This window comes from Curtobacterium sp. MWU13-2055 (assembly GCF_023242305.1).
Lineage (GTDB): Bacteria > Actinomycetota > Actinomycetes > Actinomycetales > Microbacteriaceae > Curtobacterium.
In genome coordinates this window covers 171,117-228,062 of record NZ_JALLIO010000003.1, presented here as the reverse complement: position 1 = coordinate 228,062, position 56,946 = coordinate 171,117, and the positions used below count along the sequence as shown (strand labels likewise).

Genomic DNA, 56,946 nt, shown 5'->3' with positions numbered 1-56,946 from the left:
CCGGAGGCGTCCTTCGCGTCCGCGAGCGCACCGTCGGCCCGGTACTGGGTGTCATCGACCGTGTCCGCCCACCCCGACAACGCGGTCGCGGCGAGTTCGTAGGAGTCGACGAGCTTGGTCAGGTCCGAGGGGGTGTCCTCGATCGCATCGACGAACACGTCGGCGGCTTCACCCTCCCAGTCGGTCAGCCACCCCGACCCCTTGACCGACTTCAGCCGGGTCGAGGCGTCATCGGCCGCGTCGGAGATGCGCTGGTACTCCCGCGACATCATCCGCAACGTCGACGGATCCCCCTTGACCGGGTCATCACCCTGATCGACGACATCCCACCCCGACGGCCGCCCCATGACTACTCCGCCCTCGAGGCAGCGGGTCCGCCGCCGCCGTTCTCGTCGTTGACCTGCAGTGCCTGGGCGAGCTGCTCGTCGGTCTCGGTGTAGGTCTCGACGGACGCGCTGAGCATGTCCGCCAGCGCCTTCGTCGAGTCGCTGATCTTGTCGCGCTTGTCACCCCAACGGTGGTCGAAGTCGTGCAGGGCGTCCTGCACGGTGCCCGAGCCGATCTCGTCGTCGGACGCATCGACGCGCTTGTGCGCCTGTTCGAGCGTGCTGTGCACGGTCGACAGGTCGGTCTGGAGCTCCCCGAGCCCCATCAGGTCAACGAGCAGTCTCGAAGCCACGGAACAATCCCTCCCCGATCACGAACCGGAAGCCACCGCCACCGGAACCGCGTCGACCCCGTGCCCCACGCGATCGCGGGACACGGGGTCGTCAGCGGTGTCAGCCCTTGAGGCCGGAAGCGAGCGACTCGTCCGTCTCGGACAGGGTCTGCGACGCCTTCGACAGGAACGTCGACAGGCCCTCGAGCCCCTGGACGGTCTGGGTCACGCCACGGTTGAACTCGTCGTAGGACTCGCCGAACGCGACGGACGACTTGTCGGTGACGTAGCCGTCGGAGATGAGCTGCTGGATCTTGCGCTGCAGGGCGGAGAGACGGTCTTCGATGTCCGCCTGACCCGCCTTGAGGTCGGAGGCTGCTGCCTCGAGGTCTGCGTACGAGACGTTGATGTTCGCCACGGTGTGACTCCCTTTCCCCGGAGTTTCGTCATGTCCCCCCAACGGGGCGTGTTGCAGGGGACACTACCATCGTCCTGCGACATGTAGTCAATGCTACGGGGGATGCCATGACCTTCACGTTCACGATGGTCGACCGCGAGAGCGGTCAGACCGCCAACGTCTACGTCGACGGGGACGACACCCGTGCGGTCGGCGAGCTCGTCGCCGAGGCCGAACGCCTCATCGCGACGGACGTCGTGGCCTCCGGACGGACCCCGGCGTACTTCGTCGGCGAGCAGCCGCTCGACCTGGCGGCGACGGTCGCCGAGTCCGGTGTGCGCGAGGGAGTGGTCGTGGCCCGCAGCCTCGAGCAGGTGCCGCCGCAGCCGCTCCGTCCGCTGACCGACGCCGAGATCCGGATCGTCTCGGGCCTGCACGCCGGCACCATCGTGCGGGTGGGCACCGGCACGGTGACGATCGGCACGGCGACGAACGCCACGGTGCGCATCCCGGTGAGCACCACCGCCGAGGTCGAGGCCGAGGCCACCGGGGCCGACACCGTCCCGGAGGTCGCCCTGCTCGTGTCGGTCACGGCCGACGGCGCGAAGGTCCGTCCGGCGAACGGCTTCGCCGGGGCAGTGCTCGACGGTGCTGCCGTCACCGAGGAGACCGACTGGCCGGAGACCGCGCAGCTGGCGATCGGCGGGGTCCTGCTCGGCTTCGGTCGGGCGCCGGACCGTGGGGCGCACCTGTCCCTGGCCGACGACGGCATGTCGCTCGAGTACAACCGCCCGCCGCGCATCCTGCCGCCCGACGAGCACACCCGCTACCAGCTGCCGGCACCGCCGACCGAACCCCCGGCGCGGGCGCTGCCCATCCTGATGGCGCTGGCGCCGATGGGCATGGCCGTGATGTTCGTGTCGACCACCGGTCGCTGGATCTACCTGCTCATCGCCCTGCTGTCACCGATCCTGATGATCATCACGGGCCTCCAGGGCCGCCGGCAGGGCAAGAAGACGTACCGCCAGCGGATCGTGGAGTACGAGGACACCAAGGCGCGCATCGAGGCGGACGCGACCGAGAGCCTCCAGTCCGAACGTGCGCGCTGGATCGCGAGCGCCCCGGATCCGGCCGCCGTCTACGAGACGGCGGTCACGCCGCTGCCACGCCTGTGGGAGCGGCGCCGGACGGACCCCGACCACCTGCTCGTCCGTGTCGGCACGGCGACGCAGCGGTCCGAGGTGACCATCGAGGACCCGGAACAGCTGTCGCACAAGCGGACCGTCGCGTGGGACGCGACCGACGTGCCGGTCCGGATCCGTCTGGCGGAGCGTGGCGTGATCGGCATCGCCGGTCCGGACGACGACGCCCGACGGCTGGCGAACTGGGTGGTCGCGCAGCTCGCGACGCTGCAGAGCCCGAAGGACGTCACCTTCACGCTGCTCACCGACACCACCCGGACCGCGCTGTGGGAGTGGATGTCCTGGTTGCCGCACGTCCGCCGCGACGGCGCCGACCAGCCGATGACGAGCATCGCCTCGAACGCCGCGACGACCGCGCGGGCCATCGCCGAGCTCGCGGCGGTCATCGACGCCCGGAAGGAAGCCGGCATCGGCAAGAAGACGCCGCCGGCCGACGAGATCGTGGTCGTGATGGACGGCGCCCGACGCCTGCGTGCGATGCCGTCGCTCGTGCAGGTGCTGAAGGAGGGGCCGTCGGTCGGGGTGTTCAGCATCTGCCTCGACCTGGACGAGCGGCTCCTGCCCGAGGAGTGCGACGCCGTGGTCGTGGTCCGCGACGACCGGATCCGGGTCACGCAGCAGCGCAGCGAGCGGATCGACGATGCCCGACCCGACTTGGTCGACCAGGACTGGCTCGAGTGGGTCGCCCGGTCGCTGTCGCCGATCGTCGACGCCAGCCCGGACGTGCAGGACGGCGCCATCCCGTCGTCGGCGCGGCTGCTCGACGTCCTCCAGCTCGAACCGCCGACGTCCGAGGCCGTGCAGGCCCGGTGGCTGCTCGGCGGACGCAGCACGACCGCCGTCATCGGCGCCTCGATCGACGGGCCGTTCGCGATCGACCTGCGGAACGACGGTCCGCACGGACTCGTCGCAGGCACGACCGGTTCCGGCAAGTCCGAGTTGCTGCAGACGATCGTCGCGTCGCTCGCCGTCGCGAACCGGCCGGACGAGATGAACTTCGTGCTCGTCGACTACAAGGGCGGTGCGGCGTTCAAGGACTGCGTCGACCTGCCGCACACGGTCGGCATGGTCACCGACCTCGACACCCACCAGGTGGAGCGGGCGCTGGAGTCGCTCGGCGCAGAACTGCGCACCCGCGAGCACGCCCTGGCGGAGGTCGGCGCGAAGGACCTGGAGGACTACCAGGACCTGCAGGCGAAGCGCGCGGCGTCGGGCGACGCGATCCCGAGCCTGCCGCGGCTGCTCATCGTCATCGACGAGTTCGCCTCGCTCGCCCGCGAGCTCCCGGACTTCGTCAAGGGCCTGGTGAACATCGCCCAGCGCGGTCGGTCGCTCGGCATCCACCTCGTGCTCGCCACACAGCGCCCCGGCGGTGTCGTGTCGCCCGAGATCCGCGCCAACACGAACCTGCGGATCGCGTTGCGCGTCACCGACCAGTCGGAGAGCCAGGACGTCATCGGCGCGAACGACGCCGCGCGGATCGCGAAGACGACGCCCGGTCGCGCGTACGTGCGGCTCGGCGCGGCCTCGTTGCTGCCCTTCCAGTCCGGTCGGGTGGGCGGGCGTCGGCCCGGCACGGACGACCAGGAGGCCCGGCCCGCCCTGGTCCGCGAACTCACCTTCGCCTCGTACAGCGAACCAGCCCCCCGCCCGGCAGCCGTCGAGGCCGCCGCCAGCGACGTGGAGGTCACCGACCTGAGCGTCCTCGTCGCGTCGATCGGCGACGCCACCCGCGCCCTCGGCACCCCCGAGCAGCGGAAGCCCTGGCTGCCGCCGCTCGGCGCGGTCGTCGGACTCGACGACGTCGAAGCCGCCGGTGCCGCGGGCGCCGCCGAGCTGCCGCCGCTCGCCGTGGCCTGGGGCGTCGAGGACCACCCCGCCGACCAGCAGCAGCGCCCCGCCGTGTTCGACCTCGACGCCGACGGCCACCTGTTCGTCATCGGGTCGCCGCGCTCCGGCCGCAGCCAGACGCTCCGCACCCTGGCCGGTGCGATGGCCCTGCGCCTCGGCGTCGGTGACGTGCACATGTACGGGATCGACTGCGGCAACGGCGCCCTGCTCGCGCTCGGGGCCCTGCCGCACTGCGGTGCCGTGGTGCAGCGGCACGAGCCCGACCGGGTCTCGCGGTTGCTCGGCATCCTGCTCCGCACCGTGCAGGAGCGCCAGGCGGCCTTCGCGAGCGGCGGGTACTCGTCCATCGCCGAGCAGCGGTCCGACGAGCACACCACCCCGCTGCCGCACGTCGTCGTGTTCCTGGACCAGTGGGAGAGCTTCATGGCGACCCTGGCCGACGCCGAGAACGGTGCGCTGCACGACGCCGTCCAGACGCTGCTGCGCGAGGGCGTCGGCGTCGGCGTGCACCTGATCGTCTCCGGGGACCGCACGCTGACCTCCGGCCGGATGTCGAGCCAGGTGGAGCGGAAGCTGCTGCTCGCCCTGGCCGACCGCGGCGACTACAACTACGAGGGCATCAACGGCAAGAAGCTGCCGGAGTCGATCCCGCCCGGCCGCGGCTTCCGGAACGCCACTGCGACGGAGACCCAGGTCGCCGTGCTGCCCGGCGGCCTCGGCGGACGCGACCAGGCGGCGGCGATCCGCGGCATCGGCGACGAGGTCCGCGCCCACGTCCCCGCGACCGTGCCGAAGCCGTTCCGGATCGACGTGCTGCCGCGGTCCATCACGTTCGAGGAGGCCGTGCGGTACCTGCCCTCGGCGGACGCCTCGGTCGGCCGGGTCGCGCTCGGCGTCGGCGGCGACGAGCTCCGGCTCTTCACCCACGATTTCGTGCAGGACACCCCGGTGTTCATCGTCGCCGGCAGCCCGCGCTCCGGCAAGAGCACCGCGCTCGTCGCGATGGCCCGGCACGTCCTGTCCGCGGGTGGGTCGGTCGTCGCAGTCACGCCGCGGGACTCCCCGCTCCGGGCACTCGAGGGTGCACCGCGCGCGACCGTGGTCACCGACGGCGGGATCGGGGCCGAGGGCCTCTCCGCCGCGATCGACACCGGCTCGGACGGCTTCACGCTCGTGCTCGTCGACGACGCCGAGGCGCTCAAGGAGACCCCGGCCGAACCGGTGTTCCGGGCGGTCATGGACTCCGACCGGGGTCGTTCGGTCGGGCTGGTCATCGCCGGCGACGTCGAGGGCGTCGCGAGCGGGTTCCGTGGATGGCAGGTCGACGCGAAGAAGGCCCGTCGCGGGATGCTGCTCGCGCCGCTCAGCACCATCGACGGCGACCTGATCGGCACGAAGCTGTCGAAGAGCCTGGTGACGCAGGACCGGGTGCCGGGTCGGGCACTGCTCAACGACGCCGACCAGGCGCTGCGGCTGGTGCAGGTACCCGCCGACTGACGGGGACGGCGCGAGGTCGCGCGCCGGCGTCGCGCCGCTGCGCCGCTCGGCGTCAGCCGAGTGGGGCTTCGCCGACCAGCGCGGTCTGCGGCTCGGCGCGCAGGGTGTGGCCGCCGAACACGACCACGTCGCCCGGCTGCACCACGGTGCGCTGCGCCGGCGGCACCATCGTCGCCGGGAACCCCGGCCGCTGCAGCTCGACGCCGTTCGCCGACGCCGTGTCGAGCACCCAGAGCGAGCCCTCGGCACCGAAGCCGAACTCCAGGTGCGTGCGGCTGAGTAGCTTGTCCGGGTCCTCGAGCGCGATCATGTGCGCGTAGCCGCCGTCCGGGTGGGCGCTCGCCGGATCACGGCCGATCAGCCCGCCACCGGACACGGTCACCCGCTGGTGGTCGTCGAGCACCAGGACGGCCGCCGCGGTCTGCCGGGCCGGGGCCGCGTCGCGGCGAGACGTGCCACCGGCGGAGCCCAGGGGACGCCCGGGCAGCTGCGCGACGGTCGCCCGCACCCGGTCGGCGCTGGCGCGGGGAGCCGGCGGCGGCGTGACGACCGCGCGGGCGAGTTCGCCGCGCTGCGCCATCCGCGCGAGGTCGTCGACGGTGACCCGCTCGACGACGGGCTCGACGGGCTTCCGACGCTTCCGGAACGGCCAGATCCGCATCAGTCGACCCCGCCGCCGACCGCGGCCGAGTCGATGAGCTCGAAGGTGTCGGTCACGGTCTCGAACAGTTCGTACAGCGGCTCGGCCAGGTCGGTCGCGGGCGAGGACACGCTCACCAGCGCGACCTGGTCGCCCGCCGGCACGAACGTCTGCATGAGCACGACGTCGAACGAGCCGCGGCCGTCCGGCGCCTGCACGGTCGAGACGCCCCAGACGCGCGGCACCCGACCGACGCGGGGGACCTCGTGCACGTCGACGTGCATGCCGTCGTCGTCACCGCCGAGCGCGGCGACGTGGTCGGTCAGGGCGGCGAGCGGGTCGCCGCCGGCCTCGGGAGCGGGCAGGACCGTGACGGTCAGGGCGCCGGAGACGATGCCGTCCTCGCTCGGCTCGGCGAAGGCCGCGCAGTACCGCGCACCGCTGTCCCACGCCGACCGCGCGAACCGACGGAGGGCCCGGACGATCTCGGTGCGGTGGTCCCAGAGCTCGCGCTGGTCCTCGATGCGCTCCTGCACGAGGGCGCTGATCCGGTCGTCGCGGCGCTCCGGCTCGACGGGCAGCTCGAACCAGGAGCGCGGGACCGTGATGGCGAAGTGGTCGACCGACATGCCCGCTACCGTACCGTGGCGTGTCGCCCGGCCGTCCGGCGCATCGCCCGCAGCAGCAGCGGACCCGGCAGCCGCAGCAGGGCCCCGGGCAGGACCGACCGCACCCCGCTGACCACGGCGACCGTCCGCTGGAACCGACGGTGCTCGCGCGGCCCCCACGCGAACCCGTACGCGGTCCGCAGCCGTTCCGGCAGCATCCCGACCGTGACGATCCGGACGAGCGGCATCGCGGCACGCACCCAGAGCGGCGCGAACCGCGGGTGGAGCAGGTCACGCACCACCCCGCGGGCGTCGTCGGTGACCTCGAGCCGCTCGAGGGCGTCGGCCCAGTACTCGTCGAAGGCCGCGACCGAGGTCGGCCAGCGCTCGGCGGGCACCCGCAGCGTCGTCGCGATCGGGGCGTACGCGGTGAGCACGGCCTCGGCGCGTTCCGCCGTGACGGGAGCGCCGAACAGGTCGTGCGCCCGACGAGCCGAGTCGAACAGGGTCGCGGCCACCCACAGCTGCCGATCGACGTCGTCCGCGCCGGTCACGGGCGCGTGGGCCCGGTTCACGAAACCCGCGGCGATCGCGGCGTCACGCTCCGTGCCGGAGACGACGGCGTACACGAACATCAGGGTGTGGGCCAGCCGCTGCTGCGGTCGACGGGCGAAGTCCGAGTGCCGGCGGACCCCCGCCGCGACGACCGGGTCGGCGATCTGCAGCAGGATGGCGCGGCCGCCCGCGGCCACGGGTGTGCTGTCACCGAGGAACCGACGCAGGCTGCGGTCGTGGACGCGACCGGACGACGGACGGGAGGTGGGCCCCACCAGCCGGTTCCGGCGCACCGCGCCAGCGGGGTGACGGCCGTGACTGGAGGGACGTGGCGGGCCCGGCACCGGGCCTCCAGGCCGTGGGGTGGTCACGGTCCACCCCGTCGGCGTCGCGCGCGCAGGACGGGGACGAGGTCAGCGGCGATCGCCGCGACGAGCGCAAGCGCGCCGGTCATGAGGGCGATCACCAGGTACGTGCCGTCCACCCGGACGTCGCCCGTCAGGGCGAGCAGGGTCGCGACGAGCCAGATCGCGGGGAGCGGCCAGAGGCGGCTCGGTGCTCCGGTGACGACGGCTCCGACCACCGCGACCGCGAGGAGCGGGACCCATCGACCCGCCGGCTCGGACTGCGCGGCGAGGTGTGCGGAGGCCGCGACGAGCAGCATCGCCGCGATGGCCACCAGGCGGGCGGCCGACGGCATGCTGCGGACGCTGGCTCGGACGCGACGGAACACGGCCCGATGCTACGGGCCGTGTTCCGCGGATCCCTGGGGTCGGAGCCCAGGGAAGTCGATCAGAGCGGCTTGGTGCCGAGGTCGCCTCCGAGGTCCGGCCGGTCCTCGTCGGCGTCGTGCTCCCACAGGTCGGGCGACCCCTCGCGTGGGGAGCCGCCGGTCGGGCCGTCGTCGGTACCGTCACCGCGCTGGGGCTCGACGGTCTCGCCGGCGACCGCGTCGTTCGTCACGGTCTCGAGGGACTCCTCGGACTCGTCCACCTCGTACGGGCCGACGTGCTCGCGGTCGATGTCGTCGTCGCGGCGCTGCTGGGCCTCGAAGTCGTCGACGGGGCTGATGCCGGGATCGCTCATGGTGTCCTCCTGGGTGTGGGTGGTGCCGGGTGTCCGATGGTGTTCAGGCGCTGACGAAGTGGACGTCGCCGGAGCCGAGCGCGAGCTGCTCCGCCAGACCCTTCTCGTCGGTCGCGCCCCAGCGTTCGGCGATCTTGCCGTCACGGAACTTCGAGACCTGGATGCCGCGGACCTCGAAGGTGCGACCCGTCGGCGCGTGGCCCTGGAACGGACCGGTGTGGGTGCCGCGGATCGTGAACACCGCGGTGATGTAGTCGTCCGTGACGACGAGCGGGTCGGGCTCGAGCGTGAGGTCCGGGAACGCGGTGGTGAACTCGGTCCAGAAGTCGACGATCCCCGCGAGACCGGGCTGCTGGGCGGGCGCGGGGTCGTGGTCCACGACGTCCTCGGCCCACACCTCGGGGAAGCGGTCGAAGGCCCGCGCCTCCAGGATCTCGCCGAGTCGTTCCTGTGCCTGCTGGTTCTGTTCCGCGGTCATGCGCGCTCCTTCGTTGGGGCCATCCGGTGGTTCGGGCCATCCGGTGGTTCGGGCCTTCCGGTGTACGCCGGGTCGGTGAGAGCGGCGTCCAGGGTGCGCGAGTTCACCTCCGGGACACCTCCCCGTCACGACGGCCGTGCACACTGCCGGTGCTCGGGGGAGTGGAGCGCGGTCGCCGACGGGTGGTCGAGCGACCGCGCCTTCCCCTGCGTCCCGCGCCGCCCGTTGTCTCGACGTCCATGTCGCCGCGCTAGGCTGCGTGACGGCCGTTGTCTCGACATCGAGCGACCCTCGATGTGGAGTGCGCGACCGGGAAACCGATGCCGATCGCACGAACCGTGCGGGAAGAAGAACAGCGTGGATCTTTTCGAGTATCAGGCCAGGGACCTCTTCGAGTCCTACGGCGTCCCCGTCCTCCAGGGGATCATCGCCGACACCCCGGAAGAGGCGAGAGCGGCGGCCGAGAAGATCGGTGGCGTCGTGGTCGTCAAGGCCCAGGTGAAGGTCGGTGGGCGCGGCAAGGCCGGCGGCGTCAAGGTCGCGAAGACCCCCGACGAAGCGTTCGAGTACGCCCAGGCGATCCTCGGGCTCGACATCAAGGGCCACACCGTGCAGCGCGTCATGATCGCCCAGGGCGCCGACATCGCCGAGGAGTTCTACTTCTCCGTGCTGCTCGACCGGGCCAACCGCTCCTACCTGTCGCTCACCAGCGTCGAGGGCGGCATGGAGATCGAGCAGCTCGCGGTCGAGAAGCCCGAGGCGCTCGCCCGCGTCGAGGTCGACCCGCTCACCGGGATCGACGCGGCCGCCGGTCGCGCGATCGCCGAGCAGGCCGGGTTCCCGGCGGAGCTCGTCGACCAGGTGGCCGACGTCTTCTCGAAGCTCTACGACGTCTACAAGGGCGAGGACGCCACGCTCGTCGAGGTGAACCCCCTCGTCCGCACCGGCGACGGCCAGATCCTGGCGCTCGACGGCAAGGTCTCGCTCGACGAGAACGCCGACTTCCGCCACCCCGCGCACAAGGACCTCGAGGACTCCGCGAGCGAGGACCCGCTCGAGGCCAAGGCGAAAGCCCACGGCCTGAACTACGTCAAGCTCGACGGCCAGGTCGGTGTCATCGGCAACGGTGCGGGCCTCGTCATGTCGACGCTCGACGTCGTCGCCTACGCCGGTGAGCGCCACGGCGGCGTGAAGCCCGCGAACTTCCTCGACATCGGTGGCGGCGCCTCGGCCGAGGTCATGGCCAACGGCCTCGACGTCATCCTCGGCGACCCGCAGGTGAAGAGCGTCTTCGTGAACGTCTTCGGTGGCATCACCGCCTGCGACGCCGTCGCGAACGGCATCGTCGCCGCCCTCGGGATCCTCGGCGACGCGGCCACCAAGCCGCTCGTCGTGCGCTTGGACGGCAACAACGTGGAAGAGGGCCGACGGATCCTGGCGGAGGCAGCGCACCCGCTCGTCACCGTCGCCGCGACCATGGACGACGCGGCCGAGCAGGCCGCCGAACTCGCCGCTGCCGCGGCCTGAAGGGACTGACCATGTCGATCTTCCTCAACAAGGACTCCAAGGTCATCGTCCAGGGCATCACCGGCGGCGAGGGCACCAAGCACACCGCCCTCATGCTCAAGGCCGGCACCCAGGTCGTCGGTGGCGTCAACGCCCGCAAGGCCGGCACCACCGTCACCCACGGTGACGTGTCGCTGCCCGTCTTCGGCACCGTGCGCGAGGCCATCGACACCACCGGTGCCGACGTCTCCATCGTCTTCGTGCCGCCGGCGTTCGCCAAGGACGCCGTGCTCGAGGCCATCGACGCCGCGATCCCGCTCGTCGTCGTCATCACCGAGGGCATCCCCGTGCAGGACGCCGCCGAGTTCTGGGCGCACGCCAAGGCGCTCGGCGGGAAGACCCGCATCATCGGCCCGAACTGCCCCGGCATCATCACCCCGGGGGAGTCGCTCGTCGGCATCACCCCGGCGACGATCACCGGCAAGGGCCCGATCGGTCTCGTCTCGAAGTCGGGCACCCTGACCTACCAGATGATGTACGAGCTGCGGGACCTGGGCTTCTCGACCGCCATCGGCATCGGCGGCGACCCGGTCATCGGGACGACGCACATCGACGCGCTCGCCGCGTTCGAGGCCGACCCCGAGACCGAGGCCATCGTGATGATCGGTGAGATCGGTGGCGACGCCGAGGAGCGCGCAGCCGAGTTCATCAAGGCGCACGTCACGAAGCCGGTCGTCGGGTACGTCGCGGGCTTCACCGCCCCCGAGGGCAAGACGATGGGCCACGCCGGAGCGATCGTGTCCGGTTCCGCCGGCACCGCCGAGGCGAAGAAGCAGGCGCTCGAGGCCGCCGGCGTGAAGGTCGGCAAGACGCCGTCCGAGACCGCTGCGCTGCTGCGTGAGGTCGTCGCCGCCCGCTAGCGGCCATCGCCCGGCACACGGTCGGGACGAAGCCGGGAGGCTCGGTGCGGGTTCCGCGCCGAGCCTCCCGTCGTTCGGGGGTCGGCTCACGTATCCTCGCTGCGATGAACCGCCTGGGAACCGCTCTGCTCGCCGCGATCGAGGCGGTCGTGACGGTCGGCGTCGGCATCGGGATCGCACTGGTGCCGCTCACCCTGCTGTGGGGCTTCGAGTACGGCCTGCAGATCGACTGGGACGTGTTCTGGAAGGCCACCGGCAGCGTCTGGCTCGTCGGCCACGGCGTCGACGTCTCGTTCCTGCTCGGGTCCGCGCTGGCGAAGAGCTCCGGGGTCAGCGGTGCCGCCGACCCCATCCACGTGACGCTCGCGGCGCTCGGCTTCGCGGTCGTGACCGCCTGGCTCGGCGCCCGCGCCGGTCGACGCTTCGCGGAGACCGAGCACCGCACCACCGGCCTGCTGGTCGGGACGGCGGTCGTCGCGGCGCTCGGCCTCGGCGTCGCGCTGTCGTCGACCTCCGCCGCCACGCAGCCGACGATCTGGCAGGCCGTGGTCCTGCCCGCGCTGTGGTTCGGGATCCCGGCGCTCATCAGCTCGGAGGTCTGCCGACGCCGGCGGGACCTTCCGGCGGACCCCGCCACCCAGCGTGTGCTCGACCTGCTCGACCGCGTGCCCGTGCTCTGGCGTGCGATCGCCGGGTTCGGTCTCCGTGCCGGGACCGCCGCCACCGGAGTCGTCGTCGCGTTCGCCGGGGTCGTCGTCGCGCTCCTGCTCTTCACCTCGTTCGCCGAGGTGATCACCCTGTACGAGCAGTCCCACGCCGGCGTGATCGGCGGCATCGCCCTCACGGTCGGGCAGCTCGCGTTCCTGCCGGACTTCGTCGGGTGGGCGACGTCGTGGCTGATCGGCCCCGGGTTCGCCATCGGCACCGGTTCGAGCGTGTCCCCGATCGCCACGACCCTCGGACCGATCCCCGGACTGCCGGTCTTCGGCGCACTGCCGACCTCGGGCCACACCTTCGGCCTGGTCTGGATCCTGGTGCCGGTGGTCGCCGGCTTCGCGATCGGCGGCTCGATGCGCCCGCGACTCGTCCGTGCGCTGGGGAACGCCGACTCCGCACTCCACCGAGCGTTCGCCGGTGTCGCGACGGGCATCGTCGCCGGTGTCCTGACCGGGCTGATCGCCTGGGTGTCGTCCGGATCGTTCGGCCCCGGACGACTGGCCGACGTCGGCCCACACGCGCTGGTGGTGGGTGGCTTCGCCGCGCTCGAGATCGGCCTGCCGGCGGTCATCGCCCTCGCCGCTGGCAGCGACCTCGTCCGCCTGCCCGACCGGGGCTGGACACGGGAGCGCTGGACCGAGGCGGACGACGACGACGCGGACCGCAGCGGAGCCGAGGCCGGGACGGGGTCGCTCCTCGCCGCGCTCGACCAGGCCGGCGCGGGACGGACCACCGACGTGCACCGGTTCGTCGTCGAGGAGTCCCACGACGGGTCGACCGCTGCCCGCCCCCGCACCGCCGTGGAGCGCCCGACGGAACCGATCGCCGACGAACCAGTCGCGCCGGCGCCCGTCGCAACGCCTCGGACGCCCCCGCGCGACCCGGACCACGACGTGGAACTGCCGGCCTGGGCGAAGACCGACGCCGTCGCCTCGGAGCGTCTGTCGGACGAGAGCCCGAACGAGCCCCGCTCGTCGGGACGTGCCGCGATGGGTACCCTGCGCGATCGGCTGCACGGTGCCGCCGACGGTGTGCGGGAGCGTGCCGGTGGACTCCGCGAGCGAGCTGGTGGACTCCGCGACCGCGCCGGCGGACTCCGCGACCGCGTGACCGGTGCCGACGCCGTAGCGGAGCAGCAGCGCCCTGCGCCCGCTCCGGAACGGCCCGCCACGTCGACGTCCACGCCCGATCACACCGACGCGCAGCCAGCGTTCCCGTGGAGCACCGAGGAGTTCGTCGCCGGACGGGACGACGTCGACGACGAACCGGCCGCACCCGAGGCCCCCGCAGCCGTTCCCACCCAGGCGGCCCGTCCGACGAACTGGGACGTCACCGACCAGATCCCCGACGAGGAGCTGCCCTGGTGGCGCCGTCCGAAGGACGATCGCTAGCGCCGACGTCATGCCGCGCGGGTCCCGGTAGGGTTGGTGCCGTGCTCGAACTGGTCGTCCTGATCTCCGGTACCGGGTCGAACCTCCGAGCCCTGCTCGAAGCGACCTTCGACGCCGAGTACCCCGCCCGTGTCGTCGCCATCGGTGCCGACCGCGATGCCGAGGGTCTCGGTCTGGGCGAGGAGTTCTCGATCCCCACCTTCACGGTGCCGTTCTCCCGCTTCGACTCGCGCGCGGCCTGGGGCGACGAGCTCGCCGAGCAGATCCGCCCGTGGTCGCCCGACCTGCTCGTGCTCTCCGGCCTGATGCGCCTGCTGCCCCCGGCCGTGGTGTCCGAGTTCGCCCCGGGCATCATCAACACCCACCCGGCGTACCTGCCCGAGTTCCCCGGCGCCCACGGCGTGCGGGACGCCCTGGCAGCCGGCGTCACCGAGACCGGCGCGAGCGTCATCGCGGTCGACGACGGCGTGGACACCGGCCCGATCCTGGCCCAGGAGCGCGTCCCCGTGCTCCCGGGCGACTCCGAGTCGACGCTGCACGACCGCATCAAGCCGGTCGAGCGCCGCCTGCTCATCCAGACCATCCTCGACATCGCCAACGGCACCACCGACCTGAAGGGCACCCCGAGCGCATGAGCGTGCACGCAGCCGACCCCAGCCTCTACCGCGACCGTGACGTGGTGCCGGTCCGCCGCGCACTCATCTCGGTGAGCGACAAGTCCGGCCTGCTCGAGCTCGCCGGTGCCCTCGCCGAGTCGGGTGTCGAGATCGTGTCGACGGGGTCCACCGCCCAGACGATCCGTGACGCCGGGTACGCCGTCACCGACGTCGCGAGCGTCACCGGGTTCCCGGAGTCGCTCGACGGCCGGGTCAAGACGCTGCACCCCTCGGTGCACGCCGGTCTGCTCGCCGACCTGCGCCTCGAGTCGCACGAGCAGCAGCTCGCCGACCTCGGGATCGCGGCGTTCGAGCTCGTCGTCGTGAACCTGTACCCGTTCGTCGAGACGGTGGCCTCTGGTGCCGACACCGCGACCGTGGTCGAGAACGTCGACATCGGCGGCCCCGCGATGGTCCGTGCGTCGGCGAAGAACCACCCGAACGTCGCGATCGTCGTCTCGCCGTCGTCCTACGCCGAGGTCGTCGAGGCCGTCCGCGCCGGCGGCACCTCGCTCGAACTCCGCAAGCGTCTGGCGGCCCAGGCCTTCGCGCACACCGCGGCGTACGACACCGCGGTGGCGTCCTACTTCGCCAGCGACGTCGTCGCGGCCGCTGCGGCGCCGACGACCAGCGGCGACATCCAGACGCCCGGCGCGTTCGACGAGCACCTCGGCTTCACCGCCGACCTGTCGGCCACGCTCCGCTACGGCGAGAACGCGCACCAGGCAGCCGCGTTGTACACGAGCACCGACGGCGTCGGCATCGCGCAGGCGACGCAGCTGCACGGCAAGGAGATGTCGTACAACAACTACGTCGACGCCGACGCCGCCGTCCGTGCCGCGTTCGACTTCGACGAGCCCGCCGTCGCGATCATCAAGCACGCCAACCCGTGCGGCATCGCGATCGCCCCGGCCGACGCCGCCGACCCGATCGCCTCGGCCCACGCCGCCGCGCACGCCTGCGACCCACTGTCCGCCTTCGGTGGGGTCATCGCCGCGAACCGCCCGGTCACCGTGGCCATGGCGGAGACCGTGAAGGACATCTTCACCGAGGTCGTCGTCGCCCCCGGGTTCGACCCCGAGGCGCTCGAGATCCTGTCGCGCAAGAAGAACATCCGCCTGCTCACGCTGCCGGCCGACTTCGCCCTGGCCCCGCGTGAGGTCAAGCAGATCTCCGGCGGTTTCCTGGTGCAGGACGCCGACCGCTTCACGGCGTTCGACCAGTCGACCTGGACCCTGGTCGCCGGCGAGCCCGCCGACGACCAGACCCTCGCCGACCTGGCGTTCGCGTGGAAGGCGAGCCGTTCGGTCAAGTCGAACGGCATCCTGCTGGCGAACCAGGGCGCGAGCGTCGGGGTGGGCATGGGCCAGGTCAACCGGGTGGACTCGTGCCACCTGGCGGTCAACCGTGCCGGTGACCGTGCGACCGGCAGCGTCGCGGCGTCCGACGCGTTCTTCCCGTTCGCCGACGGCCTGCAGGTGCTGCTCGACGCCGGTGTGCGCGCGGTGGCCCAGCCCGGTGGCAGCGTCCGCGACGACGAGGTCATCGCCGCAGCGAAGGCCGCCGGGGTCGCCATGTACTTCACGGGCGAGCGGCACTTCTTCCACTGAAGCGAGCGCCACTTCTTCCACTGAAGTGAACAAATCGTGGCACCCTATTGCGCGCTGCGAGTCACTGTGAATAGTCTGTAAGGCTCCGCGACAGGCAGCCGACGATCCCTCGGGACCGGTGGCACCGCGGACACAACGGTGACGAAGACGACGACTGGAGTGACGATGGACAACATGACCGGAACCGTGGCGACGGCCGCCCGCGCAGGTCTCGTGTCCGTCGTGGGGACCACTCCCGCACGGCGATCCCTGATCGCACCGCGACCGCGCGTCGCGGCCGCCGTCTAGCCAGGCCGTTCCCACGGCCTCGCGGCGCCGCACGACCAGCGTCCGCGAACCACCCGCCTGAACCCGGGGGACGAGTGTCTCCCGGTGCCCTCCGGCCCGACCGACGTCACGCGAGTGACGGCGGAGGCGCGACCACGCGCCCGGCCGATGATCAACACGCAACGCCACACCGAGCCTCCAGGTCGAGGCCGCGCACGCACCGCACGCCAGCCGCACGCAAGTACGCACGCAGCAGGCGGTACCGCGCAGCGCGACCCGGGGACCCGGCAGACGCATGAGGACGCAACGCATGTCCAAGTCGCCCACCACGGCGCGCCCGTCCACCTTCCGCGCGATCGCGCGGATCTACCCCTACGTGAAGCCCTACCAGGGGCGCCTCATCGGCGGCATGGCCGCAGCGATGGGAGCCTCCCTGGTGGCGCTCGCAATCCCCTACGTCCTGCAGTGGCTCGTCGACGGTCCGCTGTCATCGAAGGACGGCGCACAGATCTGGCCCGCCGGCCTCGGCGTGCTCGCCCTCGGTGTGCTCGAGGCGTTCTTCATCGCCTCGCGCCGCCGCATGGTGATGCGCCCCTCGACGCGGATCGAAGCGAGCATGCGGAACTCGCTGTACGCGAAGCTGCAGGACCTGCCCGTCGCGTTCCACGACCGGTGGGAGTCGGGGCAGCTGCTGTCCCGTTCCGTGTCGGACCTGTCGTTGATCCGCCGCTGGCTGGCCTTCGGTGTCGTCCTGCTCGTCGTGAACGTCGTGACGATCGTCGTCGGCTTCGTCGTGCTGTTCACCTTCGGGTGGCTGCTCGGGCTGATCTTCCTGATCGCGTCGATCCCGCTGTGGATCAACGGGCTGCTGTTCGAGCGTCGGTACTCCGTCGTCGCGCGCCGCAGCCAGGACCAGGTCGGTGACCTCGCGACGAGTGTCGAGCAGTCGGTGCACGGCATCCGCGTGCTCAAGGCGTTCGGCCGCGGCGGGTCGAAGCTCGAGGAGTTCAGCGAGCAGGCCGAAGCCCTGCGTGGCACGGAGATCAAGAAGGCGAAGGCCATCGCGAGCATCTGGCTGTGGCTGCTGCTCGTGCCGGACGTCGCGTTCGCGCTGTGTCTGCTCGCCGGCATCTGGCTGGCGTCGCAGGGCGAGATGACCGTCGGCCAGCTGTTCGCGTTCTTCGCGACGGCGACGGTGCTGCGGTTCCCGATCGAGTCGATCGGCTTCCTGCTCTCGATGACGTTCGACACCCGCACGGCGGTCGACCGCTTCTTCGAGGTCATGGACTCCGAGAACACCATCACGGACCCGCAGGACCCGAAGACGATCGCGGAGCCGCACGGTGCGCTGTCGTTCAACGGCGTGCACTTCCGGTACCAGGACTCCGCGCCGCAGTACCCGGACCTGATCAACGGCGTCGAACTGCAGCTGCAGCCGGGCGAGACCATGGCGCTCGTCGGGCTCACGGGCTGTGGCAAGACGACGCTCCTCTCGCTCGTGCCGCGCCTGTACGACGTGACCGGCGGATCGGTGACGATCGACGGGGTCGACATCCGCGACCTCACCCGCGAAGAACTGCGCCGGCACGTCGGCGTCGCCTTCGAGGACGCCACCCTGTTCTCGTCGACCGTGCGTGAGAACGTGCTGCTCGGTCGTCCGGATGTGCAGGGTGCCGAGGCCGAGGCGCTCATGCGCGAGGCACTCGACATCGCGCAGGCGTCCTTCGTGGACGACCTGCCCGACGGCGTGGACACCCGGGTGGGCGAAGAGGGGCTGTCGCTGTCCGGTGGACAGCGCCAGCGCCTGGCGCTCGCTCGTGCGATCGCCGCGCGGCCGTCGGTGCTCGTGCTCGACGACCCGCTGTCGGCGCTCGACGTCGACACCGAGGCACGGGTCGAGGCGGGCCTGCGCCGCGTGCTCGCCGACACCACGTCGCTCATCGTGGCGCACCGTCCGTCGACGGTGACGCTGGCCGACCGGGTCGCCCTGATGGAGAACGGCGTCATCACCGCCGTCGGGACCCACCACGACCTGATGGCCACCAACGAGCACTACCGCTACGTCATCTCGTCGCTCGACGACGATGACGCCACCGCACGACAGGAGGCGATGGCATGAGCCAGCAGACCGACCAGAACCTGCCGGGAGGCGCGGCGTCCGTCCCGCAGGAAGCTCCGGACGATCAGTCTGCCGCGCCCGTCACCGCCTCGATCACCACCCTGGGCGTGCGCGGCGAGGAGCGCGAGGACTTCACCAAGGCGGAGAGCAAGCGCCTGCGGCGTCGCTCCCTCGCCCTGCTCGGTTCCCTCGCGGCCCCGCTGAAGCTCCGCCTGGTGCTGCTCGGGATCGTCGTCGTGGTCTCCACGGCGGGCACCGTCGCGGGTCCGGCGCTCATCGCGTGGGGCATCGACAACGCCCTGCCCGCGGTGATGGACCAGAACGACTGGGTGCCGGCGTTCGGCGTCGTCGCGACGTACATCGTCGTGGCCGTCCTCGGCGCGGTGCTCACCGCCTGGTACACCGTGCTCGCCGCACGGATCAGCCAGGCGATCCTGTTCGACCTGCGCAAGCGGGTGTTCCTGCACACGCAGCGGCTGTCGCTCGAGTTCCACGAGACCTACACGTCCGGCCGGATCATCTCCCGCCAGACGAGTGACCTCGACTCGATCCGCGAGCTGCTCGACTCCGGCCTGAACCAGCTCATCCAGGGCGTGCTCTACATGGTGTTCACCGCCGTGGCCCTGGTGCTGCTCGACCCGACGTCCGGGCTCGTGCTCGCGGTGTCGCTCGTGCCGCTCTGGTTCCTGATCCGCTGGTTCCAGAAGAACTCGCAGACGCTGTTCCGCGCCACCCGCGTCACCTCGGCGCGCGTGATCGTGCACTTCGTCGAGACGATGACGGGCATCCGTGCCGTGCAGGCGTTCCGCAAGGAGTCGCGGAACAAGGACGAGTACGGCGGCTTCGTCGAGGACTACCGGCTGGCGAACACGAAGGTGTTCAACCTGTTCGGGACGTTCGACCCGGTGCTCGTGCTCATCGGCAACGCCACGCTCGCCGCGGTCGTCGTCGTCGGCGGCTTCCGGATCGTCGGCGGGACGCTCGAGGTCGGTGCGCTGCTCGCGGTCGCGCTGTACGCCAAGCGCTTCTTCGACCCGGCGCAGGAGCTCGCGATGTTCTACAACGGGTACCAGTCGGCCTCGGCGGCGATGGAGAAGATCTCCGGCGTCCTCGAGGAGCGGCCGAGCGTGCCGGACCCCGTGAAGCCGACCAAGCTGGCCGACGCCACGGGCAAGATGGACTTCGACGAGGTCGTGTTCGCGTACAACGCGGGCAAGGTCGTCCTGCCGGAGTTCGACCTGCACATCCCGTCCGGGCAGACCATCGCGCTCGTCGGATCCACCGGCGCCGGGAAGTCGACGCTCGCCAAGCTCATGGCGCGCTTCTACGACCCGTCGCACGGTTCCGTGCGGCTCGACGGCGTGGACCTGCGCGACCTCGACACGAAGGACATGCGCCGCGCGATCGTCATGGTCACGCAAGAGGCCTACTTGTTCTCCGGCACGGTCGCGGACAACATCGCGCTCGGCAAGCCGGGGGCCTCCCGCGCCGAGATCGAGGCGTCCGCCAAGGCGGTCGGCGCGCACGAGTTCATCATGGCGCTCCCCGACGGGTACGACACCGACGTGAACAAGCGCGGTGGTCGTGTCTCGGCGGGACAGCGGCAGCTGCTCTCGTTCGCGCGGGCGTTCATCGCGGACCCGAAGGTGCTCATCCTCGACGAGGCCACGGCGTCGCTCGACATCCCCTCGGAGCGGCTGGTGCAGGAAGGGCTCGAGACCCTGCTCGCCGACCGCACCGCGGTGATCATCGCGCACCGCCTGTCCACGGTCGCGATCGCCCACCGCGTGCTCGTGATGGAACACGGGAAGATCGTCGAGGACGGCACCCCCGCCGACCTCATCTCGGGTACCGGACGGTTCGCCCAGCTGCACGCGGCCTGGCGCGACTCGCTCGTGTAGGACGCAGCCGGGCTGCACCACGTGGTTGGCTTGCTCCATGAGCAACGACAGCGTGCAGCCCGGCGGCGTCGCCCTGCGCGACCCCTTCTACGGCGCACCCTTCACCGAGGCCGTCCGGCGGTTCTGGCGGAAGTACACCGTGTTCACCGGACGGGCCTCGCGTGCCGAGTTCTGGTGGTGGTGGATCACGTCGCTCGCGATCGGACTCGTCCTGCAGCTCGTCCCGCAGGCGTTCACGCCGGACACCGCGCTGTTCGAGAACCCCGTCGGGTCCTACCTGTTCGTCCTCTGGGGCCTCGCGACCCTGATCGGGTCGCTCGCCCTCGGCGCCCGACGGCTGCACGACGCCGGCCTGTCCGGCTTCTGGCAGTTCCTGCACGTCGTGCCCGGCATCGGCTCGCTCGTCGTGTACGTGCTGTGCCTGATCCCGACGAGCCCGAAGGGCGAGCGCTTCGACCGCTGACCGGCGGCGGACGGACGGCCGACGTGCGCGGGCCCGACGTCAGAACGGGTCGTCCGCATCCGTGGACGGCGACCAGCGGGCACGACGCATGTCGAGCCTCCAGGCCGCCGTCCCCTGCACGAGCGGCGTGCCCTCCGCGCGGTAGTGCTGGAGCGCCCGGGCCTCGTGGTGCAGCGGCGGGTGCCCGCCCGCGCGCACCACGCGCCACCAGGGCAGGTCGGCGCCCTCGTGCGCCATCACCTTGCCGACCGCACGCGACGCGCGTGAGCCGAGCGCCGCGGCGACGTCGCCGTACGTCATGACGTGACCCGGCGGGATCATCCGGACCACCTCGGCCACCGCCGACCCGAAGTCCTGCTCCGGCGCGGGGGCGTCGTCCTCGGGCACGTCGTTGGTGAGTACGTCGTCGGAGACGTACTAGAGCGTCAGGACCGCGAAGTGGTCGCCGTACTGGGTCTCGCGGACGACCTCGAAGCCGACGGCGCGGAAGAACGCCTCGGGGCTGTCGTCGCCACCGGGCTCGTACACGACCGTCAGGCGTTCCTGCCCACGGCTCCGGGCCTCGTCCGCCAGGCCGTGCACGGCGAAGCGGCCGACGCCGCGACCCTGCGCCGTGCCGGCGACGTTGACCCGCCAGATGGCGCTGCGCAGCTCTTCCTGCGCGTTGTCCGCGTCGAACGAACCGATGATGAGGCCCAGGACCTCGTCGCCGTCCAGGACCACCCGGGTCCACGCGGAGCTCGGCTTGACGTCGGACTCGGCGACCCCGTAGGTGGTCGGCTGCACGAACTGTTCCTGACCCGGCTTGAGCGTCAGGGAGTTCGCCGCGGCAGCGGTCTTCGCGGAGAGTTCTTCGAGACGCAGGTCGGCCATGCGGCCAGGGTAACGGTGCGACCCGTGTGGGGGCCAGCGCGGACGGCAGACCGAGACCGCACCGTTGCCGCGGTATGGTCGCGGAATGGCAGAACATCGGCGTGGAGCGAACCTCCCGTCGATCGGCGGGTTCAACCGCACGGTCGTGCTCGATGCCGTCCGACGCTCGCCGGACGGCCTGAGTCGCGTCGAACTCGCCTCGCGGACCGGCCTCAGCGCGCAGACGGTGTCGAACGTCACCCGCTTCCTGATCGAGGCCGGCATGATCGTCGAGTCCGGCACCGTCGTCGCCGGTCGGGGCAAGCCGCGCACCATCCTGCGGCTCGAACCCGGCAGCCGCTACGCCGTCGGCGTGCACGTCGACCCGGCCGTCGTCACCTACGTGCTGCTCGACCTGGCCGGTACCGTCGTCGCCTCGTCCACCACCTCGACCCCGACCGCCGACGACCCGTCCGAGGTCGTCCGCACCATCGGCTCCGCCGTCGACGGCCTGATCGCCGACGCCGGCGTGGACGTCGACGGGGTGCTCGGCGTCGGGATCGCCAGCCCCGGCCCCATCGACGTCGACGCCGGCATCGTCGTCGACCCGCCGTTCCTGCCCCGGTGGCGTGACGTGCCCCTGCGCGACGCGCTCGCCGAGGCCACGGGCTACCCCGTCCTGCTCGAGAAGGACGTCACGGCCGCCGCGGTCGGCGAGATGTTCCTGGCGGGGGAGTCGTCGGCGCGGAACTTCGCGTTCGTGTACTTCGGCACCGGGTTCGGCGTCGGGCTCGTCGTCGACCACGAACCCGTGCGCGGGGTCGGGTCGAACGCCGGCGACGCCGGGCACATCATGGTCGACCAGCGATCGCTCGCCGGCACCCCGGACGGGTCCGGCACCCGGGGCGAGGTCGGTGCGGCCGTGGCGCCGGACCGGCTCGTGCGGATCGCGCGGGAGCGGGGGGGTGGCGTTGTCCGGCGGCGGCGGCGACGCTGCTGCCGGTGCGGTCTCGTCCGGTGGTGCGGCCGCGTCCGACGGCTCGGTCGTGTCCGATGGCGCGGTCTCGTCCGACGGGTCGGTCTCGTCCGACGGGTCGGTCGACGCGGTGAACCGTGCCTGGGACGAACTCGCCGAGGCCATCGCCGCCGGCGACGATGCCGCGACCACGCTCGCCGCCGAAGCCGGCACCGTCATGGGCGACGCCGCCGTCGTCATCGTGAACCTGCTCGACATCGACCGGGTCGTGTTCGGCGGACCGTTCTGGTCCCGCATCGCGAGTGCCGCACTGCCTGCCGCCCGCGCGGCGATCGTCGGGTCGCCGTTGCTGGTGCCGAAGCACGCGGTCGACGTGGTCGAGAGCGACCGCGGTGCCGACGTCGCCGCGGTGGGGGCCGCGTGCCTGGTGCTCGACGCCGCGTTGTCACCGCGGGCGAGCGGGCTGCTCATCCGCCGCTGACGGCGGTGCATCCGCCGCTGACGGCGGTCGGGGGCGGCTCGCATCGGCCGCTACGCTGCGAACCGACGGATCCGCCAGGTGGGCGGCGAACGACGGGGGACACATGACGGACAACGGCGCCGCGGGCACGATCGACCGACGCTGGGCGAAGGTCCGGCCACTCGTGTTCCGGACGATCATCGGCGCGGTCGTCGCAGCCGGGCTCGTCGGCATCGTGGCGGTGCTGGTCGGCGACTTCGGACGGGTCGCGGTGCAGCTGCTCCTGACGATCGTCGTGGTGGTCGTCTTCGCCCTGCTGTCCTGGTACGACGCCGACGTCTCGTCACGCCGATCGGGCACGTTCGCGTTCGTCAGCATCGCCACGTCGATGTACCTGCTCGTCGCGGGGCTGTACAAGGTGTGGCTCGCCCCGACGGACTCCTCCGGCGAGGACGGCCTCTGGCTCGTCGGCGAGCGGTTCTGGCACTGGATCTGGCTCGTCGGCGTCGCCCGCGTGGCGCTCCTGCACGTGCACCTGCTGCTCGTCATCCACCGCCGGTACCCGACACCGGCGCTCCAGGTCGTCGCGAAGGCCACCGTCGGGGTCATCGCCCTGCTCGCACTGCTGCTGTCGATCCCGCTGCTCGCGCCCGACGTGGACTACGCCCGCGGCTACTGGCGACTCGTCTGGGTGGTGGTCATCCTCGACCTGCTCGGAACGGTCGTCGTCCCGCTCAGCAACGCGCTCTTCCGCCCGCGGGGCGCCGTCCCGGCGGGGGCGGTCGGAGCGTGGCCGACGCCGGAAGCGCCGCCGGCAGCACCCCCGATGGCGCCCGCGGTACCGATCGCGACGTGGGCCGCCACTCCGGTGCCCGATGCCCCGACGGCTGCCACGGCTGCCACTGCTGCCACGGCCGCCGGCCCGGTCAGCGGGGACCGGTACCGGTACGAGCCGCGCCCGGAGGCGTCGCGTGCCCTGGCGTGGCCGCGGTACGTCGACGGCACGCCACTGCCGGCGCTGCCCGACGGGTCGCCCGACTTCTCCGGGGTCGCGCGGGGCTGACGGATCCCGGCGCTGGGGCGCCGCGCGACACCTGTCGTTCACCGGGCGGCCACCGGTCGGATGCCCGGGTGCTGAACAGTCGTGCAGGTCTCCCCTCCCCTCCCGAGAAGGACCTGCATGCGCACTCCTGCCCTGCGCCCCCGCTCCGTGCGGCTCGGTGCTGCCATCGTCACCGCGCTGGCCCTCGGCGCCGGTGTCGTCACGGCCAGCCCGGCACTCGCCGCCGTCGGTGACGACGACCCGAGCGTCGGCGCCGCCGCCCCGAACGGCCTCGTCGTCAACGAGGTCGAGTCGAACGGCGACGACACCGACTGGGTCGAGCTCGCGAACACGTCGTCGGCGTCGATCGACCTGACCGGGTACGCGTTCCTCGACGACGACAGCACCCACGACGCCTACGTCCTGCCCGCCGGCTCGACGATCGCCCCCGGCGGGTACTTCGTCATCGACCAGCTCTCGGCGACCGCGCCAGGGTTCGACTTCGGACTCGGCGGCGCCGACACCGCGCGGGTGTACGACCCCGCCGGCGACCTGGTGCTCCGGTACTCGTGGACGAGCCACGCGGTCGTCACGTACGGCCGGTGCGCCGACGGGACCGGTGCGCTGGTCGACACCACCGCGTCGACGAAGGGGGCCGCCAACGACTGCTCCTCGCCCGTGCGCATCAACGAGGTCGAGTCGCAGGACGGCGCCCCCGGCGACTGGGTGGAGCTGACCAACGTCGGCAGCACCACGGTCGACCTGGGCGGGTACGTCCTCAAGGACAGCGAGGACGACCACGCGTACACGATCCCTGCCGGCACGACGATCGCGGCCGGGGGCTTCACCGTCCTCGACGAGGCAGACTTCGGCTTCGGGCTCGGCAAGGCCGACTCCGCCCGGGTCTTCGATCCGCGGGGTGCGCTGGTCGACTCGTACTCGTGGACGGCCCACGCTGCCGCCACGTACGGCCGCAACCCGGACGGCACCGGCGACTTCGCCGAGACCGCCGAGTCGACGAAGGGCACAGCGAACCGGTTCGCCGGAGTCGTCACCGCCGAGCCGTGGCCCGGTGGCCCGGACGAGACCGTGCTCGACGACGAGGACACCTTCACCGGTGACCTGAGCGGCATCGACTGGACCACGTCCAGCACGTCCGAGGACGGCCAGCTCTGGGCCGTGCAGAACGGCGACGGCCTGCTCTACCACCTGACCTCGGACGGGCGGGGTGGCTGGGCGCCGTCGAACGCCGCGGGCACGGACCTGCGGTACGCCGACGGCACGGGGACCCCGGACGCCGAGGGCGTCACCGTCGCGAGCGACGACCCGGGCGCCGTGTACGTGTCGACCGAGCGGGACAACGACGTGTCGAAGACCAGCCGTCCGTCGGTCCTGCGGTACGCCACCACCGACGGGTCCGAGTCGACCCTGCGCGCCACCGACGAGTGGGACCTCGCAGCCGACTTCCCGGGGCTCGGTGCGAACGCCGGCCTCGAGGGCGTCACCTGGATCCCGGACTCGTGGCTCACCGAGCACGGCTTCGCCGACGAGCACACCGGCGCGGCCTACGCACCGTCGACGTACGCCGGACACGGCGAGGGGCTCTTCTTCGTCGGCGTTGAGGGCACCGCGAGCGTCTACGCCTACGCCCTGATGGCGGACGGTTCGTCCCAGCGCGTTGCCACCATCGGTTCGCCGTTCGCGGTCGTCGCCGACGTGCAGTTCGACCCGACCCTCGACGCGCTCTGGGTGGTGTGCGACGACGCCTGCGCCGGACGCACCGCGCTGTACGAGCTGACCGACGGTGCCTTCACCGCCGCGAAGGTCTTCGAGGCACCGTCGAACGCGGACCGGACGCTCGCCAACGAGGGCTTCGCGATCTCCGGCGTCTGCGCCGACGGGGAGCGCGCAACGTTCTACGCCGACGACAACGACACGGACGGGTTCTCGCTCCGCACCGGGACGTACCCGTGCGAGGGCGGCGGCACCGATCCGGGCACGGACCCGGGCACCGACCCGACGCCGACGCCGACGCCGACGCCGACGCCGACGCCGACGCCCACGCCTGCTCCGGGTGACGGTGGGTCGACGCCTGCGCCGACCCCCGGGACCGGCGGACCGACGCCGACGCCGACCCCGTCGCCGGCCGCTCCGATCGCCCCGGTGGCTCCGTCGGAGACCGGTCTGACCGACACGAACCGTGGGGGCGTCTCGGCCCCGTCGTCCGCCCGCGCGGGAGAGACCATCACGGTCACGGTGGGCACGCAGTACGCCGGCGACCGGGTGAACGTGTGGCTGTACTCGACGCCGACGCTGCTCGGAACGGTGACGGTCGCTGCTGACGGCACGGTGCGCGTGACGATCCCGGCCGATGCTCCGGCTGGCGGGCACCGCATCGTGGTGACCGCTGCGGACGGCACGGTGCTGGGCTGGACCCCGATCACGATCACCGCTGACGGGCAGCTCGCGTTCACGGGTGCGGAGGGCCTCGGTGCCGGTGCGCTCATCGCGTTCCTGCTGCTCGCCGCGGGTGCGGGTGTGCTGATCGTCCGCCGTCGCAAGGCGGCGGCTGCGGAGTAGTCCCCACGCCCCACGGGGGCAATTCGTGAGCAGGAATGGTCGGGTTCGCTCAGCGGACCCGACCATTCCTGCTCACCATGCGTGATCAGCAGTCCTCGCCGCCCCCGCAGTAGCGTCGCACCATGAGCATCAACGTCCTCCGGTACACCGCCTTCGCCGCCGAGCCCGGGGGTGGCAACCCCGCCGGACTGGTCCTCGACGCAGCGGCACTGACCGACGACGAGATGCTCGCCGTCGCCCGCGAGGTCGGCTACCCCGAGACCGCGTTCGTCGTCGGCGCCACGGCGACGGGCCCGCACGTCCGCTACTTCTCGCCCGCCGCCGAGGTGCCGTTCTGCGGGCACGCGACGGTCGCGCTCGCGGTGGCGCTCGCCGAACGGCAGGGGCTCAGCCGCCGAGTGTTCACGACGGCCGCCGGCGAGGTCGCCCTCGACGCCACCACCGGTCCGGACGGGGTGGTCCAGGTCGCGATGACGAGCGTCGAACCGGCGACGCGGGACATCGACCCGGCGCTCCTCGGGCGGTTGTCCGACCTGCTCGGGCTCACGGCCGACGACATCGCGCCGGGCTTCCCGGTGCTCGAGTCGTTCGCCGGCAACTGGCACCCGGTGCTCGTGCTGCACGACCGGGAGCTCTTCCACCAGTTCCGGTTCGCACCCGGCCCGCTCGCCGACCTCAAGCGCGAGGCCGACTGGCAGGGGACGGTCACGGTGCTGCACCGGACCGGGGAGCGCGAGTACGAGGCGCGGAACTTGTTCCCCGCCGGCCGCATCACCGAGGACCCGGCGACGGGTTCGGCTGCGGCGTCGACCGGGGCGTACCTGCGCGAGGTCGGTGCCGTCGAGCCGGGGGACCGCGTCGTCATCCGGCAGGGGCGGCACGTCGGTCGTCCGAGCCTGCTGCTCGTCGACGTGCCGGAGTCCGGCGGGATCACCGTGACGGGGAGCGCGACACCGATCGACTGACGGACGTTCCTTCCCAGAGCGCGTGCGATGGGAAGCGAAATCGGGCGTACCTGGTCGAAAGTCCCGACCAGGTACGCCCGATTCGGCACGGTACGCCCACCAGCACGCCCACCAGCCACCCCAGACAGCAGCGCCCCGACGCGCGCGGCGCGAAAAAAACTCCTTGACACGGATAAGTCCATACGCTGGACTAATCCTGCGCGCGGGCGATGGAGCCCGCGGATGTCACCCGTGCAAAGGAGCACCGATGAAACGCACCCGCATCATCGCCGGACTCGCAGCCGTGGCCGTCGCCGCGGTCAGCCTGGCAGGCTGCTCAGCCTCGGGGTCCGCCTCGAGCGACACGATCAAGATCGCGTACCAGAAGTTCGGAGCCTTCCAGCAGCTCGACGCCCAGATGAAGGTCGTCAAGAAGGAGTACGAGAAGGACAACCCGGGCAAGAAGGTCACGCTCGTCCCGATCCAGGCCCAGGGCAACGACTACTACACGAAGCTCGCGCTCATGAACAAGGCGCCCGCGACGGCTCCCGACGTCATGTACGAGGACACGTTCCTCGTCAAGGCCGACGCCGAGGCCGGCTACCTCCTGCCGCTCGACAAGTACACGGCGAAGTGGAAGGACTGGGACCAGTTCTTCGACAACGCCAAGCAGGCCGGCCAGGGTGACGACGGCAAGATCTACGGCGTCCCCATGGGTACCGACACCCGCGCGCTTTGGTACAACAAGGACATCTTCAAGTCCGTCGGCCTGCCCGTGCCGTGGCAGCCGAAGACCTGGGACGACGTGCTCGCCGCGGCGAAGACGATCAAGGACAAGAAGCCCGACCTCATCCCGTTCAACATCTACTCGGGCAAGGCGCAGGGTGAGGCGTCGACCATGCAGGGCTTCGAGATGCTCCTGTACGGGGCGGACGGCTCCGGCAACACGCTCTACAAGGACAAGAAGTGGGTCACGGGCTCGAAGCAGTTCGAGGACTCGCTGCAGTTCGTGAAGGACGTCTACCAGGGCGGCCTCGGCCCGACACCGCAGCAGGCGCTCGACACGAACGTCGGCACGACCATCGCGCAGACGTGGCTGCCGAAGGGCAAGCTCGCGATCGACCTCGACGGTTCGTGGCAGTCCGGCACATGGCTCAAGTCCGGCACCGCGCCGTGGGCCGAGTGGAACGACGTGATGGGTCAGGCGCCGATGCCGACGCAGAACGGTCAGGACCCGGGCTACAACTCGATGTCCGGCGGCTGGACCCTGGCGGTCGGCGCGAAGTCGAAGAACCCGCAGGCGGCGTTCGACTTCATCACGAGCTTCCTCGACAAGGACGGCTCGCTGAAGTACGACACCGAGAACAGCCAGATCGCCGTCCGCAAGGACGTCGCGGACGACACCGCCTACACCGACGCCAACCCGACGTTCAAGTTCTTCTCCGGACTCGTGGAGAACACGAACTTCCGCCCGGCGACGAGTGACTACTCGCAGGTGTCCAACGCGATCCAGGTCGCGATGGAGTCGGTCATGACCGGACAGCAGACACCGAAGCAGGCGGCTGCCGTGTACGACAAGGCCGTCACGCAGGTGGTCGGCAAGGAGAACACCGTCTCGGCTGGTTGACGGACGTCACCCACTGACGGACGGGAGGCGCGGGGCGGCCCCGCACCGCGCCTCCCGGTCCGTCCTTCCCCACCTTCGGAACCCCTCCGCACCCGGAAGGCACCCATCGTGTCCAGCACCCCCCTCGCGCCGACGTTGTCGGCGCCCGGTGCGCCGAAGCGCACCGATCCACCCGTGCCGCGCAAGCGGCGACCACTGCGGAACGTCGGCCGAGCGGTCCCGCTCCTGCCCGCCCTCGTCCTGCTCGTCATCTTCCTGCTCGGCCCCGTCATCTCGTCGTTCTACGGGTCGTTCACGAACTCGGCGCTCACCGGCGCCGGCGCTGCCGACCAGCAGTTCGTCGGCTTCCAGAACTACGTCGAACTGTTCCAGGACCCGGACTTCCCGAAGTCCGTCATCCTGACGGTCGTGTTCCTGCTCGCCTCGGCGGTCGTGGGACAGAACGTGCTGGGGCTCGGCCTCGCACTCCTGATGCGCTCGGCCAACAAGGCCGTCCGCGCGATCGTCGGCACCTTTGTCGTCGCCGCCTGGGTCCTGCCCGAGATCGTCGCCTCGTTCGCCGCGTACGCGTTCTTCAACGACGAGGGCACGCTCAACGAGTTCCTGAAGTCCATCGGCATCAGCGGACCGAACTGGCTCTACACGTTCCCGATGTTCGCCGTGATCCTGGCGAACATCTGGCGCGGTACGGCCTTCTCGATGCTCGTCTACTCCGCCGCCGTGCAGGAGGTCCCCGAGGAGATCACCGAGTCCGCCGAGGTCGACGGGGCCACCGGGTGGCAGCGCCTCGTCTACATCACGCTGCCGGTGATCCGACGGAGCATCTCGACGAACCTCATGCTGACGACGCTGCAGACGCTGTCGGTCTTCACCCTCATCTTCGTGATGACCGGGGGTGGGCCGGGCACGAACTCGTCGACCCTGCCGATCCTCGCCTACCAAGAGGCGTTCAAGTTCTCGCAGCTCGGCTTCGGGACCGCGATCGCGACCATCCTGCTCGTGGTGGGGGCGGTCTTCTCGATCATCTACATCCGAGCCCTCAAGCCGGAGGTGGACTGATGGCCATCACTGCCCCGTCCCTCGACCCGACCACCACCCGCTCGGTGACCGCTCCCGGTTCGCTGCACATGACGTCGCCCCGCGGCCGCACCATGCGGTGGGTGGCGAACACCGTGCTGCTCGTCATCGCGGTGTGCTTCGCGGTCCCGCTGCTCTGGCTCGTCCTCGCCTCGGTCGACACCCAGGCATCGCTGTCCGTGAAGCTGCCGACGCAGTTCACGCTCGACAACTTCACCAAGGTGCTCACACCCGAGCTGTCGTTCATCCCGCTCGCGAACAGCCTGCTGCTCTCCGGCGGCACGGCAGTCGTCACGGTGGTCTTCGCACTGCTCGCCGCGTACCCGCTGTCCCGCTACAAGATGCGCGTCAACAAGCCGTTCCTGTACAGCATCCTGTTCGGGACCGGCCTGCCGATCACCGCCATGATGGTGCCCGTCTACGCGCTGTTCGTGTCGCTCAACCTGATCGACAACGTGTGGGGCTGCATCTTCTTCCTCGCCGCGACGTCGCTGCCGATGGCGATCTGGATGGCGAAGAACTTCATGGACTCCGTGCCGATCTCGCTCGAAGAAGCTGCGTGGACCGACGGGGCGTCGATGATGACCACCCTGACGCGCATCGTCGTCCCGCTCATGCGTCCGGGCATCGCCGTCGTGTTCATCTTCGTGTTCATCCAGGCGTGGGGGAACTTCTTCGTCCCGTTCGTCCTGCTGCTCTCGCCCGACAAGGTGCCCGCCGCGGTGAGCATCTTCAACTTCTTCGGGCAGAACGGGGCGGTCGCGTACGGACAGCTCGCCGCGTTCTCCATCGTCTACTCCGTGCCCGTCATCGCCCTCTACGTGATCGTGTCCCGAGGCCTCGGCGGCGGCAACGCCCTCGCCGGCGGCATCAAGGGCTGATCTGCTGGCCCCGGCCGGCTCTCTCGAAAGGAACCACATGCACCAGGACGAACCGCTCGTCGAGGCCCGGATCGCCCGCCTCGTCCGCGACCGTGTCGACCCCGCCGTCCACCGCCGCTCGGCGCCGGTGACGATCGAGGCGTGGGAGGTGCCGGACGAGCCGGTGCCGTTCGACTCCGCCGTCCAGCAGGCGTACACACCGTTCACCGTGGGCAGCGCCTGGGGTGGCCGGCCGTGGGGGACCACCTGGTTCCGGATCACCGGCACCGTCCCCGCCGACTTCGGTACCGCGCCGGGGACCACTGCGGAACTGCTCGTCGACCTCGGGTTCACCAAGCGGCACCCGGGGTTCCAGGCCGAGGGACTGGCGTACCGGCCCGACGGCTCCACGATCAAGGGCGTCGAGCCGCGGAACGACACCGTGCCCGTCGAGGTCGGTGCAGGGGAGTCGTTCGAGCTGTACGTCGAGGCCGGCGCGAACCCGGACATCGGCGGCGACTCGTTCCAGGGCGCGACGCCCCTCGGGTCGCGCTCCACCGCGGGTGACAAGCCGATCTACCGCGTGCGTGCCCTCGAACTCGTCGAGCGCGACGACACCGTGTGGGAGCTGCAGCAGGACTTCTGGGTCCTGCGCGGCCTGATGGCGGAACTCCCCACGGACGGCACCCGCGGCGCCGACATCCTGCACGCCCTCGAGCTCGCAGCCGACGCCCTCGACCCCGACGACGTCGCCGGCACCGCAGCCGATGCCCGCGAGGTCCTGGCGCCCGTGCTGGCCGTGCCCGCCAGTTCCGCCGCACACCGGGCGATCGCCGTCGGCCACGCCCACATCGACTCCGCCTGGCTCTGGCCGGTGCGCGAGACGATCCGCAAGTGCGCCCGCACCTTCTCGAACGTCCTCGACCTGATGGACCGCGACCCGGACTTCACCTTCGCCTGCTCGTCGGCGCAGCAGTACGCGTGGATCCGCGACGGCTACCCGTCGATCTGGGCCCGCATCAAGCAGCGCGTCGCCGAGGGCCGGTGGATCCCGGTCGGCGGCATGTGGGTGGAGTCGGACACGAACCTGCCCGGTGGAGAAGCGCTCGCACGACAGTTCGTCGCCGGCAAGCGCTTCTTCCTCGAGGAGTTCGGCATCGACACCCCCGAGGCCTGGCTGCCCGACTCGTTCGGCTACTCCGGTGCGCTGCCCCAGATCGTCCGCGCCGCCGGCTCGAAGTGGTTCGTCACCCAGAAGCCGTCGTGGAACGAGACGAACGTCATCCCGCACACCTCCTTCCACTGGGAGGGCATCGACGGCTCGCGCGTCCTGACGCACCTGCCGCCGGCCGACACCTACAACTCCGACGTCTCCGCCGCCGATCTGCACCGGGGCGAACGGAACAACAAGGAGCGCGGCGTCGCCAACACCTCGATGCTGCTCTACGGCTTCGGTGACGGTGGCGGCGGACCCACCCGCGAGATGGTCGCAGCCGCCCGACGCCAGCACGACCTGGACGGCTCGCCGCGCGTGCAGCTCGGCACCCCCGCCCAGGTCTTCGAGGAGCTCGAACGGGTGCTGCCGACCCCCGGCGTGTGGTCCGGCGAGATGTACCTCGAGTTCCACCGTGGCACCTACACGTCGCAGATCCGCACGAAGCAGGGCAACCGTCGCTCCGAGCACCTGCTCCGCGAAGCCGAGCTGTGGGCGTCGACCGCGGCCGTGCGCCTCGGGCTCGACTACCCCTACGAGGAGCTCGAGCGCGCCTGGCACACCGTCCTGCTGCAGCAGTTCCACGACATCCTGCCGGGGTCCTCGATCGCCTGGGTCTACGAGAACGCCGAGGAGAACTACGCGCAGATCGCCGAGGTGCTCGAAGGGCTGATCGGCAACGCGACGACCGCGCTCGCGAACGGGGGTGCTGCGGCGCTCGCCGGGGTCGGGGCCTCGTCGTCGGCCGCCGCCGGCGGCAGCAGCGCGCTGCTCGACGCGCCGTCCGGCGCCGACGCCGTCGGCGGGAGCGGCTCGTCCGGGAACGTCGTGCGCTTCAACGCCTCGCCGGTAGCGGCGGGAGACGCGGCCGCCCTGGGTGGTTCGCTCGGCTCGGAACCGCGACCCGTGCCTCCCGTCCGCTCCGGCGACCACTTCGTGTTCGACACGGGCGTCGTCACGGCGACCATCGACGGAGCCGGCCACGTCGTGTCGCTCGTCGACCGCGCCAGCGGGCGCGACGCGATCGCACCGGGTGCGGCCGCTGCCGAGTACACCGTCTTCCGCGACACCCCGAACCAGTGGGAGGCGTGGGACATCGACCGTGCGTACCAGCGCAACGGCACCGTCCTGTCAGCGTCGTCGGTCGCGATCGACGGCTCCTCGCTCGTGGTGGAACGGTCCTTCGGGTCGTCGGCGCTCACGACCCGGTACTCGGCGGTCGCCGGGCTCGCAGAGCTGGTGATCGAGACCGAGGTCGACTGGCACGAGCACCAGAAGCTGCTGAAGCTCGCGTTCCCGGTGGACGTCCGTGCGTCGTCCGCCTCGAGCGAGATCCAGTTCGGGCACATCGACCGGCCGACCCACCAGAACACCTCGTGGGACCACGCCCGCTTCGAGACCTCGGCGCACCGCTGGGTGCACGTCGCGGAGCCCGGGTTCGGTGTCGCGGTGGCGAACGACTCCACGTACGGGCACGACATCACGCGTTCCACGCGGCCCGACGGCGGGACCACGACGCTCGTGCGCGAGTCGCTGCTGCGCGGGCCGACGTTCCCGGACCCGAACGCCGACCAGGGGCACCACGTGTTCCGGACGGTGCTGCGGGTGGGGGCGTCGGTGCTCGACGCCGCCGACTCCGGCTACCGGCTGAACCTGCCGGTGCGCGCTGTCGCCGGTTCGACCGCGGTTTCGCCGCTGGTCTCGGTGTCGTCGCCGCAGGTGCTCGTCGAGGCCGTGAAGCTCGCCGAGGACCGCTCCGGTGACGTGGTCGTGCGACTGTACGAGGCCTCCGGCGGTCGGGCGACCGACGTCGGGGTGTCGTTCGGGTTCGACGTCGCTTCGGTGGCGACGGTGGACCTGCTGGAACGCCCGCTGGGGGACTCGTGGGACTCGGGGGAGCCGGTCGTGCTCACGCTCCGGCCCTTCGAGATCGTGACCCTGCGGGTACGCCGGGCCTGAGGCAGCGGGGCCGGTCCCCCTCGGGGGAGAGACCGCGGCGCCGGACGGGACACGGGTGCGTTCCGTCCGGCGCCGCTCTGCGTGTGGGTGGGCGGGGCGGCGGGGTACCTGGTCGATTCGGGCGTACCTGGTCGAAAGTTCCGACCAGGTACGCCCGAATCCGCTTGGCATCGCGGCCGTTCTGGGAAGGAACGTCCTCCCTCCACAGGCGGGCAGGCCTGGAGGCCCGTCCACAGACCTCGACGTCAGCCCGCTGGGCGCATGGCGGGTCGGGCAACGTCTCCTCCATGAACGAACCGCTGCCCATCCTCCGAGCCTCGGCCACGCGTGAGGCCGGACTCGACGCCACCACCCTGCGCCGCCTGACCCGACTCCAGGGCCCGGGCCGACTCGTCCGGGCAGGGCCGAACGCGTTCGTCGACGGAGCAGCGTGGGACGCGGCCGGGCCACGGCAGCGGTACGTCACCCGCGTGTACGCGCGGCTCGGCCGGCTCGGCCCGCGGGCGACGGCATCGCACGACTCAGCGGCCGCGGTGCACGGGCTGCCCGCGCTCGGCGGGTGGAGCGTCCCGGTGCACGCCACCGTGCCGGATTCGATGTACCGGGGCAGGACCCCCGATCTGGTCCTGCACACGAGACCGGTGTCCGGCGCCGAACGGGTCCGGATCGGCGACCTCGCCGTGACCGCGGTCCCGCGGACGGTGATCGACATCGCGATGACCGGAGACCTGCGCACGGGGGTCGTCGTGGCAGACGCTGCGCTGCGCAACGGGACCGAGCGCGACGAGCTGTGGCGAGCGGTGCACCCGAGTGCTCGCGGGCGGGCCCGGGCCGCGCAGGTCCTCGACCTGGCCGACGGGCGTTCGGGGTCGCCGGCGGAGTCACTCGCGCGCGTGGTCTTCCGCGAGCTCGGGTTGCCCGCTCCCGTGCTGCAGCAGGAGTTCGTCGTCGATGGCCGCCGGTCCGCCGTCGACTTCTGGTTCCCCGCAGAAGGCGTCGTCGTCGAGATCGACGGACGCGCGAAGTACACGCAGGACCGGTACCTCGGCGGTCGCAGCCAGACCGAGGTGTTCCTGGAAGAGAAACGTCGCCACGCCAGGCTGCTCACGGTGCCGGGTGTGCGGACGATCATCCGGCTCGAGTGGCGGGACCTGTTCGACCTCGATGCGCTGGCGCTCCGGTTCCGCGCCGCGGGGTTGCCGTGTGCGATCCGCCCGGTCCGGAGCGCCCGCCGCACCGCAGTCGGTGGGCGTCGGTGAGCCGGCTCAGCGCGGCGTGGTTAGCGTGGCGGCATGGCAGTGCAGGAGATCTGGCTCGTCCGCCACGGTGAATCGCTCGCGAACGTCGCCGCCGCCCGAGCAGAGGCCGCGGGCGAGGACGTCATCGACGTCGAGTACCGGGACGCCGACGTCCCGCTGAGCCCGCTCGGTGAGTCGCAGTCGCGGTCGCTCGGACAGGAACTCGCCGATCGTGGCATCGACGACGTCCCCGTGGCGCTGTGGGTCTCGCCGTACCTGCGTGCACAGCAGACCATCGAGATCGCGCTCGGGGCCGGCGGACTGGCCGAGCCCGAGAAACGGGTGGACGAGCGGCTCCGCGACCGCGAGCTCGGTGTGCTCGACCTGCTCACCCTGCAGGGTGTGCGGAACCGGTACCCCGACGAGGAACGTCGCCGGCAGTGGCTCGGCAAGTACTACCACCGGCCAGCGGGCGGCGAGTCCTGGGCCGACGTGATGCTCCGGCTCCGATCGGCACTCGTCGACGTCGAACGGATCGAGGGCACCGAGCGGCTCGTCGTCGCGGCCCACGATGCCGTCGTGATGCTGGTCGTGGCGGTGTGCCTCGACCTCGACGAGCCGGCGCTCATGGAGTTCGCTCGGACGCACGCGGTCGCGAACGCCTCCCTCACCCGACTCCGCCGCGAGCGGGCGGGCGCACCGTGGGTGCTCGAGGAGTTCTCCTCCGTCGGGCACCTCGACGACGACGACGTCACGGCGCACACCGGCCGGAAGGACGACGAGCATGTCCGCTGAGACCGTCACCCCGAACTTCCTGCGGGACTGGCCGCTCCCCGAGCCCGGCGCCGGCAAGTACGGTCGCGGGCAGGTGCTCGTGGTCGGCGGCGCAGCGCGGACGCCCGGCGCCGCGATGCTCTCGGCGCTCGCGGCACTCCGGGTGGGAGCGGGGCGGCTCACCCTCGCGGTGGGGCGGAGCATCGCGAACGAGGTCGCGGTCGCCGTGCCCGAGTCCGGGGTCGAACCGCTCGACGAGGACGCGGACGGTCACGTCGCCGTGGGCGCCATCGAGGGCATCGCCACCTCCGCCGCGAGTGCGGACGCGCTGCTGGTCGGCCCGGGACTCGACGAGCCGAACGGCACCCGTGACCTGGTGGCCGGACTCGCCGACGTCGTCGGACCACAGACCACCGTCGTGCTCGATGCGTTCGCCCTCGGGGTGGCGGCCGACGTGCGGGACCGTCTGGAACCGCTCCGGGTCGGCTGGTGATGACGCCCAACTCCGGCGAAGCCGAACGGCTCCTCGGTCGGGAGGGCAGCGGCGACGACGTGGCCGACGCGATGGCGATCGCGCAGCGGTTCGGTGCGGTCGTGGCCCTGGGGGACGCCATCGCGACTCCCCAGGGGCGGAGCTGGATCAAGGGCACCGGCTCCGGAGGACTCGGCACCAGCGGCAGTGGCGACGTCCTGTCGGGTGCGGTCGCCGGCCTGCTCGCTCGTGGCGCGGAACCGGCACAGGCGGTGGCGTGGGCGTCCTACGTGCAAGCGGCTGCCGGTGATCGGCTCGCGGTGCAGGTCGGGCCCCTCGGGTACCTGGCGAGCGAACTCGTGACCGAGATCCCGCGGGTGCTCGTCGAACTCGGCGCCTGAGCTCGCCCGTTCTTTCCCAGAGCGCGCGCGATACCTCGTGCTTTCGGGCATACCTGCCAGGAACTTCTGACCAGGTACGCCCGAATCGACCAGGTACGCCGCCCGCGCCGGGCTGAGCGCCGCGCCGCCCCGCGCGCGCCGCTCAGCCCTGCAGCGCCTCCACGGCCTTCGCGATGCGCCGCGCTCGGGTCTCCGGCGCCTTCGCCTGCGACACCGGGTCGGCGAGCGCTCGCTGCCGCGAGTTCGACAGCGTGTCGAAGGCTGCACGCACCCCAGCGTCCTGCAGTGCCGCCGCCAGGTCGTCGGGCAGGTCGATGACCCGGGGCTGCGTGTCGACGACGAGCGTGACCTCGACGGTGTCCCCGGCAGCGATGCCCGCGGCTTCGCGGTGCGACGCGGACAGCGGCACCAGGAACTGCTCGTCCATGACCCCGACGGTGGACCGGTAGGTGTGGCCGCCGTTGATCGTGACCACCACCGGCGGACGCTTCCCCGAGCCGAGCGCATCGATCACGGACGACGGGACCGGGAGCCCTGTCGCCGTCTTCCTCGCCAGCAGGACCGTCGTCGTGAACTGCATCCGTGCCTCCAGGCCGTGAACCGGAGCACGCACCGAGCATGCCGCCAGGCGAGATCGTACAGCCGCACCCGCTGTTCCGCAGCCGTTCACCGCCGCAGCACGGGCCGGAAACCGGCCGCCTCCACGATCGTCCCGGGCCGAGAACCGCGGCCCCACCCGAAGCACCCACCCGCAGCACCCACCCGCAGCACCCGCAGCACCCACCTGAAGCACCCGCAGCACCCACCCGAAAGGCACCTCCCGTGCAGCACAAGCGCACCATCGCCGGCATCGCCCTCGCCGCCGCAGCGATCGTCACCCTCGCCGGATGCTCGGCCACGAGCTCGGCCAGCACGACGAAGGACGACACGAACTGGAAGACCGCCACGAGCGCCGAGGCCTCCGGTGGCATGGACGCCCTCGTGAAGGCCGCGAAGGCCGAGGGACAGCTCAACGTCATCGCGCTGCCGCCGTCGTGGGCCAACTACGGCAAGATCATCGACGGCTTCACGAAGAAGTACGACATCAAGGTCAACTCCGCGAACCCGAACGGCTCCAGCGCCGACGAGGTCGCCGCGGTGAAGTCGCAGAAGGGGCAGTCCACCGCTCCCGACGTGCTCGACCTCGGCAACGCCGTGCTGCAGGAGAACCTCGACCTGCTGACGGACTACAAGGTCGCGAACTGGAGCGACATCCCGGACACGCTCAAGGAGCAGGACGGCGCCTGGACCCGCGACTACACGGGCCTGATGTCGATCGGCTACGACTCGTCGAAGATCACGCACGCCCCGAAGGACCTGACGGACCTGCTCGGCTCCGAGTACAAGGGCAAGGTCTCCATCGCGGGCGACCCGACGCAGGCGAACCAGGCTGCGTCCGCGGTCTACCTGGCGGCGCTCGAGAACGGCGGCTCGGCCGACGACATCACCAAGGGCGTCGACTACTTCGGCAAGCTGAAGCAGGCCGGCAACTTCCAGAACGTGCTGCCCACGCAGGCCACGGTCGCGTCGGGTGAGACCCCCGTGGTCATCCAGTGGTCGTACAACAACCTCGCATGGGGCCCCGCCGCCGGTGCGAGTGGCAACAAGGACTGGAAGACCGTCGTGCCCGAGGGTCAGGCGCTCGGCTCGTACTACTCGCAGGCCATCAACAAGGACGCCCCGCACCCCGCCGCAGCGCGCCTGTGGCAGGAGTACATCGCGAGCCCCGAGGCGCAGAACCTGTACCTGCAGGCCGGTGCGTTCCCGTCGACCCTCGCCGCCCTGGAGGAGTCCGGCAAGGTCGACCAGGACGCCCTCGACGCCGCCGGTGGTGCGCCGAAGGACTACGTCGAGCTGACCGACGCACAGGTGGCAGACGCCGCGAAGGTGCTGTCCGCCAAGTGGTCCTCGACCATGGGGTCCTGACCAGCATGACCACCGCATCGGCGGGCGCGCCCGCGCCAGCAGCGAGCGCACCGGCGACGAGCGCGACGAGCCCCGTGCTCCCGACGTCCGCACGAGCGCCCGTCGATGCCACCCACGGCGCCGGACCCCGTGTCCGGCGCCGCGTCGGCCTGGCCTGGCTCGGCCTCACCCCGTTCGCCGCGTACGTCCTGCTCTTCCTCGCCGTCCCCGCGGTGATCGCGGTCGGCAGCGGGTTCTTCACCGACGACGGCGCGTTCACCCTCGCGAACCTCGCAGCGTTCGCCGAGCCCTCCGTCCTGCGGGCCTTCGGCGGCTCGTTCGGCCTGTCCGCCGTGTCCGCCGTGATCGGCGCCGTCATCGGAGCGCTCGTCTGCTGGGCGCTGTCGGCACTACGGCCCGACGGGCTCGTCCGGTCGATGATCGACTCGGCCGCGAGCGTCCTCGCCCAGTTCGGCGGCGTCATGCTCGCGTTCGCGTTCATCGCCACGATCGGCGTGCAGGGCCTCGTCACGACGTGGCTGGTGTCCCTGGTCGGCGTCGACCGCAACGCGACCGGCGCCTTCCTCTACACGGTGCCCGGTCTCGTGATCCCCTACGTCTACTTCCAGGTGCCGCTGATGGTCCTCACGTTCATGCCCGCGCTCGAGGGCGTGAAGACGCAGTGGGGCGAGGCCGCCGCCACCCTCGGCGCCTCCCGCGTCACGTACTGGCGCCGGATCGCCCTGCCCGTGCTCGCACCGGCGTTCTGGGGCTCGTTGCTCCTGCTCTTCGCGAACGGCTTCTCGTCGTTCGCCACCGCCGCGGCACTCATCTCGCAGGGCGGCATCGTGCCGCTCACGATCCGCACGCAGCTCACCAGCGAAACGCTCATTGGTCTGCAGAACGTCGCCGGCGTGCTCGCCTTCGGCATGGTCGTCGTGATGGCGGTCGTCATGGGCGCGTACTCGCTGCTGCAGCGCCGGGCCGCAAGGTGGCAGCGATGAGCGCGGCAACGCCGGTGGGGCCGTCGCGTCCGACGTCGGTCGCCTCCGGTCGGACGGGAGGCCCGCCCCGCGTCGGCCGCTTCGGCACGGCCCCGTCACGGGGCACCGCCACGGCCGTGCTCACGGTCGTCGGGATCGTCTTCGCCGTCCCGCTGGCCGCGCTGGTGCAGTTCACCTTCCGCCAGGGCACCGACGACGGTGTGACCTTCGCGCACTGGGCGGCCATCGTCGACCCGGTCAACGCGTCCACCTACCAGCCGGTGTTCGACGGCCTCGGGGCATCGCTGCTCATCGCGGTCATCACCGTCGGCATCGTGCTGTTCGTCCTGCTGCCCGCCCAGATCATCACGGCGCTGCGCTTCCCGAGGCTCCGCCGCGTGCTCGAGTTCGTCTGCATCGTCCCGATCACGGTCCCCGTCGTCGTGCTCGTCGTCGGCTTCATCCCCGTGTACCAGGTGGTGTCACGGGTCTTCGGGTCCGGCGCGTGGACGCTGGCCTTCGCGATCGGCATCGTCACGCTGCCGTTCGCGTTCCGCCCGATCGCCGCCGCCATCACCGCGACGGACATGACGGTGCTGTCCGAGGCCGCCCGGTCGCTCGGCGCCTCGTGGTGGACGGTCACCTGGCGGATGCTCCTGCCGAACCTCCGCCGGGGCATCACCGCCGCGTGCTTCCTCACCATCACGGTGGTCCTCGGCGAGTACACGCTCGCCGCGTTCCTGTCCCGCACAACCTTCCAGACCGCCCTCGTGCTCGTGCAGCAGACCGACCCGTACGTCGCCGCGATCTTCTCGGTCGCGGCCCTCGTGTTCGGCTTCGTCCTGCTCGTCGTCATCGGCCGCATCGGGACGGGCCGTCGTGCCGTCCGCGCCCGCACCGTCCGCACCACCCGCGTCAAGGAGTCCGCATGACCGTCACCGCACCGGCAGCCCCGGCGTCCCTCGCCTCCACCGGCGCCGTCGTCGAGCTCGAGGCCGTCGAGAAGCACTACGGTACGCACCGGGCCCTGGCCGGACTGTCGCTCCGCGTCGAACCGGGCGAGTTCGTGTCCCTGCTCGGCCCGTCCGGCTGCGGCAAGACGACGGCGCTCCGGGCGCTCGCCGGCCTCGAGGCCATCGACGCCGGCGCCATCCGCATCGACGGCCAGGACGTCGCCGCCACCCCGGTGAACAAGCGCGACATCGGGATGGTGTTCCAGCAGTACTCGTTGTTCCCGCACATGACGGTGCGGCAGAACGTCGCGTTCGGCCTCGAGATGCGCCGTGTCCCCGCCGCCGAGCGCAGGAGCCGCGTCGTCGAGGCACTCGACATGGTGCACCTGGGGGAGTTCGCCGAGCGCTACCCGCACCAGCTGTCGGGTGGCCAGCAGCAGCGCGTCGCCCTCGCCCGGGCCCTGGTCACGCGGCCCCGCGTCCTCCTGCTCGACGAGCCGCTGTCTGCCCTCGACGCCAAGGTGCGGGTCTCGCTCCGTGAGGAGATCCGCCGCATCCAGAGCGACCTCGGCATCACCACGGTGTTCGTCACCCACGACCAGGAAGAGGCGCTCGCCGTCTCCGACCGCATCGCCGTGATGAACGCCGGCGACATCGAGCAGATCGGTACGCCGGAGGAGCTCTACCGTTCTCCGTCGTCGGCGTTCACGGCGGACTTCGTCGGCCAGTCGAACCGGCTGCAGGGCGACCTGCGCGGCGGCGACGTGTTCGTGTACGGGTTCCGCGTGCCCGCGCTCGATGCATCGGTCGCCGACGGGCCGGTGCTCGCCTACGTCCGACCGGAGGACGTCGCCTTCGCCCCGGAGGGCATCACCGGCACCGTCGTGTCGTCGAGCTTCCTCGGCTCGATCCGCCGCACCACGGTCCGGCTCGACGACGACACCGTCGTGATCGTGCAGCACGAGGTCGGCGACCGTCGCGCCGCCGGCGAGTCCGTCGCCGTCCGCCTGCTCGGCGCCCCCGTCGCGGTGGCCCCGCTCGCCTGACCGGCGAAGCGACAGTCCTCGCCGGGCCGGGCGCGTCCCCTCCGCGAAAGCGACAGTTTCCCGCGGAACGTCGGCGGCACACTGTCGCTTTCGCGGGGTGGACGCGACCACGGGCGGACGGGAGGCGCGTGACGGCCTGGCACCGGGCCTCCCGTCCGGTGGGGTCAGCGCTGGAAGCGCGCCTCGCGCTCGTCGGCCAACGCCGCCGCGACACGGGCACGCATGTTCGCGGGCATGTCGGGCAGGTCGTCGAGCCGGGCCCAGAACGCCTCGGTGTTCTCGCCGTCTGCGGGGTTCGGCGTGCCCGAGACGTACCGGCAGGCGAACACGAGGTCGAGGTACTGCGCCCGGTCGCCGTTCGGGTACGTCATCTCCGGCAGCACCTGCACCCACGCCAGCCGTTCAGCGACGGCGACGACGTCGGCCTCTTCCAGGACCTCGCGCTCGGCGGCGACGGCGGGTTCCTCGCCCGGGTCGACGATGCCGGTCACCGGGGTGAAGGCGCCGTTGTCCGCACGACGGACCACGAGCAGCTCCTGGTCGGCACCGGAACCCCGCGTGACCACCGCGGTGACGCCTGTCAGCCACAGCGGATCGGTGCCGATCCTCGAGCGGAGGGACAGGACGAAGTCGGGGGTGGGCATGTCCCCACGCTACCGATCCCGCCCTGTCGGAGACTGGTCATGACCAGTAGCATGGGCGTGTGGAGATCATCATCCTGCCCACGCCGGCTGAGGTCGGTCGCGTCGCCGCGGCCAAGATCGCGTCCGTCGTCGCCAAGAAGCCGTCCGCCGTCATCGGTCTCGCCACCGGATCCAGCCCGCAGGGCATCTACACCGACCTGCAGCGTCGGGTCGGTGCGGGCGAGATCTCGTTCGCCGAGGCTCGCGGGTTCGCCCTCGACGAGTACGTCGGCATCCCGCTCGAGCACCCGGAGTCGTACGCCAGCGTCATCGCGCGCGACGTCGTGGCGCCGCTCGGGTTCGACCCCTCGCGGGTACGGGTGCCCGACGGTCGTGCCGACGACCTCGAGTTCGCGGCGAAGGAGTACGACGCCGCGATCCGTGCCGCCGGCGGGATCGACGTACAGATCCTGGGGATCGGCGCGAACGGGCACATCGGGTTCAACGAGCCGACGTCCTCGTTCGCCTCGCGCACCCGGATCAAGACCCTCGCGCCGTCGACCCGTGACGCCAACGCGCGGTTCTTCGACTCGCCCGAGCAGGTCCCGACGCACTGCATGACGCAGGGGCTCGGCACCATCCTCGACGCCCAGCAGCTCGTCCTCGTCGCGCAGGGCTCCGCCAAGGCCGACGCGGTCGCCGCCGCGGTCGAGGGGCCGCTCAGCTCGTTCGTCCCCGGATCGGCGCTGCAGCTGCACGAGCACGCGACGATCGTCGTCGACGAGGAAGCCGCGGCCGGCCTGCAGCTCGCCGACTACTACCGCTACACGTACGCGAACAAGCCCGCGTGGCAGGTGTTCGAGTAGAACCGACGATCAGCCGTCTGCCCGCTGCCGGAACGCGGCGTGCAGGCGGCTGAGGCCGTCGTCCAGGGTCTCGGCCGAGCACCCGAAGTTCAGCCGCGCGAAGCCCTGACCCTGGCGTCCGAACGCCGGTCCGGAGGCGAGCGCCACCTTCGCCTCGTCGACCAGCAGCGCCGCGGGGTCGTCGCCCCACGGCAGGGCGCGCAGGTCCAGCCACGCCAGGTAGGACGCCTGCGGCTGCCGGTACTCCGCCCCGGGCAGGACGTCACCGATCCGCTCGGCCAGGGTGCGGCGGTTCGCGGCGAGTTCGGTGAGCAGGGATGCGAGCCACGGTCCGCCTTCGCTGAACGCGGCGACGCTCGCGGTGTAGCCGAGGATCCCGGTGCGCTCGACGACCTCGGTCGGCAGGGCGTCGAACCAGGCACGGGCCCGCTCCGAGGCGCCGACGATCAACGCGCACTTCGTGCCCGCGAGGTTCCAGGCCTTGCTCGCGCTCGTCAACGAGACCCCGAGCGCGGCGGCCTCGGGGCAGGACTCCAGGAACGGCGTGAAGACCGCGTCGGCGTGCACGAGCGGCGCGTGGATCTCGTCCGAGACGACCACGGCGTCCCACTCGGCGGCGAGCTTCGCGAGTGCGACGAGCGACGAGCGGTCGTGCACCAGGCCGAGGGGGTTGTGCGGGTTGCAGAGCAGCACGGTGCGCGCGCCGTCGGCGAACGCCTGCGCGAGGCCGTCCAGGTCCATCCGCCAACCGGCCGTGGTGTCAAAGGGGTCCGCGGGGCCGTCGGGTGCGAGCAACGGGACCTCGGTCACGGTGCCGCCGGCCTCGGCCACGTACTCCCAGAACGGCGGGTACACGGGCGGCATGATGACGACCTGGTCGCCCGGCTCGATGATCCGGCGGAGCATCTCCACCGCAGCGACCGACACGTCGGTGGTGGTGCGGACGAGGTCGGGGTCGACGCGCCAGGCCCACCGGCTCTCGGCGAAGTCCGCGAACGCCTCGGGCAGCGCACGACCGTGGCCGACGTACCCGGTGTCACCGTTGGTGACCGCGGCGACGAGGGCGTCGCGCACCGGCTCCGCGAGCATCGAGTCCATCTCGGCGACGAACATCGGCAGGACGTCCGGCGGGTACGCGGTGTACTTCTCGCTCGTACGGCTGCGGTGCGCATCGAACACGGAGACCATGACGCTCATGCGCCCATCCTGACAGTGCCCGCCGCCGCCCGGCAGGATGAACCCGTGGAACACCGCTCGCGCACCGTGCTCCGGGCCGCCCGTGATGCGGTGCTGGTGGTGGCCGGCAGCGTCGCGATCGGCCTGGTGATCGTGATCGCCGGACTGGGATGGCTCGACGACATGCCCTACCGGGGGTCCTCGACCGAAGCGGCCTACATCGCGGTCGCGGTGGCGGCGGTGGCCGTCTGCGGGTTCGGGGCGCTCGTCGGTCTCGCCGCGATCAGGGCGTCGGTCAGCTCGTCGGACGGAGCCCGGCGAGCAGGATCTCGACGTAGCGCTCCGGATCGCTGACCCGGGTGCCGCCGGCGACGGCCGCTTCGCGCAGCCCGCAGAGCAGTCGGCGGAGGTCGTCGGCGTCGACGTCCGTCCGGACGATCCCCTCGGTGCGTCCGCGGACGAGCAGCGCGTCGACGGACACCACCAGGTCGCCGGCGAGGGCAGCGGTGTCCGCACAGGAGAACCCGCCGTTGGTCAGCAGGTCACCCAGGGCTGCGTCGTCCACCATGCTCCGGAACGCGGCCGTGACGACCCCGCGCAGCGCATCGGCTGCGTCCTGCAGCACGACGGCGTCGCGGACTTGGTCGAGCATGTCCTCGAGCGCGTCGATCGCGAGCGCTTCGAGCAGGTGCTGCTGGCTCGGGAAGTGCCGGTAGGCCGTCCCGACCCCCACTCCGGCCTCGTGCGCGACGGCGTTGAGCAGGGCCGGTTCGCCCCGGTCGACGAAGGTGCGGGCGACGTCGAGCAGTGCCGTCCGGTTGCGCTGGGCATCGGAGCGCAGCGCCTCGGGTCGGGCCATCGCGATCGTCATGTGGACACTCTATCCGGTTGTGCTAGCGTTCCGGATGAATCATCCGATTGGGTGCGCCGAACGAGCAGGAGACGACGATGGACAGCTTCGAGTGGGAACCGGCAGCGATGCCCGACCAGCACGGCAGGACCGTGGTGGTCACCGGCGCGACCGGTGGGCTCGGCCTCGTCGTCGCCACGACCCTCGCCTCGGCCGGCGCCCGCGTCGTCGCCGGGGTGCGCGACCTCGACAAGGCGGCTCGCGTCCTCCCCGTGGGTCTCGACCTGGAGGCGCGGCTCGTCGACACCGCGTCCGTCGCGTCCGTCACGGCGTTCGCCCGGCAGCTCGCCGAGGACGGCATCGTCGTGGATGCCCTCGTCAACAACGCCGGTGCGACGATCGGCACGTTCGGGCGCACCGACGAAGGAATCGAGCGCACCTGGGCGACGAACGTCGTCGGGCCCGCCGTGCTCGCCGAGGCGGTGCTCCCGCTGCTCGGCGGGCCGTCGCCCCGCATCGTGCTCGTCGGCTCGAACCTGTCGCAGCGCACCCGCCGCGTGCCTGGTCCGGGCGGGGTCGACGGTCCGGACGGCTACTCGCAGTTCGGTGTGTACACCGACGCCAAGACCGCGGCCGCAGCGCTGAGCGTCGACCTCGGTGAACGACTCCGTGCTGCCGGTTCGGACATCCGGTCGGTGATCGCGCACCCCGGCATCGCGGCGACGGGGATGAACGGCCAGGCGGAGACCCTGACACAGCGCCTCGGCGGCATGGTCGCACGCAGCTTGGCCCGGACCGCTGCGGACGGCGCTCGTTCGACCCTCTGGGCAGCCACCGCCCCGGACGTCACCGAGGGGGTGTTCGTCGGACCTGCCCTCCGCCGTGGTGACCGGCGGCTGCACGTCGTGCCGGTGCAGGGCCCGGCGGCGGACCCGGCGTTCCGCGCTCGCGTCCGGGCGTTCGTGGACCAGGTCGCGGTGCGCGACGGGTCCTGATCATCCGTTCACGTGGGCAGCAGGTGCCGGAGTGCCGCTTCCGTGATGCGCGCCGGCATCGTGTGGCCGCCGTCGAACACCTCGGTCGTCGCGACACCCGGAGGGAACGCGTCGAGGACGCGCCGGACGCCGGCGAGGGGGAACAGTCCGTCGTCCCGTCCCGCCGCGACGAGGACCGGTTGATCAACGGCCGACGCGACCAGGGGGATGTCGCCAGCGGCGGTGAGTCCCGGGACGAACCAGGCCGGGTTGTGGCGGATCCGAGCGTCCTCGAACGAGGCCAGCGTACCGAGTCCGCAGCTGACCACGCCCCGCGTGAGTCGGGCGTCCACGGCGAGTGCGAACAGCGCCACCTGTCCGCCGAGGGAGTGTCCGACGATGCCGAGTTCGGTGTCGGCAGTACTCGTCTCGATCATCCAGGACGTCACCGTGGCGATGTCACGCGAGTGCTTCGCCTGCAGGCTGCTGCCGTCCGCCACACGGAAGAGCGCGTCGAGGCGTTCGTCGGCCGCCGGGTCGTCAGTCCAGTCGCGTCGGCGTTCCTCGAAACCGATCAGATCGGGGATGACCACGCGGGCCCCACTGCGAGCGAGCACCACGCCGTAGGCGAGAGTCGGATCCCCCGCCCGCCCGGCGGTCTCGCTCTTCCCGGAGGTGAAGTCGCCCGCGTGCTGGTGGACGGCGATGACGTCCGTGCCCGTGCCGTGGTCCGGGGTCAGGAGGAAGCACGGGATGGTGTCGCCGTCGGCCGTGTCCAGCTCGACGCGTGCCCACCGCACCGACCCGTCGCGTCCGAGCGGCTCCAGGCGGACCGCCACCGGACGGAGCTCGTCAGGGGACGGCAGCCCGAGCAGGTCGCGGACGCGTCCTCGGGCCGGTTCGTCGGTCGTCGACACCATGCCCGGACGCTACCAGCGGCGGTGAACCCGCCTGTGGGCCCCGAACACGCCGACCGTGGTGAACAGCAGGAGAGGGCTCGGTGACGGATCGCGCGTCCCCCGTCCGAGGGGGCTAGCGTCGCCGACGTGAACCGTTCTCGCGTGCACCGTCGCCCGCTCGTCCGCCCGCTCCCGCTCGCCGCGGTGGCCACGATCGCCGCGCTGCTCGGGACGGGGGTCGTCGCCGCGCCGGCCGTCGCCTCGCCGTCAGGGCAGGCGACGCATGCGGGGAGGACTGTCTCCGACCCGGCTCGGTACGTCGACCCGTTCATCGGCACGAGCGGGGACGGCAACACCTGGCCCGGTGCCACCGCCCCGTTCGGCATGCTCCAGTGGAGCCCCACCGGTACCGCAGGCGACCAGACCTCGACCCCGGTCGCGAACGGCTACTCGTACGACGTGAACCGGCTGCGCGGCTTCAGCCTGACGCACCTGAACGGCGCCGGCTGCGCACCTGGGGCCGCGGGCGACGTGCCGATCATGCCGGTCACGACCCCGATCACGACCTCGCCGTCGGCCGACAGCACCGACGCGGTCTACGCCGCCGGCTACTCGCACGACGACGAGTCCGCGAGCCCCGGGCGCTACGGCGTCGCGCTCGACAACGGTGTCCGCACCGACCTCGCCGTCACCACCCGGGCCGGGATCGGCGAGTTCGCGTTCCCCGCCGGGAAGGCCGCGAACCTGCTCTTCCGCACCTCGAACTCGATCAACGGCAGCGAGGCCGCGACCACCCGCGTCGACGCCCGGACCCGCACTGTGAGCGGCAGCGTCCTCACCGGCGGCTTCTGCAGCCGCCGGGCGAACGGCGGCGGGGCCACCAACCCCGACCGGCGCAGCTACTACCGGCTGTTCTTCACGGCCACCTTCGACAAGGCGTTCACGAGCACCGGCACCTGGCAGGACGGCACGGTCCGACCGGGAGGCACGTCCTCCTCCGGTGGGGAGGGCTACCTGACCGGCGCCGACCGTGCCGGACGCGGCTCGGGCGCGTGGGTCGGGTTCGACGCGCGTCGCGGTGCGACGGTGCACGCGAAGATCGGCATCTCGTACGTGAGCGCCGCAGGAGCGATCGCGAACCGCGACGGCGAGGTGACCCAGCGCTCGACCGTCGCGAGTGTGGCGGCCGGCACACGGGCCTCCTGGAACCGCGAACTGTCGCGTCTGCGCGTCGGAGGCGGCACCGCGGACCGCACAACCCAGCTGTACACGTCCGTGTACCACGCGCTCATGCAGCCGAACACGCTGAACGACCGCGACGGCCGCTACCTGGGGCCGGACCAGCGGGTGCACCGCATGGACCGAGGGCACCGCGCCGTCTACGGCACGTACTCCGGGTGGGACCAGTACCGGGCGCAGATCCAACTGCTCGCACTGCTGCGGCCGGACGTCGCCGGGGACATGGCGCAGTCGATGCTGCGGTTCGCCCAGCAGAACGGTGGGGTGTGGGACCGCTGGCTCCACCTCGGGGCGCCGACGCACGTGATGACGGGTGACCCCTCGGCCGCGACCCTCGCCACCTGGTACGCGATGGGGGTCCGGAACTTCGACGTGCGAGCCGCCTACGCCTCGCTGAAGCACCAGGCGACCGTCGAGAACGCCGACGCCGAGAGTGACATCGGGTGCCCGGGCCAGTGCCTGGCGCAACGCCCGGCGCTCGACGAGTACCTGCAGCGCCAGTACGCCGCGAACGACGACTGCTCGTGCTGGGGCGGCGCTGCCGAGACGCTCGAGGACTCGATCTCCGACAGTGCGCTCGGGTACTGGGCGGGTTCCCTGGGGCTGCGCTCGGACGCCCGGATGTTCGCGGAGCGTGGGACCTACTGGAAGAACACGTTCAACGCGGCCGTCGGCTACCAGGCCGCTCGCCAGGCGGATGGATCGTGGACGCCCGACTGGTCGCCCTCGACCGGCACCGGGTTCGCGCAGGGCACGAGTGCGCAGTACACCTGGCTCGTGCCGCAGGACGTACAGGGGCTGTCGACGGCCCTGGGTGGCGACGACGCGGCGGTCGCGCGACTCGACGCGTTCTTCCACGACAGCACTGGTGCGTTCGCGGTGACCGGCGGCGACGCCACGAAGTTCGACCCCACGAACGAGCCCGACATCCACACGCCGTGGATGTACAACGCGCTCGGCAAGCCGTGGAAGACGCAGGAGACCGTGCGCCGGGTCGTCGACGACGCGTACTCGACCGGGCCGAGCGGGCTGCCGGGCAACGACGACCTCGGCACGATGAGCGCCTGGTACGTCTTCGCGTCGATCGGGTTGTTCCCGCAGACGCCGGGGCGGGCGGAGATGCTCATCGGGAGCCCCACGTTCAGCTCGGTCGACATCCGGCGGTCGAGCGGGGAGCGGATCGTCGTGCGGTCCTCCGGCACGGCGCCCTACGTGCACGGTGCGCGGTTGGACGGGCGGACCCTCAAGAAGTCGTGGGTCCCGGCGTCCTTCGTCACCCGCGGCGGCACGCTGTCGCTCCGGGTCGGGGACACGGCGGACACGACGTGGGCGAGCGGTGCTCGGGGGCGCCCGATCGACCGCTGACCCGGGGTGAGGCTCGTCCTTCGCTGGTGCGGTCAGCGGCGGGGTCTGCGTCGCGCGGTGCCGAGCGGCCGCGCGGTCTCCGCGTGCCGACGCTTCCGTCGCCCGCGGCGCAGTTCGACCGGCAGGCCGACGGCCACGAGGGCGAGGCCGACCGCTCCGACCGTGCTCGCGCTCCGCACCTGTCGCTCCAGGGCGGCGCGAGCACCATCTCCTGCGAGCGCGACCGTCCAGTGGTGGTCAGGATCGTAGAGCACCTCGATGCGGCGCCCACGCTCGTAGAAGTCGGGATCGCGCGTGGAGTACCGGCGCAGCGAAGCCGTGAACACGTCGCCGTCGACGGTCTGCTCGGTCACCGGCCAGTACTCGTCCCAGGACCCTCCCCGGTACCCGCTGTGGTGCTCGTGCCTGACCTCGACGACGACCGCTTGCGCCGTTCGGCCGCGCTGCTGGAGGTCGGTGTTCTGCCGGAGCCGCTGGTACCGGGATGACGTTCCTCCGTCGCTACGCTCCCGGTTGCAACAGTGGCTTTTGGTATTCACAATTCGTACATCACCGTTGACATTCTGCAACATCCGGTTCTACGCTTCCCGGACACCCATCCGGGTGAACTGAATGAGCAAGGAGATACCAATGACGGATTTGCTTCTCGAGGCGCCGGTACGGGCGTCAGTCACGGCAGAACTGATGCGTGACCGCGTCGTGCAGCGCGTGGCATCCAGTTCCAACCCTGTCCTCGTCATCGTCGTTGCGGCAGCGATCGTGCTCGGTCTCGGTTTCATCGCGTACTTGACCGCGGTCTGCATCGGCAACGGCTACCGCGGGTTCGGCGGCGTCGTCAACGTCAACTGGAACGGCGCGATCAACGCGACCGTCAAGTTCTACTGCACGAGGTAAGTCATGCCGAAGCCGGAGCTCGCGCTGTGTGCGCGTTCGTGCACGAAGCAGTACGCCGGCGACGTCGGGATCTCCGGGGTCGACCTCCAGGTCGACCCCGGAGAGCTCGCCGCGCTTCTCGGACCGAACGGAAGCGGGAAATCCACGTTCATCCACGGGCTGGTCGGGTTGCACGGCTTCGATGCGGGAACGGTCACCATCGCCGGTCATCCCCACGAGAGCGTGCATGCAAAACAGTGCCTCGGCTTCGTCCCCGACGAGCTGCCCATCCCGCTGTCCCTGACCGGGAACGAGTTCCTCCGCCACACGGCCCGTCTCCGACTAGGCACCCCGTCGGAGCTCGGGGTGGAGATGGTTGACGCGCTCGGCCTCGAACCCCACTTGTACAAGTTCATCGCAGACATGTCTCACGGGACGAAGAAGAAGCTGCAGCTCGTCGCCGCGGCAGCGCATGCGCCCGCCCTGCTGATCATGGATGAGCCCTTCCGTGGACTCGACCCTCATGCCGTCAGGACGATCCGAGCGATCGTCGACGCCCTTCGTTCCACCGGCACCGCTGTGCTCGTTGCGACCCACGACATCCTCGCCGCCGAACACTGGTTCGACCGCGTGGTCATCCTGCACGAGGGCACCCGCATCGCAGACGGGCCGCCGCAGGACATCATCGCCCGCGGCGGAGCCCGCGACCTCGAGGACTTCTTCCTCTCTGCAACACGGATGTCCGTACAAGATCGCAGCCCCGACCGCTTCCGTTCCGTCATCGTCTCCGAAAGGAATCGCACAGAATGACTGTCCTCAGGACCGTTCTCGCCGTCGTGGGCGCCGCGATCAGCGCCGCGGTCATCATCCTGCTCAGCGCCATGGTCGCCACCATGCTCGCGGTGAGCACCGGCGCATTCGTCACTGTCCCGGGCATGGTGGAAGCAACCGCGGGCTCAGGCGCGGATCTCGCTACGACGCAGCTGCGATCGGGTGCACCGATCTGGCTCATCGGGATCACGATCGTCCTGGCTACCGCGATCCTGTTGCTGCAGCATCGACACGACCGGAACAGCCGCCACACAAAGCCCTCCGGGTCGTGATCCGGGACGCTGTCCAGGTCGCTCAGCTGATCGGAGGGATCTGGTTTGGAGACCTGTCCCGGAGCGTCACCGGGTCCCGGCCTCGCTCACGAGTGTTGCTCGTGGTCGTCGGCGTCATGGTGGTCACGTGGGTGGCGTTCGCCATCGCCACCGCCCGCGGGGGCATCGTCGGAATCCCCCCACGTGTTCAGCTGCAGCTCCTCGGAGAGCTCATCAGCGGTACCTCGATGGCCGCCGGATGCGCCGCGAGCATGTTGCTCGTGCTCACCCCGTCCGGCAAGGAACTCGACGCGATGCTGTGCTCGCTTCCGATCCGACGCGGGAGCTCGCTACTGGGTCGTACCGCACCACCGATGTTGGTGGCCGCCGTCGCAGCGCCGATCGTCATGGCGCCTGTCTTGGCCTCCAGCGTGCGGTTGGTCGGACCCGACGTTCTCGGATCGATCGTCGCGGGCACTGCATGTGGCTCCCTCGCCGGCGCCGCCGTCGTCACCGTCCTCATCCGCGCGCTCGAGATCGCGATGAACCGCACCGGGCTCCCGCAACCCGTCATCACCAGCATCGCTGCGGGCACTGCGCTCGGCACTGCAGCGCTCGCCTACGCCAGCTTCTCCCGAAGCGAGTGGATCAGCTCCCTTCCTGGTCGTCTCAACGGCCAAGCGTGGTCAGCAGTTGCCCTCGCCACGATTGTGTTCGCTGCGGCTGCCACCACCCTCGTGCTCGTCGTCCGCTACAGTCCCGCCGAACCCACAGCGACGCTGGTGCGGTGGCTCCGGAGCAGTCGGTCCGCCGGCTCGGTCTCGATCGACCTCCTGCAGACCAGTCGGAATCCGCTGCTGGTCTCGACCCTGACGCTGATGGGGATCGCGGCTACTGCCGCAGCTCTCGTCACCCCGTCGGAGTCTCCTGCGTGGCCCTCGGTGATGTTGGTCCTGGTCGTCACCGTGCCCGCATCGACCACCCTCATCGCGTACGGAACGAACCGGCGAACGCTCTGGATCCGGTCGGCGATCCGCACGCCTGTCCAGAGCCGCTACGGCGGCGTCAAACTCCTCGTCTGCACGCTGCTCAGCGCGACCGCGCTCGGCGTCGTCGCTCTCTTCGGTACCGTGCTGGGACACGCCGCGACTACCCCGTGGGGATTCGCGCTCCCTGCAGCACTCGTCGCAACCACGGCGAGCTTGCTCGCCGGAGTGCACTTCCCCGCTGACCTCGAGATGCCCGGCGCCCCCGTCGTGGCGTTCCTGGAAGCCGCCGCCCTCACCGCAGTACCGTGCTTCGTCGCGACGAAGTTGCCGGAGCCAGCACCGACGCTAGTCATGGTGGGTTCGGCGCTCCTCTACGCTGCCCTCGTCCCGGCCTCGATCAGCACACGGCGACGACGAAGCATCACCGCATGAGCCAGATCCGCTTGATCATCCACCCGCACGTCCACGTCAACCGTTCAGGCCAGAACTTCACCATCTCCGACCAAGCGACGGTCACCCACACCGTGCATTCCGTCGTCCCATGGCCGCCTCTGCCCTGTGGATACCCCGCCGACGTCACCGCGTACTTGCTCGCGAACGGACTCGCACGTGCACCACTGCGGACCCGCCGGCACGTCATCGATGCGCTCGAGGACGCCACCCCGACGGAGCGCCGGGTCATCCACCGCTGGGGTGGAAGTCGGCGCTTCTCAGCTCCCCTGGGCCGCATCACCGTCGTTCCCGCCACGTTGCAGGCGATCACCCACGGCTGGGGGGTCGCGGCCGCCGTGATCAGCACCGTCCTGACGATCACCTTGATCAGCATCGGGGCCGATGTCGCCCTGATCGCCGACATCGCCTTGGCGCCGTTCCTCCTGCTCGTCGTCCTCGCCGCGCACGAAGCCGCCCACTGGCTCACTGCACGAAGTCGCCTCGGCCCGTCAGCGGGAGCTCTGCTGATCAGCTGGCGGACGTGCGCGCTCGTCTACGGATCGACCACTCCGCGCAACAAGCGCATCATCGCCATTGCAGGTCCCGCGGCCGGGTGCGCCGCTGCCCTCCTCTGCGCCCTACTCGCCCTCGGCCCCGCGACAACGGCGACGGCAGTGATCCTCCTCATGATCAACGTCCTTGGAATCACCCCTCTCACCGCAGATGGGCGCGATGCGCTCACGCCGTGCGACTCTCGTAGCGATCCAAGCGCCGACCCTGCCGGAAGTGGCTCCTGAATGTTCCATCCCGGCGGTGACGGCCGTGGCGGGGGCGCGGCAGGACACCCCGAGCGGCCCCGGCCAGTGAAGCGGCGACACCACGTGGGCGGGCGGGCGGGGTCCGGTTGCCCGGTCGACCGCTGATCGCGGCTTGACCCCCAGCCCACCGACCTGCCCCGACCGACCGGCAGGCCCTACGATCGACCCGACAGAGGGGGAGCACCATGACCGAACTCGCCGACTGGGAGACCGAGGGCGCCAAGGCCCGACCGGCGTCGCCGGACGAGCGGAACCGGGTACCAGCACCGGCCGCGCTCCGCGCCACGACCTGGATCGGCGTGCTGTTGCTCGTCGCTGCGGCGTTCGTGTTCGTGGGCGCGTCGTACCTCGGCCTGCGCGAGGACGAGACCGAGGCGCATGCCCTCGCCCGACTCGTGATCGTCGTCGTCATCGGGTGCGCCGTCGCCGTGGTCGGCACGGTCGCACTGCTGCTCCGGCTCGTCGCGGGAGCACTCGCCCGACGGTGACCGGGTCAGCGCAGCTCGCGCCCGCTGCCCCACACCCGCTGCACCTCGAGCGCCGGGGACAGCGCCACGAGGTCGGCCGCGTACCCCGGCGCGAGCCGTCCCAGTCGGTCGCCGAGCCCCAGCGCCGCGGCCGGCACACTCGTCAGCGCCGCCACGGCCTCGGGCAGGGTCCGCCCCGCCAGTCCGACGGCGTTCCGCAACGCCACGTCCTGCGTCAACGTCGACCCCGCGATGGTGTCGGTCCCGGCGACGTGCGCGACCCCGTCGGTCACGGTGACGTCGAGCGACCCCAGTCGGTACGAACCGTCGGCAGCGCCCGCAGCACCCATGGCGTCGGTGATGAGCGCCACCCGGCCCGGGGCAGCGCGGAACAGGGTGTCCGAGACGACCGGGTGCACGTGCACGGCGTCCAGGATGAGCTCGAGCGTCACCCGGTCGTCGGCCACCGCAGCACCGATCGGCCCCGGGGCGCGGTGGTGCAGCCCCGGCATCGCGTTGAACGCGTGGGTCAGCAGCGTCGCACCGGCGTCGAACGCGGCACGGGCCTGGTCGTAGGTGCCGACGGTGTGGCCGACGGCGACGGTGACCCCGGCGGCGACGAACCGGCGGACGGCGTCGAGCGCGCCCGGCAGTTCCGGCGCGATGGTGACCTGGCGGATGACGCCCTCGCCGGCCTCGAGCAGTGCGTCGACCGCTGCGGGGGACGGGTCGATGAGGAACGACTCGTTGTGGGCGCCCTTGTTGTGCGGGGACAGGAACGGCCCCTCCAGGTGCACGCCGAGCACGAGTGGGTCGGTCGCCATCACGGAACGGATCCGCGCGAGCGAGTCCGCGAGCGCAGGGATAGGGTTCGCGACGAGGGACAGGACCGACCGGGTCGTGCCGTGCGCCCGGTGGACGGCCAGCGACTCGGCGAAGGAGTCGTCCTCGTACGACTCGGTCGCACCGCCGTGCCCGTGCAGGTCGGTGAACCCGGGCGTCAGGACCGCGTCGCCCAGGTCGACGACCTGGTCCGCCGCGGGGGCTTCGGGGCCGGAGCCGACCGCGTGCACCACGTCACCGGCGAGCAGGACCCAGCCGTCCGCCGTGGACCCGGCCGCGTCGACGACGCGGGATGCGCGCACCAGGGTGCGCTGGGCCTCCCGGCCGGCCTGGAGGCCCGTGGCGGTCATGCGGTCTCCCTGCGGAACGCGATCACGCCGCTCAGGGCGGCGATCACGATGAAGACGAAGCCCACGACCGGGTGGCCGATGGAGATCCAGGTCGCGCCCGCGGCGATGACCAACGCGACCTCGACGATCGTCTTGCCGACGATGTCGGTCTCGATCGGCGACGCCGGCGAGCGGAAGAAGTACCAGACGACGGCCGCGAACAGCGGGGCGCCGACCATGAACAGGTAGCCGGGCAGGGGGAGCTGCCACGACCAGTAGCCCCAGAACGCCAGGGAGAGCAGGCCGAACGTGCAGACCAGGACGCGGAGCACGCGCCAGACGTCGAACGGCCGTCGCTGCCTGCCGGCGGGTGCCGGGCCGGGGACTGCTTCCCAGTCGACGGGGGACTGCGGGGCGTTCGTCATGGTGCTGCCTACTTGAAGATGATGGTGCGGGCGCCGTCGAGCAGGACGCGGTCCTCGGCGATCCAGCGCACTGCCTGGGTGAGGGTGCGGGACTCTTCGTCCTGGCCGATGGAGACCAGCTCGGCGGGGTCCTTCGTGTGGTCCACGCGCACGACGTTCTGCTCGATGATCGGGCCCTCGTCGAGGTCGCTCGTGACGAAGTGGGCCGTCGCACCGATGAGCTTCACGCCGCGGGCGTGCGCCTGGCGGTAGGGGTTCGCGCCCTTGAAGCCGGGCAGGAACGAGTGGTGGATGTTGACCGCACGGCCCTCGAGCGCCGCGCAGAGCTCCGGCGACAGGATCTGCATGTAGCGGGCGAGCACGACGAGTTCGATGTCGTGCTCCTCGACCGCTTCGAGGACACGGCGCTCCATGGCCGCCTTGCTGTCCGCGTCGGTGACCGGACGGTGCTCGAACGGCACCGAGTAGAACGACGCGAGCTCGGACAGGTCCGGGTGGTTGGACAGCACGAGCGGGACCTCGATCGGCAGCTGCCCACCGCGCTGGCGGTAGAGCAGGTCGTTGAGGCAGTGGCCGGCCTTCGACACGAGGACGAGGCTGCGCAGCGGGCGACCGACGACGTCGAGCTGGACGCGGGCGTCGTACCGGGCGGCGACGGGGGCGAGGGCTGCCTCGAAGGTCGCACGGTCCACCGGAGCCATGACCTGCAGGCGCATGAAGAACGTGTTCGTGTCGACGCTCGAGAACTGCTGCGACTCGGTGATGTTGCCGTT

Annotated in this window: 55 protein-coding genes and 1 pseudogene (2 of these 56 running past the window's edge); 36 read left to right on the top strand and 20 right to left on the bottom strand. The window is 71.3% G+C overall.

Annotated elements, in window-relative coordinates; translation table 11 throughout:
* The 3 genes from M4960_RS08730 to M4960_RS08720 all read right to left on the bottom strand — a co-directional run.
* Positions 1–347, bottom strand: the 5' portion of a protein-coding gene (locus tag M4960_RS08730) for a putative T7SS-secreted protein (protein WP_374202931.1). 1,540 nt of this gene lie to the left of the window's left edge; only the first 347 of its 1,887 coding nucleotides appear in the window; its start codon is at positions 345–347; the stop codon falls past the left edge of the window.
* Between the two features lie 2 nt (positions 348–349).
* Entirely contained in the window at positions 350–679 is a 330-nt protein-coding gene (locus tag M4960_RS08725) for a DUF6507 family protein (RefSeq protein ID WP_123936922.1), read from the bottom strand.
* Positions 680–779: 100 nt separating this feature from the next.
* Positions 780–1,076 (bottom strand): WXG100 family type VII secretion target, encoded by a 297-nt coding sequence (locus M4960_RS08720; protein ID WP_071404660.1) that lies wholly within the window; start codon positions 1,074–1,076, stop codon positions 780–782.
* A gap of 107 nt (positions 1,077–1,183) precedes the next feature.
* Here M4960_RS08720 and M4960_RS08715 point away from each other — a divergent pair, with 107 nt between their 5' ends.
* Positions 1,184–5,605 (top strand): FtsK/SpoIIIE domain-containing protein, encoded by a 4,422-nt coding sequence (locus M4960_RS08715; RefSeq protein ID WP_248704043.1) that lies wholly within the window; start codon positions 1,184–1,186, stop codon positions 5,603–5,605.
* A gap of 52 nt (positions 5,606–5,657) precedes the next feature.
* Here M4960_RS08715 and M4960_RS08710 read toward each other — a convergent pair whose 3' ends face one another.
* From M4960_RS08710 to M4960_RS08685, 6 genes are all read right to left on the bottom strand, one after another.
* Positions 5,658–6,266 carry an FHA domain-containing protein gene (locus tag M4960_RS08710; RefSeq protein ID WP_248704042.1) on the bottom strand — a complete coding sequence of 203 codons (609 nt, stop codon included), beginning with the start codon at positions 6,264–6,266 and terminating at the stop codon, positions 5,658–5,660.
* Positions 6,266–6,874 carry a hypothetical protein gene (locus M4960_RS08705; protein WP_248704041.1) on the bottom strand — a complete coding sequence of 203 codons (609 nt, stop codon included), beginning with the start codon at positions 6,872–6,874 and terminating at the stop codon, positions 6,266–6,268. Before M4960_RS08705 ends, M4960_RS08710 begins: the two co-directional genes overlap by 1 nt.
* Positions 6,875–6,879: 5 nt before the next feature.
* A complete protein-coding gene (locus M4960_RS08700) occupies positions 6,880–7,683 on the bottom strand; it encodes an oxygenase MpaB family protein (protein ID WP_248704040.1) in 804 nt (267 codons plus the stop codon).
* A 92-nt stretch (positions 7,684–7,775) separates the two neighbouring features.
* The gene (locus M4960_RS08695) at positions 7,776–8,141 is read right to left on the bottom strand and encodes a hypothetical protein (RefSeq protein ID WP_123293221.1); all 366 of its coding nucleotides are present in this window, start codon (positions 8,139–8,141) and stop codon (positions 7,776–7,778) included.
* A 59-nt stretch (positions 8,142–8,200) separates the two neighbouring features.
* Positions 8,201–8,494: a hypothetical protein gene (locus M4960_RS08690; protein ID WP_131877586.1), complete on the bottom strand. Its 294-nt coding sequence runs from the start codon at positions 8,492–8,494 to the stop codon at positions 8,201–8,203.
* 43 nt (positions 8,495–8,537) lie between these two features.
* Entirely contained in the window at positions 8,538–8,972 is a 435-nt protein-coding gene (locus M4960_RS08685; protein WP_248704039.1) for an ester cyclase, read from the bottom strand.
* 357 nt (positions 8,973–9,329) lie between these two features.
* On the opposite strand from M4960_RS08685, the gene sucC reads away from it, so the two are divergent.
* The 8 genes from sucC to M4960_RS08645 all read left to right on the top strand — a co-directional run bounded on the left by sucC (position 9,330) and on the right by M4960_RS08645 (position 20,522).
* The gene (sucC, locus tag M4960_RS08680; protein ID WP_123293226.1) at positions 9,330–10,499 is read left to right on the top strand and encodes an ADP-forming succinate--CoA ligase subunit beta; all 1,170 of its coding nucleotides are present in this window, start codon (positions 9,330–9,332) and stop codon (positions 10,497–10,499) included.
* 11 nt (positions 10,500–10,510) lie between these two features.
* A complete protein-coding gene (gene sucD, locus M4960_RS08675) occupies positions 10,511–11,398 on the top strand; it encodes a succinate--CoA ligase subunit alpha (protein ID WP_111085344.1) in 888 nt (295 codons plus the stop codon).
* 104 nt (positions 11,399–11,502) lie between these two features.
* Positions 11,503–13,506 carry a DUF6350 family protein gene (locus M4960_RS08670; RefSeq protein ID WP_248704038.1) on the top strand — a complete coding sequence of 668 codons (2,004 nt, stop codon included), beginning with the start codon at positions 11,503–11,505 and terminating at the stop codon, positions 13,504–13,506.
* Between the two features lie 41 nt (positions 13,507–13,547).
* Positions 13,548–14,141 carry a phosphoribosylglycinamide formyltransferase gene (purN, locus tag M4960_RS08665; RefSeq protein ID WP_123936914.1) on the top strand — a complete coding sequence of 198 codons (594 nt, stop codon included), beginning with the start codon at positions 13,548–13,550 and terminating at the stop codon, positions 14,139–14,141.
* The gene (purH, locus tag M4960_RS08660) at positions 14,138–15,772 is read left to right on the top strand and encodes a bifunctional phosphoribosylaminoimidazolecarboxamide formyltransferase/IMP cyclohydrolase (RefSeq protein WP_248704037.1); all 1,635 of its coding nucleotides are present in this window, start codon (positions 14,138–14,140) and stop codon (positions 15,770–15,772) included. Before purN ends, purH begins: the two co-directional genes overlap by 4 nt.
* Positions 15,773–16,349: 577 nt before the next feature.
* A complete protein-coding gene (locus M4960_RS08655; protein ID WP_173168901.1) occupies positions 16,350–18,158 on the top strand; it encodes an ABC transporter ATP-binding protein in 1,809 nt (602 codons plus the stop codon).
* Between the two features lie 92 nt (positions 18,159–18,250).
* Entirely contained in the window at positions 18,251–20,059 is a 1,809-nt protein-coding gene (locus tag M4960_RS08650; protein WP_123341009.1) for an ABC transporter ATP-binding protein, read from the top strand.
* Positions 20,060–20,096: 37 nt separating this feature from the next.
* On the top strand, positions 20,097–20,522 hold the full coding sequence (locus M4960_RS08645) for a DUF805 domain-containing protein (RefSeq protein ID WP_123293233.1): 426 nt from the start codon (positions 20,097–20,099) through the stop codon (positions 20,520–20,522).
* A gap of 39 nt (positions 20,523–20,561) precedes the next feature.
* Here the strand turns inward: M4960_RS08645 and M4960_RS08640 are convergent, their stop codons facing one another.
* Both M4960_RS08640 and M4960_RS08635 read right to left on the bottom strand, forming a co-directional pair.
* The gene (locus M4960_RS08640) at positions 20,562–20,909 is read right to left on the bottom strand and encodes an MGMT family protein (protein WP_248704035.1); all 348 of its coding nucleotides are present in this window, start codon (positions 20,907–20,909) and stop codon (positions 20,562–20,564) included.
* 30 nt (positions 20,910–20,939) lie between these two features.
* Positions 20,940–21,395: a GNAT family N-acetyltransferase gene (locus tag M4960_RS08635; protein ID WP_111085338.1), complete on the bottom strand. Its 456-nt coding sequence runs from the start codon at positions 21,393–21,395 to the stop codon at positions 20,940–20,942.
* Between the two features lie 85 nt (positions 21,396–21,480).
* Here M4960_RS08635 and M4960_RS08630 point away from each other — a divergent pair.
* The 13 genes and pseudogenes from M4960_RS08630 to M4960_RS19685 all read left to right on the top strand — a co-directional run.
* Positions 21,481–22,185: pseudogene (locus tag M4960_RS08630) on the top strand (ROK family protein); the annotation flags it as partial.
* Between the two features lie 154 nt (positions 22,186–22,339).
* Positions 22,340–22,831 carry a hypothetical protein gene (locus M4960_RS08625; RefSeq protein WP_248704171.1) on the top strand — a complete coding sequence of 164 codons (492 nt, stop codon included), beginning with the start codon at positions 22,340–22,342 and terminating at the stop codon, positions 22,829–22,831.
* 103 nt (positions 22,832–22,934) lie between these two features.
* Entirely contained in the window at positions 22,935–23,873 is a 939-nt protein-coding gene (locus M4960_RS08620; protein WP_248704034.1) for a hypothetical protein, read from the top strand.
* Positions 23,874–23,990: 117 nt separating this feature from the next.
* Complete coding sequence (locus M4960_RS08615) at positions 23,991–26,432, top strand: lamin tail domain-containing protein (RefSeq protein WP_248704033.1); 2,442 nt, start codon at positions 23,991–23,993, stop codon at positions 26,430–26,432.
* A 122-nt stretch (positions 26,433–26,554) separates the two neighbouring features.
* Positions 26,555–27,397, top strand: a complete 843-nt coding sequence (locus M4960_RS08610) for a PhzF family phenazine biosynthesis protein (protein WP_248704032.1) — start codon at positions 26,555–26,557, stop codon at positions 27,395–27,397.
* Positions 27,398–27,644: 247 nt separating this feature from the next.
* On the top strand, positions 27,645–29,003 hold the full coding sequence (locus tag M4960_RS08605; RefSeq protein ID WP_248704031.1) for an extracellular solute-binding protein: 1,359 nt from the start codon (positions 27,645–27,647) through the stop codon (positions 29,001–29,003).
* Positions 29,004–29,111: 108 nt separating this feature from the next.
* Positions 29,112–30,062 carry a carbohydrate ABC transporter permease gene (locus M4960_RS08600; protein ID WP_111085332.1) on the top strand — a complete coding sequence of 317 codons (951 nt, stop codon included), beginning with the start codon at positions 29,112–29,114 and terminating at the stop codon, positions 30,060–30,062.
* Positions 30,062–30,961 (top strand): carbohydrate ABC transporter permease, encoded by a 900-nt coding sequence (locus tag M4960_RS08595; protein ID WP_333925055.1) that lies wholly within the window; start codon positions 30,062–30,064, stop codon positions 30,959–30,961. Before M4960_RS08600 ends, M4960_RS08595 begins: the two co-directional genes overlap by 1 nt.
* 37 nt (positions 30,962–30,998) lie before the next feature.
* A complete protein-coding gene (locus M4960_RS08590; protein WP_248704030.1) occupies positions 30,999–34,112 on the top strand; it encodes a glycoside hydrolase family 38 C-terminal domain-containing protein in 3,114 nt (1,037 codons plus the stop codon).
* A gap of 287 nt (positions 34,113–34,399) precedes the next feature.
* The gene (locus M4960_RS08585; RefSeq protein WP_248704029.1) at positions 34,400–35,371 is read left to right on the top strand and encodes a hypothetical protein; all 972 of its coding nucleotides are present in this window, start codon (positions 34,400–34,402) and stop codon (positions 35,369–35,371) included.
* Positions 35,372–35,404: 33 nt separating this feature from the next.
* A complete protein-coding gene (locus tag M4960_RS08580) occupies positions 35,405–36,145 on the top strand; it encodes a histidine phosphatase family protein (RefSeq protein WP_248704028.1) in 741 nt (246 codons plus the stop codon).
* Complete coding sequence (locus M4960_RS19690; RefSeq protein WP_308222001.1) at positions 36,135–36,617, top strand: NAD(P)H-hydrate dehydratase; 483 nt, start codon at positions 36,135–36,137, stop codon at positions 36,615–36,617. The genes M4960_RS08580 and M4960_RS19690 overlap by 11 nt, the downstream gene beginning before the upstream one ends.
* Positions 36,617–36,997, top strand: a complete 381-nt coding sequence (locus M4960_RS19685; protein WP_308222000.1) for an NAD(P)H-hydrate dehydratase — start codon at positions 36,617–36,619, stop codon at positions 36,995–36,997. The genes M4960_RS19690 and M4960_RS19685 overlap by 1 nt, the downstream gene beginning before the upstream one ends.
* Positions 36,998–37,139: 142 nt before the next feature.
* Here the strand turns inward: M4960_RS19685 and M4960_RS08570 are convergent, their stop codons facing one another.
* A complete protein-coding gene (locus M4960_RS08570) occupies positions 37,140–37,577 on the bottom strand; it encodes a YdeI/OmpD-associated family protein (protein ID WP_248704027.1) in 438 nt (145 codons plus the stop codon).
* A 242-nt stretch (positions 37,578–37,819) separates the two neighbouring features.
* Here M4960_RS08570 and M4960_RS08565 point away from each other — a divergent pair, with 242 nt between their 5' ends.
* The 4 genes from M4960_RS08565 to M4960_RS08550 are packed head-to-tail and all read left to right on the top strand — an operon-like array spanning position 37,820 to position 41,923.
* Positions 37,820–38,962 carry an ABC transporter substrate-binding protein gene (locus tag M4960_RS08565; protein ID WP_248704026.1) on the top strand — a complete coding sequence of 381 codons (1,143 nt, stop codon included), beginning with the start codon at positions 37,820–37,822 and terminating at the stop codon, positions 38,960–38,962.
* A gap of 5 nt (positions 38,963–38,967) precedes the next feature.
* Positions 38,968–39,945, top strand: a complete 978-nt coding sequence (locus tag M4960_RS08560; RefSeq protein ID WP_248704025.1) for an ABC transporter permease subunit — start codon at positions 38,968–38,970, stop codon at positions 39,943–39,945.
* Positions 39,942–40,856 (top strand): ABC transporter permease subunit, encoded by a 915-nt coding sequence (locus tag M4960_RS08555; RefSeq protein WP_248704024.1) that lies wholly within the window; start codon positions 39,942–39,944, stop codon positions 40,854–40,856. The genes M4960_RS08560 and M4960_RS08555 overlap by 4 nt, the downstream gene beginning before the upstream one ends.
* Entirely contained in the window at positions 40,853–41,923 is a 1,071-nt protein-coding gene (locus M4960_RS08550; protein ID WP_123936899.1) for an ABC transporter ATP-binding protein, read from the top strand. Before M4960_RS08555 ends, M4960_RS08550 begins: the two co-directional genes overlap by 4 nt.
* A 164-nt stretch (positions 41,924–42,087) precedes the next feature.
* Here the strand turns inward: M4960_RS08550 and M4960_RS08545 are convergent, their stop codons facing one another.
* On the bottom strand, positions 42,088–42,567 hold the full coding sequence (locus tag M4960_RS08545) for an NUDIX domain-containing protein (protein ID WP_123293248.1): 480 nt from the start codon (positions 42,565–42,567) through the stop codon (positions 42,088–42,090).
* 59 nt (positions 42,568–42,626) lie between these two features.
* Between M4960_RS08545 and nagB the strand changes: the two genes are divergently transcribed.
* Complete coding sequence (gene nagB, locus M4960_RS08540) at positions 42,627–43,412, top strand: glucosamine-6-phosphate deaminase (RefSeq protein WP_123293249.1); 786 nt, start codon at positions 42,627–42,629, stop codon at positions 43,410–43,412.
* Between the two features lie 9 nt (positions 43,413–43,421).
* On the opposite strand, the gene M4960_RS08535 is transcribed toward nagB, so the two are convergent.
* Positions 43,422–44,609, bottom strand: a complete 1,188-nt coding sequence (locus tag M4960_RS08535; protein WP_248704023.1) for a MalY/PatB family protein — start codon at positions 44,607–44,609, stop codon at positions 43,422–43,424.
* Positions 44,610–44,654: 45 nt separating this feature from the next.
* Between M4960_RS08535 and M4960_RS08530 the strand changes: the two genes are divergently transcribed.
* Complete coding sequence (locus M4960_RS08530) at positions 44,655–44,942, top strand: hypothetical protein (RefSeq protein WP_123293251.1); 288 nt, start codon at positions 44,655–44,657, stop codon at positions 44,940–44,942.
* Here M4960_RS08530 and M4960_RS08525 read toward each other — a convergent pair.
* Positions 44,884–45,459, bottom strand: coding sequence for a TetR/AcrR family transcriptional regulator (locus M4960_RS08525; RefSeq protein WP_248704022.1), 576 nt, complete (start codon positions 45,457–45,459; stop codon positions 44,884–44,886). The two genes, M4960_RS08530 and M4960_RS08525, sit on opposite strands and share 59 nt — an antisense overlap.
* Before the next feature lie 77 nt (positions 45,460–45,536).
* Here M4960_RS08525 and M4960_RS08520 point away from each other — a divergent pair, with 77 nt between their 5' ends.
* On the top strand, positions 45,537–46,433 hold the full coding sequence (locus M4960_RS08520; RefSeq protein ID WP_248704021.1) for an SDR family NAD(P)-dependent oxidoreductase: 897 nt from the start codon (positions 45,537–45,539) through the stop codon (positions 46,431–46,433).
* Positions 46,434–46,441: 8 nt separating this feature from the next.
* Here M4960_RS08520 and M4960_RS08515 read toward each other — a convergent pair whose 3' ends face one another.
* Positions 46,442–47,332 (bottom strand): S9 family peptidase, encoded by an 891-nt coding sequence (locus M4960_RS08515; protein ID WP_132099086.1) that lies wholly within the window; start codon positions 47,330–47,332, stop codon positions 46,442–46,444.
* 126 nt (positions 47,333–47,458) lie between these two features.
* Between M4960_RS08515 and M4960_RS08510 the strand changes: the two genes are divergently transcribed.
* A complete protein-coding gene (locus tag M4960_RS08510) occupies positions 47,459–49,915 on the top strand; it encodes a GH92 family glycosyl hydrolase (protein ID WP_248704020.1) in 2,457 nt (818 codons plus the stop codon).
* 32 nt (positions 49,916–49,947) lie between these two features.
* On the opposite strand, the gene M4960_RS08505 is transcribed toward M4960_RS08510, so the two are convergent.
* Positions 49,948–50,268, bottom strand: coding sequence for a hypothetical protein (locus tag M4960_RS08505; protein ID WP_248704019.1), 321 nt, complete (start codon positions 50,266–50,268; stop codon positions 49,948–49,950).
* A 277-nt stretch (positions 50,269–50,545) separates the two neighbouring features.
* Between M4960_RS08505 and M4960_RS08500 the strand changes: the two genes are divergently transcribed.
* The 6 genes from M4960_RS08500 (at position 50,546) to M4960_RS08475 (ending at position 54,597) form a co-directional block, all read left to right on the top strand.
* On the top strand, positions 50,546–50,809 hold the full coding sequence (locus M4960_RS08500; protein ID WP_248704018.1) for a hypothetical protein: 264 nt from the start codon (positions 50,546–50,548) through the stop codon (positions 50,807–50,809).
* A 3-nt stretch (positions 50,810–50,812) separates the two neighbouring features.
* Positions 50,813–51,598 (top strand): ABC transporter ATP-binding protein, encoded by a 786-nt coding sequence (locus M4960_RS08495; RefSeq protein WP_248704017.1) that lies wholly within the window; start codon positions 50,813–50,815, stop codon positions 51,596–51,598.
* Positions 51,599–51,624: 26 nt separating this feature from the next.
* Positions 51,625–51,891: a hypothetical protein gene (locus M4960_RS08490; protein ID WP_248704016.1), complete on the top strand. Its 267-nt coding sequence runs from the start codon at positions 51,625–51,627 to the stop codon at positions 51,889–51,891.
* 101 nt (positions 51,892–51,992) lie between these two features.
* Positions 51,993–53,291 carry a hypothetical protein gene (locus M4960_RS08485; protein ID WP_248704015.1) on the top strand — a complete coding sequence of 433 codons (1,299 nt, stop codon included), beginning with the start codon at positions 51,993–51,995 and terminating at the stop codon, positions 53,289–53,291.
* Positions 53,288–54,088 (top strand): hypothetical protein, encoded by an 801-nt coding sequence (locus M4960_RS08480; protein WP_248704014.1) that lies wholly within the window; start codon positions 53,288–53,290, stop codon positions 54,086–54,088. Before M4960_RS08485 ends, M4960_RS08480 begins: the two co-directional genes overlap by 4 nt.
* Positions 54,089–54,294: 206 nt before the next feature.
* On the top strand, positions 54,295–54,597 hold the full coding sequence (locus M4960_RS08475; protein WP_248704013.1) for a hypothetical protein: 303 nt from the start codon (positions 54,295–54,297) through the stop codon (positions 54,595–54,597).
* 5 nt (positions 54,598–54,602) lie between these two features.
* Here M4960_RS08475 and nagA read toward each other — a convergent pair whose 3' ends face one another.
* The 3 genes in view from nagA to purU are tightly spaced (at most 8 nt apart) and all read right to left on the bottom strand, a layout consistent with a single transcriptional unit that may run on beyond the window.
* A complete protein-coding gene (gene nagA, locus M4960_RS08470; RefSeq protein ID WP_248704012.1) occupies positions 54,603–55,769 on the bottom strand; it encodes an N-acetylglucosamine-6-phosphate deacetylase in 1,167 nt (388 codons plus the stop codon).
* Positions 55,766–56,173 carry a YrdB family protein gene (locus M4960_RS08465; RefSeq protein ID WP_123671482.1) on the bottom strand — a complete coding sequence of 136 codons (408 nt, stop codon included), beginning with the start codon at positions 56,171–56,173 and terminating at the stop codon, positions 55,766–55,768. Before M4960_RS08465 ends, nagA begins: the two co-directional genes overlap by 4 nt.
* 8 nt (positions 56,174–56,181) lie before the next feature.
* Positions 56,182–56,946 carry the 3' portion of a formyltetrahydrofolate deformylase gene (gene purU, locus M4960_RS08460; RefSeq protein WP_260096799.1) on the bottom strand. It continues 141 nt past the right edge of the window, so only the last 765 of its 906 coding nucleotides appear in the window; the start codon falls outside the window, past its right edge; its stop codon occupies positions 56,182–56,184.

Bases quoted from the DNA above. Each gene is read 5' to 3' on its own strand.
- M4960_RS08495 (WP_248704017.1), top strand. From the start codon at position 50,813: ATGCCGAAGCCGGAGCTCGCGCTGTGTGCGCGTTCGTGCACGAAGCAG.
- M4960_RS08710 (WP_248704042.1), bottom strand. From the start codon at position 6,266: ATGCGGATCTGGCCGTTCCGGAAGCGTCGGAAGCCCGTCGAGCCCGTC.
- M4960_RS08555 (WP_248704024.1), top strand. From the start codon at position 39,942: ATGAGCGCGGCAACGCCGGTGGGGCCGTCGCGTCCGACGTCGGTCGCC.
- nagA (WP_248704012.1), bottom strand. From the start codon at position 55,769: ATGACCGCCACGGGCCTCCAGGCCGGCCGGGAGGCCCAGCGCACCCTG.
- M4960_RS08585 (WP_248704029.1), top strand. From the start codon at position 34,400: ATGAACGAACCGCTGCCCATCCTCCGAGCCTCGGCCACGCGTGAGGCC.
- M4960_RS08475 (WP_248704013.1), top strand. From the start codon at position 54,295: ATGACCGAACTCGCCGACTGGGAGACCGAGGGCGCCAAGGCCCGACCG.
- M4960_RS08605 (WP_248704031.1), top strand. From the start codon at position 27,645: ATGAAACGCACCCGCATCATCGCCGGACTCGCAGCCGTGGCCGTCGCC.
- M4960_RS08610 (WP_248704032.1), top strand. From the start codon at position 26,555: ATGAGCATCAACGTCCTCCGGTACACCGCCTTCGCCGCCGAGCCCGGG.
- purH (WP_248704037.1), top strand. From the start codon at position 14,138: ATGAGCGTGCACGCAGCCGACCCCAGCCTCTACCGCGACCGTGACGTG.
- M4960_RS19685 (WP_308222000.1), top strand. From the start codon at position 36,617: ATGACGCCCAACTCCGGCGAAGCCGAACGGCTCCTCGGTCGGGAGGGC.
- M4960_RS08480 (WP_248704014.1), top strand. From the start codon at position 53,288: ATGAGCCAGATCCGCTTGATCATCCACCCGCACGTCCACGTCAACCGT.
- M4960_RS19690 (WP_308222001.1), top strand. From the start codon at position 36,135: ATGTCCGCTGAGACCGTCACCCCGAACTTCCTGCGGGACTGGCCGCTC.
- M4960_RS08545 (WP_123293248.1), bottom strand. From the start codon at position 42,567: ATGCCCACCCCCGACTTCGTCCTGTCCCTCCGCTCGAGGATCGGCACC.
- M4960_RS08515 (WP_132099086.1), bottom strand. From the start codon at position 47,332: ATGGTGTCGACGACCGACGAACCGGCCCGAGGACGCGTCCGCGACCTG.
- M4960_RS08670 (WP_248704038.1), top strand. From the start codon at position 11,503: ATGAACCGCCTGGGAACCGCTCTGCTCGCCGCGATCGAGGCGGTCGTG.
- M4960_RS08705 (WP_248704041.1), bottom strand. From the start codon at position 6,874: ATGTCGGTCGACCACTTCGCCATCACGGTCCCGCGCTCCTGGTTCGAG.
- M4960_RS08590 (WP_248704030.1), top strand. From the start codon at position 30,999: ATGCACCAGGACGAACCGCTCGTCGAGGCCCGGATCGCCCGCCTCGTC.
- M4960_RS08570 (WP_248704027.1), bottom strand. From the start codon at position 37,577: ATGCAGTTCACGACGACGGTCCTGCTGGCGAGGAAGACGGCGACAGGG.
- M4960_RS08595 (WP_333925055.1), top strand. From the start codon at position 30,062: ATGGCCATCACTGCCCCGTCCCTCGACCCGACCACCACCCGCTCGGTG.
- M4960_RS08635 (WP_111085338.1), bottom strand. From the start codon at position 21,395: ATGGCCGACCTGCGTCTCGAAGAACTCTCCGCGAAGACCGCTGCCGCG.
- M4960_RS08520 (WP_248704021.1), top strand. From the start codon at position 45,537: ATGGACAGCTTCGAGTGGGAACCGGCAGCGATGCCCGACCAGCACGGC.
- M4960_RS08615 (WP_248704033.1), top strand. From the start codon at position 23,991: ATGCGCACTCCTGCCCTGCGCCCCCGCTCCGTGCGGCTCGGTGCTGCC.
- M4960_RS08655 (WP_173168901.1), top strand. From the start codon at position 16,350: ATGTCCAAGTCGCCCACCACGGCGCGCCCGTCCACCTTCCGCGCGATC.
- M4960_RS08620 (WP_248704034.1), top strand. From the start codon at position 22,935: ATGACGGACAACGGCGCCGCGGGCACGATCGACCGACGCTGGGCGAAG.
- M4960_RS08580 (WP_248704028.1), top strand. From the start codon at position 35,405: ATGGCAGTGCAGGAGATCTGGCTCGTCCGCCACGGTGAATCGCTCGCG.
- M4960_RS08715 (WP_248704043.1), top strand. From the start codon at position 1,184: ATGACCTTCACGTTCACGATGGTCGACCGCGAGAGCGGTCAGACCGCC.
- M4960_RS08535 (WP_248704023.1), bottom strand. From the start codon at position 44,609: ATGAGCGTCATGGTCTCCGTGTTCGATGCGCACCGCAGCCGTACGAGC.
- M4960_RS08685 (WP_248704039.1), bottom strand. From the start codon at position 8,972: ATGACCGCGGAACAGAACCAGCAGGCACAGGAACGACTCGGCGAGATC.
- M4960_RS08525 (WP_248704022.1), bottom strand. From the start codon at position 45,459: ATGACGATCGCGATGGCCCGACCCGAGGCGCTGCGCTCCGATGCCCAG.
- M4960_RS08500 (WP_248704018.1), top strand. From the start codon at position 50,546: ATGACGGATTTGCTTCTCGAGGCGCCGGTACGGGCGTCAGTCACGGCA.
- M4960_RS08645 (WP_123293233.1), top strand. From the start codon at position 20,097: ATGAGCAACGACAGCGTGCAGCCCGGCGGCGTCGCCCTGCGCGACCCC.
- M4960_RS08550 (WP_123936899.1), top strand. From the start codon at position 40,853: ATGACCGTCACCGCACCGGCAGCCCCGGCGTCCCTCGCCTCCACCGGC.
- M4960_RS08465 (WP_123671482.1), bottom strand. From the start codon at position 56,173: ATGACGAACGCCCCGCAGTCCCCCGTCGACTGGGAAGCAGTCCCCGGC.
- M4960_RS08690 (WP_131877586.1), bottom strand. From the start codon at position 8,494: ATGAGCGATCCCGGCATCAGCCCCGTCGACGACTTCGAGGCCCAGCAG.
- M4960_RS08560 (WP_248704025.1), top strand. From the start codon at position 38,968: ATGACCACCGCATCGGCGGGCGCGCCCGCGCCAGCAGCGAGCGCACCG.
- sucD (WP_111085344.1), top strand. From the start codon at position 10,511: ATGTCGATCTTCCTCAACAAGGACTCCAAGGTCATCGTCCAGGGCATC.